52 protein-coding genes and 1 riboswitch (1 of these 53 running past the window's edge) are annotated in these 57671 nt (G+C 70.2%); of the genes, 23 read left to right on the forward strand and 29 right to left on the reverse strand.

The window, feature by feature from the left end:
• Positions 1-35: 35 nt before the first annotated feature.
• The 4 genes from ACFUN8_RS15810 to ACFUN8_RS15825 are packed head-to-tail and all read right to left on the reverse strand — an operon-like array spanning position 36 to position 3622.
• Positions 36-755 carry an ABC transporter permease gene (locus tag ACFUN8_RS15810; protein WP_383636785.1) on the reverse strand — a complete coding sequence of 240 codons (720 nt, stop codon included), beginning with the start codon at positions 753-755 and terminating at the stop codon, positions 36-38.
• A 26-nt stretch (positions 756-781) separates the two neighbouring features.
• Positions 782-1693, reverse strand: coding sequence for an ABC transporter ATP-binding protein (locus ACFUN8_RS15815; RefSeq protein ID WP_383636788.1), 912 nt, complete (start codon positions 1691-1693; stop codon positions 782-784).
• A complete protein-coding gene (locus ACFUN8_RS15820) occupies positions 1690-2571 on the reverse strand; it encodes an ABC transporter permease (RefSeq protein ID WP_383636791.1) in 882 nt (293 codons plus the stop codon). Before ACFUN8_RS15820 ends, ACFUN8_RS15815 begins: the two co-directional genes overlap by 4 nt.
• Positions 2561-3622, reverse strand: coding sequence for an ABC transporter ATP-binding protein (locus tag ACFUN8_RS15825; RefSeq protein ID WP_383636794.1), 1062 nt, complete (start codon positions 3620-3622; stop codon positions 2561-2563). The genes ACFUN8_RS15820 and ACFUN8_RS15825 overlap by 11 nt, the downstream gene beginning before the upstream one ends.
• A 205-nt stretch (positions 3623-3827) precedes the next feature.
• Between ACFUN8_RS15825 and ACFUN8_RS15830 the strand changes: the two genes are divergently transcribed.
• The 8 genes from ACFUN8_RS15830 (at position 3828) to ACFUN8_RS15865 (ending at position 13228) form a co-directional block, all read left to right on the forward strand.
• Positions 3828-4676 (forward strand): M24 family metallopeptidase, encoded by an 849-nt coding sequence (locus tag ACFUN8_RS15830; RefSeq protein WP_383636797.1) that lies wholly within the window; start codon positions 3828-3830, stop codon positions 4674-4676.
• Positions 4676-6592 (forward strand): SDR family oxidoreductase, encoded by a 1917-nt coding sequence (locus tag ACFUN8_RS15835; RefSeq protein ID WP_383636800.1) that lies wholly within the window; start codon positions 4676-4678, stop codon positions 6590-6592. Before ACFUN8_RS15830 ends, ACFUN8_RS15835 begins: the two co-directional genes overlap by 1 nt.
• A 62-nt stretch (positions 6593-6654) precedes the next feature.
• Positions 6655-7593 carry a metal-dependent hydrolase gene (locus ACFUN8_RS15840; protein WP_383636803.1) on the forward strand — a complete coding sequence of 313 codons (939 nt, stop codon included), beginning with the start codon at positions 6655-6657 and terminating at the stop codon, positions 7591-7593.
• Positions 7594-7616: 23 nt separating this feature from the next.
• The gene (locus ACFUN8_RS15845; RefSeq protein WP_383636806.1) at positions 7617-8585 is read left to right on the forward strand and encodes a MerR family transcriptional regulator; all 969 of its coding nucleotides are present in this window, start codon (positions 7617-7619) and stop codon (positions 8583-8585) included.
• Positions 8586-8771: 186 nt separating this feature from the next.
• Positions 8772-9350: an RNA 2'-phosphotransferase gene (locus ACFUN8_RS15850; RefSeq protein WP_383636809.1), complete on the forward strand. Its 579-nt coding sequence runs from the start codon at positions 8772-8774 to the stop codon at positions 9348-9350.
• A 370-nt stretch (positions 9351-9720) separates the two neighbouring features.
• Positions 9721-11127, forward strand: a complete 1407-nt coding sequence (gene istB / locus ACFUN8_RS15855; protein ID WP_383636927.1) for an IS21-like element helper ATPase IstB — start codon at positions 9721-9723, stop codon at positions 11125-11127.
• A gap of 174 nt (positions 11128-11301) precedes the next feature.
• Positions 11302-12204 carry an LLM class flavin-dependent oxidoreductase gene (locus ACFUN8_RS15860; protein ID WP_383636812.1) on the forward strand — a complete coding sequence of 301 codons (903 nt, stop codon included), beginning with the start codon at positions 11302-11304 and terminating at the stop codon, positions 12202-12204.
• Positions 12205-12352: 148 nt separating this feature from the next.
• Entirely contained in the window at positions 12353-13228 is an 876-nt protein-coding gene (locus tag ACFUN8_RS15865; protein ID WP_383636815.1) for a Cof-type HAD-IIB family hydrolase, read from the forward strand.
• Between the two features lie 60 nt (positions 13229-13288).
• On the opposite strand, the gene ACFUN8_RS15870 is transcribed toward ACFUN8_RS15865, so the two are convergent.
• From ACFUN8_RS15870 to hisC, 5 genes are all read right to left on the reverse strand, one after another.
• Positions 13289-15151 carry a GAF domain-containing sensor histidine kinase gene (locus ACFUN8_RS15870; protein WP_383636818.1) on the reverse strand — a complete coding sequence of 621 codons (1863 nt, stop codon included), beginning with the start codon at positions 15149-15151 and terminating at the stop codon, positions 13289-13291.
• A 49-nt stretch (positions 15152-15200) separates the two neighbouring features.
• Positions 15201-18815 carry a thiol reductant ABC exporter subunit CydD gene (cydD, locus tag ACFUN8_RS15875; protein WP_383636821.1) on the reverse strand — a complete coding sequence of 1205 codons (3615 nt, stop codon included), beginning with the start codon at positions 18813-18815 and terminating at the stop codon, positions 15201-15203.
• Between the two features lie 36 nt (positions 18816-18851).
• Positions 18852-19853: a cytochrome d ubiquinol oxidase subunit II gene (gene cydB, locus ACFUN8_RS15880; RefSeq protein WP_383636824.1), complete on the reverse strand. Its 1002-nt coding sequence runs from the start codon at positions 19851-19853 to the stop codon at positions 18852-18854.
• Positions 19854-19869: 16 nt separating this feature from the next.
• The gene (locus ACFUN8_RS15885; RefSeq protein ID WP_383636827.1) at positions 19870-21399 is read right to left on the reverse strand and encodes a cytochrome ubiquinol oxidase subunit I; all 1530 of its coding nucleotides are present in this window, start codon (positions 21397-21399) and stop codon (positions 19870-19872) included.
• A gap of 230 nt (positions 21400-21629) precedes the next feature.
• Positions 21630-22709 (reverse strand): histidinol-phosphate transaminase, encoded by a 1080-nt coding sequence (hisC, locus tag ACFUN8_RS15890; RefSeq protein WP_383636830.1) that lies wholly within the window; start codon positions 22707-22709, stop codon positions 21630-21632.
• Positions 22710-23158: 449 nt separating this feature from the next.
• On the opposite strand from hisC, the gene ACFUN8_RS15895 reads away from it, so the two are divergent.
• The 3 genes from ACFUN8_RS15895 (at position 23159) to ACFUN8_RS15905 (ending at position 26913) form a co-directional block, all read left to right on the forward strand.
• Positions 23159-24271 carry a LacI family DNA-binding transcriptional regulator gene (locus ACFUN8_RS15895; protein WP_164251772.1) on the forward strand — a complete coding sequence of 371 codons (1113 nt, stop codon included), beginning with the start codon at positions 23159-23161 and terminating at the stop codon, positions 24269-24271.
• Between the two features lie 248 nt (positions 24272-24519).
• Entirely contained in the window at positions 24520-25947 is a 1428-nt protein-coding gene (locus ACFUN8_RS15900; protein WP_383636832.1) for a metallophosphoesterase, read from the forward strand.
• Positions 25948-26094: 147 nt separating this feature from the next.
• The gene (locus ACFUN8_RS15905; protein WP_383636834.1) at positions 26095-26913 is read left to right on the forward strand and encodes a hypothetical protein; all 819 of its coding nucleotides are present in this window, start codon (positions 26095-26097) and stop codon (positions 26911-26913) included.
• A gap of 49 nt (positions 26914-26962) precedes the next feature.
• Here the strand turns inward: ACFUN8_RS15905 and ACFUN8_RS15910 are convergent, their stop codons facing one another.
• The 9 genes from ACFUN8_RS15910 to thiC form a co-directional block, all read right to left on the reverse strand.
• Positions 26963-27640: a response regulator gene (locus ACFUN8_RS15910; RefSeq protein WP_383636837.1), complete on the reverse strand. Its 678-nt coding sequence runs from the start codon at positions 27638-27640 to the stop codon at positions 26963-26965.
• Positions 27633-28643 carry a sensor histidine kinase gene (locus ACFUN8_RS15915; protein WP_383636840.1) on the reverse strand — a complete coding sequence of 337 codons (1011 nt, stop codon included), beginning with the start codon at positions 28641-28643 and terminating at the stop codon, positions 27633-27635. The genes ACFUN8_RS15910 and ACFUN8_RS15915 overlap by 8 nt, the downstream gene beginning before the upstream one ends.
• 242 nt (positions 28644-28885) lie before the next feature.
• The gene (locus tag ACFUN8_RS15920) at positions 28886-30607 is read right to left on the reverse strand and encodes a fatty acyl-AMP ligase (protein ID WP_383636843.1); all 1722 of its coding nucleotides are present in this window, start codon (positions 30605-30607) and stop codon (positions 28886-28888) included.
• Positions 30583-30960 carry an acyl carrier protein gene (locus ACFUN8_RS15925; RefSeq protein ID WP_383636846.1) on the reverse strand — a complete coding sequence of 126 codons (378 nt, stop codon included), beginning with the start codon at positions 30958-30960 and terminating at the stop codon, positions 30583-30585. Before ACFUN8_RS15925 ends, ACFUN8_RS15920 begins: the two co-directional genes overlap by 25 nt.
• A 6-nt stretch (positions 30961-30966) precedes the next feature.
• On the reverse strand, positions 30967-31488 hold the full coding sequence (locus tag ACFUN8_RS15930; protein WP_382562230.1) for a PaaI family thioesterase: 522 nt from the start codon (positions 31486-31488) through the stop codon (positions 30967-30969).
• 41 nt (positions 31489-31529) lie between these two features.
• Positions 31530-32789, reverse strand: coding sequence for a ferritin-like domain-containing protein (locus ACFUN8_RS15935; protein WP_383636849.1), 1260 nt, complete (start codon positions 32787-32789; stop codon positions 31530-31532).
• Positions 32790-32813: 24 nt separating this feature from the next.
• Positions 32814-34271 (reverse strand): MFS transporter, encoded by a 1458-nt coding sequence (locus tag ACFUN8_RS15940; protein WP_383636852.1) that lies wholly within the window; start codon positions 34269-34271, stop codon positions 32814-32816.
• A 285-nt stretch (positions 34272-34556) separates the two neighbouring features.
• On the reverse strand, positions 34557-35765 hold the full coding sequence (locus tag ACFUN8_RS15945; RefSeq protein WP_383636855.1) for a hypothetical protein: 1209 nt from the start codon (positions 35763-35765) through the stop codon (positions 34557-34559).
• Positions 35766-35966: 201 nt separating this feature from the next.
• Positions 35967-37721: a phosphomethylpyrimidine synthase ThiC gene (gene thiC, locus ACFUN8_RS15950; RefSeq protein WP_383636858.1), complete on the reverse strand. Its 1755-nt coding sequence runs from the start codon at positions 37719-37721 to the stop codon at positions 35967-35969.
• A riboswitch (TPP riboswitch) is annotated at positions 37715-37857 on the reverse strand. Its footprint overlaps the gene before it by 7 nt.
• Positions 37858-37928: 71 nt before the next feature.
• On the opposite strand from thiC, the gene ACFUN8_RS15955 reads away from it, so the two are divergent.
• Positions 37929-39347, forward strand: coding sequence for a YibE/F family protein (locus tag ACFUN8_RS15955; RefSeq protein ID WP_383636862.1), 1419 nt, complete (start codon positions 37929-37931; stop codon positions 39345-39347).
• 36 nt (positions 39348-39383) lie between these two features.
• Here the strand turns inward: ACFUN8_RS15955 and ACFUN8_RS15960 are convergent, their stop codons facing one another.
• From ACFUN8_RS15960 to ACFUN8_RS15975, 4 genes are all read right to left on the reverse strand, one after another.
• On the reverse strand, positions 39384-39818 hold the full coding sequence (locus ACFUN8_RS15960) for an SsgA family sporulation/cell division regulator (RefSeq protein ID WP_354606476.1): 435 nt from the start codon (positions 39816-39818) through the stop codon (positions 39384-39386).
• Between the two features lie 152 nt (positions 39819-39970).
• Complete coding sequence (locus tag ACFUN8_RS15965; protein ID WP_383636866.1) at positions 39971-40702, reverse strand: IclR family transcriptional regulator; 732 nt, start codon at positions 40700-40702, stop codon at positions 39971-39973.
• Positions 40703-41061: 359 nt separating this feature from the next.
• A complete protein-coding gene (locus ACFUN8_RS15970) occupies positions 41062-41280 on the reverse strand; it encodes a DUF5326 family protein (protein ID WP_383636869.1) in 219 nt (72 codons plus the stop codon).
• Between the two features lie 141 nt (positions 41281-41421).
• Positions 41422-41739, reverse strand: coding sequence for a cupin domain-containing protein (locus ACFUN8_RS15975; RefSeq protein WP_354606451.1), 318 nt, complete (start codon positions 41737-41739; stop codon positions 41422-41424).
• Positions 41740-41753: 14 nt separating this feature from the next.
• Between ACFUN8_RS15975 and ACFUN8_RS15980 the strand changes: the two genes are divergently transcribed.
• The 4 genes from ACFUN8_RS15980 to ACFUN8_RS15995 all read left to right on the forward strand — a co-directional run bounded on the left by ACFUN8_RS15980 (position 41754) and on the right by ACFUN8_RS15995 (position 44996).
• Complete coding sequence (locus tag ACFUN8_RS15980; RefSeq protein ID WP_383636872.1) at positions 41754-42134, forward strand: phage holin family protein; 381 nt, start codon at positions 41754-41756, stop codon at positions 42132-42134.
• Between the two features lie 66 nt (positions 42135-42200).
• Positions 42201-43316 carry a cystathionine gamma-lyase gene (locus ACFUN8_RS15985; protein WP_383636930.1) on the forward strand — a complete coding sequence of 372 codons (1116 nt, stop codon included), beginning with the start codon at positions 42201-42203 and terminating at the stop codon, positions 43314-43316.
• Between the two features lie 254 nt (positions 43317-43570).
• Positions 43571-44464: a LysR family transcriptional regulator gene (locus tag ACFUN8_RS15990; RefSeq protein ID WP_382562211.1), complete on the forward strand. Its 894-nt coding sequence runs from the start codon at positions 43571-43573 to the stop codon at positions 44462-44464.
• A 52-nt stretch (positions 44465-44516) separates the two neighbouring features.
• Positions 44517-44996 carry an NUDIX domain-containing protein gene (locus ACFUN8_RS15995; RefSeq protein WP_383636876.1) on the forward strand — a complete coding sequence of 160 codons (480 nt, stop codon included), beginning with the start codon at positions 44517-44519 and terminating at the stop codon, positions 44994-44996.
• A 51-nt stretch (positions 44997-45047) separates the two neighbouring features.
• On the opposite strand, the gene ACFUN8_RS16000 is transcribed toward ACFUN8_RS15995, so the two are convergent.
• Positions 45048-45788, reverse strand: a complete 741-nt coding sequence (locus ACFUN8_RS16000) for an HAD family hydrolase (protein ID WP_383636879.1) — start codon at positions 45786-45788, stop codon at positions 45048-45050.
• A gap of 76 nt (positions 45789-45864) precedes the next feature.
• Here ACFUN8_RS16000 and ACFUN8_RS16005 point away from each other — a divergent pair, with 76 nt between their 5' ends.
• Complete coding sequence (locus tag ACFUN8_RS16005) at positions 45865-46413, forward strand: DUF2269 domain-containing protein (RefSeq protein WP_383636882.1); 549 nt, start codon at positions 45865-45867, stop codon at positions 46411-46413.
• A gap of 73 nt (positions 46414-46486) precedes the next feature.
• The gene (locus ACFUN8_RS16010; protein WP_383636885.1) at positions 46487-46951 is read left to right on the forward strand and encodes a GNAT family N-acetyltransferase; all 465 of its coding nucleotides are present in this window, start codon (positions 46487-46489) and stop codon (positions 46949-46951) included.
• 60 nt (positions 46952-47011) lie between these two features.
• On the opposite strand, the gene ACFUN8_RS16015 is transcribed toward ACFUN8_RS16010, so the two are convergent.
• A complete protein-coding gene (locus tag ACFUN8_RS16015; protein ID WP_383636890.1) occupies positions 47012-48388 on the reverse strand; it encodes a serine hydrolase domain-containing protein in 1377 nt (458 codons plus the stop codon).
• 168 nt (positions 48389-48556) lie between these two features.
• On the opposite strand from ACFUN8_RS16015, the gene ACFUN8_RS16020 reads away from it, so the two are divergent.
• Positions 48557-49855, forward strand: coding sequence for a DUF418 domain-containing protein (locus ACFUN8_RS16020; RefSeq protein ID WP_383636893.1), 1299 nt, complete (start codon positions 48557-48559; stop codon positions 49853-49855).
• 131 nt (positions 49856-49986) lie between these two features.
• Positions 49987-50667 carry a TIGR04222 domain-containing membrane protein gene (locus ACFUN8_RS16025; protein WP_383636896.1) on the forward strand — a complete coding sequence of 227 codons (681 nt, stop codon included), beginning with the start codon at positions 49987-49989 and terminating at the stop codon, positions 50665-50667.
• Positions 50668-50692: 25 nt separating this feature from the next.
• Here ACFUN8_RS16025 and ACFUN8_RS16030 read toward each other — a convergent pair whose 3' ends face one another.
• Positions 50693-51151, reverse strand: coding sequence for an Lrp/AsnC family transcriptional regulator (locus tag ACFUN8_RS16030; RefSeq protein ID WP_383636899.1), 459 nt, complete (start codon positions 51149-51151; stop codon positions 50693-50695).
• Positions 51152-51214: 63 nt separating this feature from the next.
• Here ACFUN8_RS16030 and ACFUN8_RS16035 point away from each other — a divergent pair, with 63 nt between their 5' ends.
• On the forward strand, positions 51215-51937 hold the full coding sequence (locus ACFUN8_RS16035; RefSeq protein ID WP_383636902.1) for an AzlC family ABC transporter permease: 723 nt from the start codon (positions 51215-51217) through the stop codon (positions 51935-51937).
• Positions 51930-52259, forward strand: a complete 330-nt coding sequence (locus ACFUN8_RS16040; protein WP_383636905.1) for a branched-chain amino acid transporter permease — start codon at positions 51930-51932, stop codon at positions 52257-52259. Before ACFUN8_RS16035 ends, ACFUN8_RS16040 begins: the two co-directional genes overlap by 8 nt.
• Here the strand turns inward: ACFUN8_RS16040 and ACFUN8_RS16045 are convergent.
• Both ACFUN8_RS16045 and dnaB read right to left on the reverse strand, forming a co-directional pair.
• Positions 52252-52689 (reverse strand): hypothetical protein, encoded by a 438-nt coding sequence (locus ACFUN8_RS16045; protein WP_383636908.1) that lies wholly within the window; start codon positions 52687-52689, stop codon positions 52252-52254. The genes ACFUN8_RS16040 and ACFUN8_RS16045 overlap by 8 nt on opposite strands.
• 29 nt (positions 52690-52718) lie before the next feature.
• A complete protein-coding gene (gene dnaB / locus ACFUN8_RS16050) occupies positions 52719-55109 on the reverse strand; it encodes a replicative DNA helicase (RefSeq protein ID WP_383636911.1) in 2391 nt (796 codons plus the stop codon).
• 423 nt (positions 55110-55532) lie between these two features.
• On the opposite strand from dnaB, the gene ACFUN8_RS16055 reads away from it, so the two are divergent.
• Positions 55533-56906, forward strand: a complete 1374-nt coding sequence (locus tag ACFUN8_RS16055; protein ID WP_383636914.1) for an MATE family efflux transporter — start codon at positions 55533-55535, stop codon at positions 56904-56906.
• A 131-nt stretch (positions 56907-57037) separates the two neighbouring features.
• Here the strand turns inward: ACFUN8_RS16055 and rplI are convergent, their stop codons facing one another.
• Together rplI and rpsR are read right to left on the reverse strand one after the other, a co-directional pair.
• Entirely contained in the window at positions 57038-57484 is a 447-nt protein-coding gene (rplI, locus tag ACFUN8_RS16060) for a 50S ribosomal protein L9 (protein WP_023540280.1), read from the reverse strand.
• A gap of 18 nt (positions 57485-57502) precedes the next feature.
• Positions 57503-57671: the 3' portion of a 30S ribosomal protein S18 gene (rpsR, locus tag ACFUN8_RS16065; RefSeq protein ID WP_003967857.1), read on the reverse strand. It continues 68 nt past the right edge of the window; only the last 169 of its 237 coding nucleotides appear in the window; its start codon lies off the right edge, out of view; its stop codon occupies positions 57503-57505.

The following is a 57671-nucleotide window of genomic DNA, read 5'->3' on the forward strand; positions in this document are numbered from 1 at the left end:
CGTCCGGCCACCGCGCCAGGACCCGCGTACCGGACTCACTCGTCGCCGACGAGCGTCAGCGTGCGCAGCTTCTGTCCCGCGTACCAGGTCGCGACGACCGTCACGCCGACCAGCAGCACGACCGCGAGCGGCAGTCCGACGTCCGAGGTGATCATGTCCGTGTCGCTGGTCTTCTGCGCGACCGCCAGGGACCACTGCTGGACGCTGAGCGTCCGCGCCCCGGCGACCAGGCTGCCGAAGAGCGTCTCCCACACCAGCGCGTACACGAGGCCGATGACGACCGCGTGGCGGCTGACCGTGCCGAGCAGCAGGAACAGCGCGCTGTAGGCGATGGAGGCGACCAGTGCGGCGATCGTGTAGGACACCGCGATCTGCTGGCCGTTGCCGTTGAGGATGTATCCGGCGATAAAGGTGGGGACCGCGGAGAACACCATCGTCACGGCGATCGCGACGATCAGTTTGGTGAAGATGATCGTCGGCCGTTTCACCGGCTTCGCCAGCAGGTAGACGATCGAACCGTCGTCGATCTCGGGGCCGATGGCGCCCGTTCCCGCGATCACGCCGATCAGCGGGATCATGGTGGCGAGGGCGAAGCCGCCCAGGACGTCCGAGGCGGTCTGGTCGTCCACGCCGTTGAAGGCCCGTACGGCCACGGCGATGAGGATCAGCAGGACCGGCAGGATGAGGAGGACGGCGGCCCGGCGCCGGCCGAGCAGGGCCCGGTAGGTGAGCCGGGCGACTGTGGGTTCGTACATGGACGTCACAGCTCCTTTCAGGGCGCTCAGGCCGCTACGAGGTACGAGAAGACCGATTCGAGGGATTCGTCGGAGGGCGAGACCGAGAGCAGCCGGATGGAGTGCTCGCGGGCGACCCTCGGCAGCAGTTCGGTGAAGCGCCCGAAGTCGACGGCCTGGATGCGCAGCGCGCCCTCGGCGACGTCGACCTCGATGCCGGCCGTCGAGGGGTCGGCGATCAGCGCGGCGGCGAGGACGCGGTCGTCGCTGGACCGTACGAGATAGCGGTGCGGCCGGTCCGTCATCAGCCGGCGGATCTTGCGGAAGTCGCCGGACGCGGCGTGCCGGCCGGCGACGATCACCTCGATGTGGGCGGCGAGCTGCTCGACCTCCTCAAGGATGTGCGAGGAGAACAGGACGGTACGGCCGGAGTCGCCCATCCGCCGCAGCAGGTCCATGAGTTGCATGCGCTGGCGCGGGTCCATGCCGTTGAACGGCTCGTCGAGAAGGAGCACGGACGGTTCGTGGACGAGGGCGGACGCCATCTTCACGCGCTGCCGCATGCCCTTGCTGTACGTCGCGATCTTGCGGTCCTGCGCGTACTCCATCTCGACCGTGGCGAGCGCCTTGTGGGCCTCCTTCTTACCGAGGCCGTGCAGTTCGGCGTTGGCGACGACGAATTCGAGCCCGGTGAGGAAGTCGTACATCCCCTCGCGTTCGGGGACGATGCCGATCTTGCGGTAGACGGACTCGTTGCGCCAGATCTTGTCGCCGTCGAGGGTGACGCTTCCGTTGGAGGGGGCCAGGAAGCCGCCCATCATGTTGATGAGCGTGGACTTGCCCGCGCCGTTCGGTCCGAGCAGTCCGGTGACGCCGGGGCCGACGGTCATCGTCACGTCGTTGACGGCGACCACGTTGCCGAACCAGCGCGACGCGTGCTCGATGTTGATGGTGGTCACAGCCCGACCTTCCGGTAACGGCGCATGAGGACGGCGTACGAGCCGAGGATGAGCGCGAGGACGACCAGCAGATAGATGACGCCGACGCCGGCCGAGGGACCCGCCTCGCCGGGGAACGACGAGGAGGCGCCGAGAAACGCGGTCTGTACGCCGTCGATCAGCGTGATGGGTGAGAAGAGGCCGAGCCACTGGACGGCGCCGTCCGAGCCGGTCTCGGAGGCGATCGCCTGGACGGTGGAGACGGCGCCGTAGGTGATGGTCATCGTGGCGATCACGGCGGCGACGCCGAAGCCGCGGCGCGGGGTGAGGGCGGCCATCACCAGGCCGAGTCCGCCGAAGAGCAGCGAGAGCAGTGCCACGGAGACGAGTCCCTGGCCGAAGCCCTTGGTCTGGTCGACGAAGTCCATCTCGGCGAGCAGCGATCCGATGTAGAGGACCAGCAGCGGTGCGGCGGTCAGTACGAAGAGGGCGGAGGCCATCGCGCCGTACTTGGCGACGACGTAGTCGACGCGCTCGATGGGGCGCGAGAAGTACAGCGGCACCGTCTTGAAGCGCAGGTCGCGTGAGACGGACTGCGGCGCCTGGGCGGCCAGGAAGAGCGCGATGATGGCCTGGGTGAAGATCGCGTACCGCGTGTAGTCCACCGGCAGGCTCTTGAGGTTGGTGGCGACGGCGACGGCGACCATGATCGCCGCGGGCACGCACATCACGGCGAACAGGATCATCGGCAGGATCTTGGACTTGCCGGACCGGCCGAGGCCGTAGGAGCCGCGCAGGGACTGCGAGTAGAGGGAGCGGCGGGCGTAGGCGCGGCCGAGCCGCGGGCCGTCGTAGTTGCGGTAGCCGATGTTGTGGATCTGGGTGAGGTCAGTGCTCATCGCTGCCGCCTCCCTTCTGAAGTGCGAGTTCCGCGGTGCCGCTCTGCCCCGGTACGGCCTGCCCGTCGGCGGCGGCCGACCGGTCGTCCTTCGCGCGGAAGACCTCCGCGATGTGGTGGCGGCGCTGTTCCATCCGTACGAGGCCGAGCCCGAGTTCGGCGACGGTGTCGCGTACGACGTCGTACGTCTCCTCGCCCGTCGCCTCGATGAGCAGGATGTGGCCGGCGCCCGGCAGCCCGTCCTCCTCGCCCACGTGGAGCGAGAGTCCGGCCTTGGTGAGGGCCTCGCGCAGGACGCGGGTGCCGTCGGGGTGGGTGTCGGTGTCGGTGACCTCGACGGCGAGCGTCGCCGTGTTCTGCGTGAAGTCACTCGTGGAGCTGGAGCGCAGCAACTGGCCGCCGTCGATGACGACGACGTGGTCACAGGTGCGTTCGAGCTCGCCGAGGAGGTGTGAGGTCACGAGGACGGAGATGCCGAAGTCCGTGTACACGCGGCGGATCAGGTTGAGCATCTCGTCGCGGCCGACGGGGTCGAGGCCGTTCGTCGGCTCGTCGAGGAGGACGAGTTTGGGGTCGTGGACCAGCGCCTGCGCGAGCTTGACGCGCTGCTTCATGCCGGTCGAGTAGCCGCCGATGGGGCGGTACCGCTCCTCGTAGAGGCCGACGTGGCGCAGTGTGTCCGCCGTGCGTTCGCGGGCGGCGGTCGGGGGGAGTCCGGACATGCGCGCCATGTGGACGACGAGTTCGGTCGCCGAGACGTCGGGCGGCAGGCAGTCGTGCTCGGGCATGTATCCGACGCTCTCGCGGATGGCGGCGCCATGGGTGGCGACGTCGAACCCGAGCACGGTGGCCCGGCCTTCCGTGGCGGGGGACAGACCCAGCAGGATCTTGATCATGGTGGACTTGCCGGCTCCGTTGGCACCCACCAGACCGGTCACACCCGGTCCGATGTCCAAGGAGAGCCGGTCAAGCGCGGTTACCCGGGGGAACCGCTTACTCAGGCCTTCAGTAGCGATCACAGTCACGTTTAAGACGGTAGTGGTGTGCCCCACAGCGGACGTCAGCCCTGGCGGCTGTCTCGGGGTCCGTCTTGAGGCGTACGGACCCGTAAGGGCAGCATAAAAAGTTAGGCCGAAAGTTCCGGGGTCGGCGAGTTATCCACAGGCTGGGCGGGCCCCTTGACGCAGCCGCCGGACATTGTCACATTCATCAGTGTCACGTTACGGACGCGTACCGCACACGGCACGGAGGGGTGGCATGGCTTCAGCGGTGAAGGGCGAACAGACCGCGGAGCTGCGGGGATTCAGATCCGCGCAGCGCCTCGCGTACGAGTGCGCGGAAGCGGTGGCCGCGCGCCTGCGGCCGGGAGTCACGGAGCGCGAGGCCGCCCGGATGCAGCGCGACTGGTTGCGGGCGCGCGGGGTGCGCGACTGGTTCCATCTGCCCTTCGCCTGGTTCGGGGACCGTACGGCCTTCACGGGGTTCCGGATCCCGCTCCAGTTCTTCCCCACCAACCGCAGGCTGGCGGAGGGCATGCCGTTCATCCTCGATCTGGCGCCGGTCCACCGGGGTTTCCCCGCCGACGTCGGCTACTCGGGCTGTCTGGGCCCCGGCCCCGCCCCGCTGCACGACAAGCTGCTCACCGATCTCCGGGCGCACCGCGAGCTGCTGCTGCGCGAGGTGCGCGAGCGGCGCCCGCTGCGGGAGATCTACGAGAACGTGGACCGGCTGATGGTCCGCCAGGGGTACGAGAACAGACACCGGGCCTACCCCTTCGGTGTGATCGCCCACAAGGTCGACCGCGTGACGGACCGGCGCTGGTCGCCGCAGGTCCTCGGTTTCGGTACGCAGGCGCTCAAGGGCCTGGCGCGCGACGCGCTGCACGGGCACCGGGACGGCTGGTCGCCGCTGTGGAGCCCGTACGGATTCTCCGACCACCCGCCGAGACCGGGGCTGTGGGCGGTCGAGCCGCACCTCGGATTCCGGGGCACGGGGGCCAAGTTCGAGGAGATCCTGGTGGTCACCGACTCCAGGGACCCGGCCGAGAGCGCGTTCTGGCTGGATGACGATCTGCCGCATGTGCGGCGTTGGGCGGAGGGTGCGTGATGTCGCTTCAGTCAGTTCCGTCGCCGGCCGGGCCGGCCGGGGCGCGTGAACGCCGGGTGCGCACGGGCGGGATCGATCTGTGCGTGGCCGAGCTGGGTGATCCGACGCGGCCGACGGTCGTGCTCGTGCACGGCTATCCGGACAGCAAGGAGGTCTGGTCCCTGGTCGCGGAGCGGCTGGCCGAGCGGTTCCATGTGGTGCTGTACGACGTCCGGGGGCACGGCGGGTCGACGGCGCCGAAGCCGCTGCGCGGCGGCTTCACCCTGGAGAAGCTGACGGACGACTTCCTGGCGGTCGCCGACGCGGTGAGCCCGCACCGGCCGGTCCATCTGGTGGGGCACGACTGGGGTTCCGTCCAGGGCTGGGAGTTCGTGACCGTACGGCGCACAGCGGGCCGTATCGCCTCCTTCACCTCGATGTCGGGGCCGTCGCTGGACCACTTCGGGCACTGGATCAAGCGGCGGATGACCCGGCCCACACCGCGCGCGCTGGGCCAACTGCTCGGCCAGGGCGCCAAGTCCTGGTACGTGTACCTGCTGCAGACGCCGGTCCTGCCCGAACTGGCCTGGCGCGGGCCGCTCGGCAGGCGGTGGCCGAAGATCCTTGAGCGGTTCGAGAAGGTGCCGTCGGGGCGGCGGCCCGCGACAGCGGCCGACGGCACGGGGGCCGGGGACCCGGGGACCATGGCGCGGGCCGCGTATCCGACCGCCTCGCTGCCCGACGACGCCGCCCACGGCGCCTGGCTCTACCGGGACAACGTCAACGCCCGGCTGCGCAGACCGCGCGCCGACGCGCACGCGCACACGCCGGTCCAGCTGATCACCCCGACCGGGGACGTCTTCCTGTCCGAGCGGCTCTACGACGATCTGGACCGGTGGGTGCCGCAGCTGGTGCGGCGTACGCTCCCGGCGAAGCACTGGGTGCCGCGTACGCGACCGGACCAACTGGCCACCTGGATCACGGAGTTCGTCACGGCGCACGAGCCCGAACCGGAGCACGGGGACGACGCGGACGCCGTGGGGCCCGCCGGCAAGGCCCGCCGGGAGAGCCGGGCCCGCCGGGCGCGGGACCTGGTCGCGAGCGGGCCCTACGGGGAGCGGTTCGGCGGGCAGCTCGTCCTGGTGACCGGCGCGGCGAGCGGCATCGGACGGGCCACGGCGTTCGCGTTCGCCGAGTCGGGCGCCCGGGTCGTCGTGGTCGACCGCGACGCCGAAGGGGCCGCCAGGACCGCCGAGATGGCCCGGCTGATCGGGGCGCCACGGGCCTGGGCCGAGACCGTCGACGTCAGCGACGAGGAGGCGATGGAGAAGCTGGCGGAGAAGGTCGCCTCCGAGTACGGCACGGTGGACGTCCTGGTGAACAACGCGGGGATCGGGCTCTCGGGGCCGTTCCTGGACACCACGAGCGAGGACTGGAAGAAGGTCCTCGACGTCAATCTCTGGGGCGTCATCCACGGCTGCCGGATATTCGGCGGACAGATGGCGGCGCGCGGCCAGGGCGGCCACATCGTCAACACCGCGTCGGCGGCGGCCTATCAGCCGTCGCGCGCGCTGCCCGCCTACAGCACGTCCAAGGCGGCGGTGCTGATGCTCAGCGAGTGCCTGCGCGCCGAGCTGGCCGGGCAGGGCATCGGGGTCAGCGCCATCTGCCCCGGCTTCGTGAACACCGCCATCACGGCCACCGCGCGGTTCACCGGGGTCTCGGCGGAGGAGGAGAAACGACGACGCAGGCGAACCGCCCGGCTGTACGGGCTGCGCAACTACCCGCCGGAGAAGGTCGCCGACGCGATCCTGCGGGCCGTCGTCCGCAACGAGGCCGTCGTACCGGTCACGCCGGAGGCCCGCGGTGCCCGGCTGCTGTCCCGCTTCGCGCCCAGGACGCTGCGCGCGATCGCCCGTCTGGACCCGCCGCTGTGAACCGCGACGGAGAGGGCGGAAAGGGCGGAGAGGACAGCGTCGCAGAGGACGGTGTCAACGCCGTGCAGGACCCCAAAGGCCCTGACGGGAGCGCCGTCCCGGACGAGGGGTATGTGATCGCGCCCCGGCGGGTGTCGTTCGACTGGCGCGGGACCCCGCTGCACTGGATACCGGACGAACCCACCGCCACGCACGTCGTCAATGTGCTGCATCTGCTGCTGCCGGCGGGCGAGCGCTGGTTCGTCAAGGTCTTCAAGGAGGCCCTGCCGCTGGTACGGGACCCGGTGCTGCTCAAGGACGTCAAGGGCTTCATGGGCCAGGAGGCGACGCACAGCGTGCAGCACGCGTATGTGCTCAACCACCTGGCGGAGCAGCGGCTGGACACCGGGCCGTACACCCGGCACGTCGACTACCTCTTCGAGGTACTCCTCGGTGAGAAGCCGCCGTTCGGGGCGCCCTGGCCGGCGCGGGACTGGCTGCGCTTCCGGCTGGGGATCGTCGCCGCGATCGAGCAGTTCACGGCGGTCCTCGGCGACTGGGTGCTGCGCGCGGACGCGCTGGACCACGCGGGGGCGGACGAGGTCATGCTCGACCTGCTGCGCTGGCACGGCGCGGAGGAGGTCGAACACCGGTCGGTGGCCTTCGACATGTACCAGCACTGCGGCGGCCCCGATCCGGTGCGCTACGCCCGCCGGCTGGAGACGATGGTCATCGCCGCGCCGGTGATGCTCTGGTTCTGGTCGCGCGGGGCGGCGTATCTGATCCGGCACGATCCGCAGCTCGCGGGCCGGCTGCGCTACTCGCTGCGCGAGCACAACCGCGCGATATCCAAAGGTCTGTTGCCCACCTGGCGGGAGCTGGGATCGGCGGTGCCCCGGTACTTCCGGCGGTCGTACCATCCCTCGCGGGAGGGTTCGCTCCGCAGGGCCGTCGACTATCTGGCGACCTCGCCGGCGGCCCGCGCGGCGGCCGGAGCGGTCGGCCGCGCCGCGCTGAAGTAGCGCGTGCCGGGACCGTGGGAGGAGTGAGCGTGTCTGCGAGTTCCGGTACGTCTCGGACCCCGGCCGGCGGCCGGTACCGGATCGAGGACCTGGCCCACGCGAGCGGCGCCACGGTCCGGACCATCCGCGCCTACCAGGACCGCGGGCTGCTCCCCACCCCGGAGCGGCGGGGCCGGGCCAATGTGTACGGGGACGCGCATCTGACCCGGCTGCGGCAGATCGCGGACCTCCTCGAACGCGGCTACACGCTGGCCTCCATCAAGGAGTTGCTGGAGGCGTGGGACGCCGGGCGCGGTCTCGGCGGGGTGCTCGGCCTGGTCGCCGAGGTGCACGGCCCGTGGACCGACGAGCGGGCCGCCCGGATCAGCCGGGCGGAGCTGGACGAGCGGTTCGGCGGCTCGCCCGACGAGGCGGCGCTCGCCGAGGCGGTGGAGCTGGGGGTGCTGGAGCGGGTCCCGGGACGGGACGACGAGTTCCTCGTACCGAGCCCTCAAGAGCTGGCGGTAGCCGCCGAGTTGTACGCCGCCGGGGTGCCGCTGTCCGCGATCTCCGCCCACCTGCGGGAACTTCGCGGGCAGGTCGAGCATATCGCCGAGCGTTTCATGGAGTTCACGATCGAGCACGTCTTCGCGCGGTATCTGGGCCATCGCCCGCCTACGGACGCCGATGCCGCCGAGGCGGTGTCGCTCGTACGCCGTCTGCGCCCGCTCGCCCGGCAGACGGTCGACGCCGAACTGGCGCGCGCCATGCGGCTGTTCGCGACCCGGCATCTCCAGCAGCATCTGATGGCGGAGGAGCCGGAACCGTCGGGGCCGGAGACCCGTTCGGTGGCCCTGCCCGCCGGGACAATCGACGCGGTCCAGAAGCTGGTTGGCCAGGCCGCAGCCCCGGAGTTCATCGCGGTGGCGGCCGAACGGGAGGTGCGGGCAAGGGCGTTGGACGCGCTCGCCGCAACGCACAGTCAGAACACCCAACTTGACCAAATGGATTAATCCGGGCATCAGTTGTCCACAGATTCATCAAATGGCCTGTGGATAACCTGAGTTGACTGTGGATCAAACATTTCACCACCGATCGTTTTCGGATCGGATCGAGGCGCTGCCGATGCGCCTTCGAAGCGCTTGAGACCGGACCGAAATGAGTGGCGCCCGCGCGACGCCACCGGGCACGCTGTGCGGATGACCGGAACACGCACACCACCGGGCGCGGGAACGCCCGACGAGCGACGCACCGTGAAGGTGTCGAAGTACCTCTCCAAGCATCTGCGGCACCAGCCCGAGCGGATCGGCCTCACGCTCGATCCGAACGGCTGGGTGGAGGTCGAGGCGCTGCTCCGCGCCACCGCCGACCACCGCTTCCCCATCACCCGCGCCGAGCTGGACCACGTCGTGGCCGTCAACGACAAGCGGCGCTTCACGATCGAGGGCGACCGGATCCGCGCCAACCAGGGCCACACGGTCGAGGTGGACCTGGACCTGCCGCCGGCCGAGCCGCCCGCGTACCTCTACCACGGCACGGTCGCCCGCAGCCTCGACGCGATCCGCGCCGAGGGCCTGCGCCCCATGAACCGGCACCACGTCCATCTCTCCCCCGACCGCGAGACGGCGACCCGCGTCGGCGCCCGCCGCGGCCGGCCCGTCGTCCTGCCCGTGGACGCGGGCGCGATGCACCGCGACGGCCATGTCTTCCGGGTGAGCGCGAACGGCGTCTGGCTCGCCGACGCCGTACCGCCGCGCTACCTCCGCTTCGGCGACTGAGCCGCGCGAGCCCTCCCCCTCACGCATTTCCACGAGCGGCTCTCCGGAGAGAGCATCGGTGTCCTCGATGACACCGAGAACCGCCACCGCTGTGCTTCACCGAGGGCGCAATGCGGCTCACATTCCTATAACCCAAGGGCTCCGTTCATCCGGCTGAAACAGCACGTGATATGCGCGTGACGCGCAAATAGACGAACCGGCTCTTGTCCTAATGAAATTCTATTCATCCCAACGAGTGCACCGAATTCAAATTCGTCGGCGGGGCCCACCAGAATGATCAAGCCACCCGTCATCGCAGTCGTTGGAGATGCCGTTGCCCAGTCATGACACATCCTCCCACGAGCACAGCCGTTCATCTCCGGCTCCGGTCCTGGGCTCGTTCCGCGCCCCGAAGGAGGTCGCGAGTTTCGCGCCCGCCGCGTTCGGATACGCCCTCTTCGCCACCCGCTGGCTCCAGGCCCCGCTCTATTTCGGCCTGGTCGCCGCACAGGGCGTCTATGTCTACAAGTTCTTCAACGAGCTGGGGAAATTAATCGTTCATGTCATCAACGGCCATGCCGACGAGACGCACGTCATGCTCGCCGTCCTCAAACTGGTCGACGTCGTGATGATCGCCAATCTGCTGATCATGACGATCGTCGGCGGCTACGAGACCTTCGTCTCGCGCATCAACCTCCAAGGCCATCGCGATCAGCCGGAATGGCTCTCGCACGTCAACTCGAACGTGCTCAAGGTCAAGCTCGCCACCGCCATTGTGGGAATTTCGTCCGTCCATCTGCTGCAGATGTTCGTCGACGTGCACCACACTTCCCATCACGCGCTGCTGTGGGGGACCGCGATCCATATGGCCTTCATCCTGTCCGCCGGGATTCTGGCCTATATGTCGGGCCCCATGCTGGAGCCACGGAGGAGCGGTCACGGGTGCGGTGGCCATACGGGCCGTAGCCATGACGGCCGTAGCCATGACAACGGCGGCCACGCGGTCGGCGGCCATGCGGACAGTCACGGAGAAGGGAACCTGCGCCTGATCCCGAAGCCGTCCACCGGGTCGCACGACGATGCCACGCCCGAAGAGCCGGCGGCGCCTTCCACCCCCGCGACGAATGCGGCCGCCTCGCCGGCCACGCAGCCCACTTCGGCGACACAGTCGGCTTCGGCTTCGCCCTCCGGAAGTACGGGCGCCGAAGCCCGTATCCGCGCCGCGGGCTTCCCCGCCCCCAAGGCGCTGGAGGACTTCGACCACGGCTACCCCCGGTCGCTCGACCGGGAGGCCGTGGCGATGCTCGGCAAGCTGGACTTCATCGCCGCCAAGGAGAACGTCGTCCTCCTCGGCCCACCCGGCACCGGCAAGACCCACCTCGCCGTCGCCCTGGGCACGCGCGCCTGCCAGGCCGGCCACCAGGTGCTGTTCGCCACCGTCGTCGAGTGGGCCGCCCGACTCGCCGACGCCAAGGCCGCGGGCCGCCTCACCGAGGAACTGGCCCTGCTGGACCGCTACCCCCTGCTGATCGTCGACGCGCTGGGCTACTTCCCCCTGCAGGCCCAGGAGGCCCAGCTCTTCTTCTGCCTCGTCGCGCACCGCTACGAGCGCGGCTCGCTGATCGTCACCAGCGACAAGCCCCTGAGCGGCTGGGACCTCGTCCTCAACGACACCGCGGTGGCCTCGGCCGTGATCGACCGCCTCGTCCACCATTCCGAGATCATCAGCATCGAGGGGGACAACTACCGGATGCGCAACCACGGCGGCTTCCGATTCGCGTCCCCGGCCGTCTGTTAGGACTCACGTCCAGGGCTCACGGTCAAGGACGCACGTCCAGGGCGCTCGCGTCGGCGCCGACGTGAACCGGGCCGGGGTGTCGAGCGCACCGCGCCGAAACCGGCACCGGGCCGTCGCCCCCGGAGGGCATGTGGTTTGCCCGGTCGGCAGGGAGGTGACACGTAGGCTCGGGCCATGAGCCTGCGCCTGAGCACCGTGATTCTCCCCGTCGACCGCTGGCACGAGGGAGGCCGCGCCAAGTGGCAGCGCGCCGAGGAACTCGGCTTCCACACCGCGTACACCTACGACCATCTCTCCTGGCGCACCTTCCGCGACGGCCCGTGGTTCGGCGCCCTGCCCACCCTCACCGCCGCCGCCACGGCTACCGAGCGCCTGCGGTTGGGCACCCTCGTCACGTCTCCGAACTTCCGCCATCCCGTGACGCTCGCCAAGGAGCTGATCTCGCTCGACGACGTCTCGGGCGGGCGGATCACGCTGGGGATCGGGGCGGGCGGCAACGGCTTCGACGCGACCGCGCTCGGGCAGGAGGCGTGGACGCCGAGGGAACGGGCGGACCGGTTCGGCGAGTTCGTGCCGTTGCTCGACCGGCTGCTGACCGACGGCGCGGTGACTCGGGACGGCGACTTCTACGCGGCGGTCGAGGCGCGGAACATCCCGGGCTGTGTGCAACGCCCCCGGTTGCCGTTCGCGGTGGCGGCCACCGGACCGCGCGGGCTCACGCTCGCGGCGCGGTACGGGCAGGCGTGGGTCACGACGGGCGACCCGAAGCTCTACGAGGAAGGCACGCCCGAGCAGTCCGACGCGGCGCTGCGCGGCCAGGTCGAGAAGCTCGGCGAAGCGTGCCGGGCGGTTGGCCGGGACGTGGCCGAGGTGGACAAGATCCTGCTCACCGCGTTCACTCCCGACCGCTCCCGGCCGCTCGACTCCGTCGACGCCTTCGTGGACTTCGCGGGCCGACAGCGCGAGATCGGCTTCACCGAGATCGTGGTCCACTGGCCGATCCCCGACTCCGACTTCGCCGTCGACCAGGCGGTCTTCGAGAGGATCGCCACCGAGGCCCCGGCCAAGCTCCGCTGAGCCGCCCGCGGTTCGGTCGCCGCGACCTGTTCCGGATGAACGGGTCGGCTGCGGCGCAGCCGTGCCGGTGTCCCGTGGGCGTATGAGCGGGATCTCATATGTGCGCCCCTCCGCACTCACGTGCACTCCTGTGCGCGAGGATGGACGGGTGACCTCAGCTACCGATTCCTCGCTTCCCGCCCGCCCCCGGCTGATCGCCACCGATCTTGACGGAACGTTGCTGCACGACGACAAGACCGTCTCCGAACGCACCGTCGCCGCGCTCGCCGCCGCCGAGGAGGCCGGGATCGAGGTCTTCTTCGTCACCGGGCGGCCGGTCAAGTGGATGGGGGTCGTCAGCGACCATGTGCACCGGCACGGCCTCGCCATCTGCGCCAACGGCGCGGTCGTCGTCGATCTGCGCGGCGGCGCGGAGGGGGCAGGAGAGCTGTTGAAGGTCCGCGGCCTGGACCGGGCCGCCGCGCTCGGCGTCGTACAGGCACTGCGGGACGCGGCGCCCGGCACGGTCTTCGGCGTCGAGAAGACGACGAACTTCTGCTACGAGCCCGAGTACCCGCCCTTCCAGGACGACCCGGGCGCGCACGTCGCCCCGGCGGAGAAGCTTCTTCAGGAGGCGGGGGAGGGCGACGACGATCCGGTGATCAAGCTGCTGGCCCACCACCCGAGCCTGACCCCCGACGGTTTCCTGACCCTGGCCCGTACGGCCGCCGGGCACCTGGCCTCCTTCACCCGCTCCAGCCCGACCGCGCTGCTGGAGATCAGCGGTCTCGGGGTGAGCAAGGCGAGCACGCTCGCGCTCTGCTGCGCCGAGCGCGGCATCTCCTCCGACGAGGTCGTCGCCTTCGGGGACATGCCGAACGACATCGAGATGCTGGGGTGGGCCGGTACGTCGTACGCGATGGGCAACGCGCATCCGGATGTGATCGCGGCGGCGTCCGGGCGCACGGTGGCGAACAACGAGGACGGGGTCGCCGTGATCATCGAGCGGTTGGTGGCACGCGCACGGGCGGAGGGCACCCCCTAGGCCCTGTCTTCAAAGTCCCGCCTGGCCTGCGGGCGGACGGCGCTACTTTGAAGACAGGTCCTAGAGCGGGGCCTGCCAGATCACCGTCGTACCCCCGCCCGCCTCGGCCAGGCCCGGGGCGACCTCGCTCGACCCGCCCAGCGACTCGGCGCGGCGCCGCAGGTTCCGCAGGCCACTGCGCCGGCCGCCCTCCGGGATGCCGACGCCGTCGTCGGCGACCGACAGCCGTACGGCCGGTGTGCCGTCGGGCAGTTCGGCGTTCGCGTCCACCGTGACCTCGATACGTGACGCCCGCGCGTGCCGGAAGGTGTTGGAGAGGGCTTCGCGGAGCGCCGCGATGAGGTTCTTGCCGGTGAGTTCGCCGACGGCCGAGTCGACCGGGCCGACGAAGCGGTGGGTGGGCTTGAAGCCGAGCGGCACGGCCGCCATGTTGATCTCGCGCAGTACGCGGGTCCGCAGCCCGGACGGCGCCTCGGCCGGGCCCTGTTGCAGCGCGAAGATGGCCGTACGGATCTCCTGGATGGTGACGTCCAGTTCGTCGACGGCCTTGCCGACGCCCGCACGGACCTCGGGCACGTCCGACTGCCGCTGCGCGGTCTCCAGCATCATCCCGGCGGCGTACAGGCGTTGGATGACCAGGTCGTGGAGGTCGCGGGCGATCCGGTCGCGGTCCTCGAAGACCGCGAGCCGTTCCCGGTCGCGCTGTGCCTCGGCCATCATCAGCGCGAGGGCCGCCTGCGAGGCGAACTGGATGGCGAGCGAGCGCTCCGACTCGGTGAAGGGGCGCGCGCCGATGGCACGCGGTGTCGCGAGTACGCCGAGCACCCGGCCGTCGCTGTGCAGCGGCAGCAGCATGCTCGGGCCGTAGCGGTGGGACACCGGGGAGATCAGGCGCGGGTCGGTGGTGGCGTCCGCCACGTAGACGGGCTCGCCGGCCAGCAGCGTGGCGACGACCGGGCTGCCGGCCGGGAGCCGGGTGCCGATGGACGCGGTCGGGGTGCCGGACGATACGGCGACGACCTCCAGTCCCCCGTCGGGCGTGGGCAGCAGGACGACGCCGACGGCCGAGTCGGCGAGTTTGCGGGCCTGTTCGGCGACGACGGCGAGGGCGTGATGGGCGGGGTCGGCGGGCTGGACGGGGTCGTGGTCCCTGACATCCCCGGCGTCCCTGGTGTCCCTGGTGTCCTCCGCCTCCTCCGCGTCCTCGCCCGAGAGCAGGGCGGTCGTGACGGCGACCGAGCCGTCGATCCACCGCTCGCGCTGCCGGGCCGCCTCGTACAGCCGCGCGTTGCCGATGGCGAGGCCCGCCTCGGTCGCGAGCACCCGCACCAAGTGCTGGTCGTGGTCGGTGAATTCGGCGGCGTCGTGCTTCTCGGCGAGATAGAGATTCCCGAGGATCTCGCCCTGGACGCGGATCGGTACGCCGAGGAACGTCCGCATCGGCGGGTGGTGGGGCGGAAATCCGACGGCGCGCGGATCGGTGGTGAGGTCCGCGAGCCGGAGCGGTTCGGGATGGCGGATCAGCTCGCCGAGCAGTCCGCTGTGGCCGTCCGGGCGGTGGCCGATCCGCCGTGCGGCGTCGGCGTCCACGCCGTAGGTGACGAAGTCGGAGAGACCGCCGCCGGCCTCGTCCACGACGCCGAGCGCCGCGTAGCGGGCGCCGGCGAGACGGGCCGCCGTCTCGCAGATCCGGTCGAGGGTGGAGTGCAGTTCGAGACCGGTGCCGACGGAGCGCATGGCTTCGAGCAGTTGCGGGACGCGGGCGGTCAGCTCGGTGGACAGGCCCTGGAGGCGACGGGCCGCGTCGGCGTCGCGCGTGGCGGCCCCGTCGGTGGTCCCGGCATCGACTCCGGCATCGACTCCGGCGTCGGTCCCGGCCTCGGGGTCGCCCTCGTGGAAATCCTGGGGTTCGGGCGCTGTCATAGCCCTGACCCTAGTTAGTCCCATTTGTTATGGAAAGTCGGTTCCTGGATCACACGGGTCGGCCGACCAGGCCGACCGGTCCCCGCTCCCGCTCCCACATCCTCCGCAGTGGCCCCGCCACCGCGACCAGCTCGCCGTACGGCCCCCGCTGCACCACCCGGCCGCCGTCGAGCACGATCACCTCGTCGACCGCGTCGAGCCCTTGGAGTCGATGGGTGATGAGCAGCGTCGTACGCCCTTCGGTCACCGCCAGCAGATCTGCGGTCAGCGCGTCGGCCGTCGGCAGGTCGAGGTGTTCGGCGGGCTCGTCCAGCACGAGGACAGGGAAGTCCGCGAGGAGCGCGCGGGCCAGGGCCAGGCGCTGGCGCTGGCCTCCGGAGAGCCGTGCGCCGTGCTCGCCGACGAGCGTGTCCAGGCCGGCGGGCAGCGCGTCGACCCAGTCCAGCAGGCGGGCGCGGCGCAGGGCGTCGCGGAGGTCGTCGTCGGTCGCGTCCTTGCGGGCGAGGGCGAGGTTCTCCCGTACGGAACTGTCGAAGAGATGCGCGTCCTGCGCGCACAGCCCGACGAAGCGCCGCACCGTGTCGCCGTCCAGCGCCGCCGCGTCCGTGCCACCGAGGCTCACGCCGCCCTCGCGCGCGTCCAGGAAGCGCAGCAGCACCTGCGCGAGCGTCGTCTTGCCCGCGCCGGACGGGCCCACGACAGCCACCCGCTTCCCGGCGGTCAGTGTCAGGTCGACGCCGCTGAGTGCGTCGCGCTCCTGCCCCGCGTACCGGGCCGAGAGGCCCCGTACCTCCAGCGGGAACGGCGTCGCGGGAGCGGCGGCCGGGCGCGCGGGCTCATGTACGGGGACGGGCGCGTCCAGCACCTCGTACACCCGCTCGGCGCCGCGCGCGGCCCGCTGCCGGTACTGCACCGCGAGCGGCAGCCCGGCGACCGCCTCGAACGCGGCGAGCGGGGTCAGTACGACGACGGCCAGCGCGACACCTGGGAGCCGCCCGTCGTGTACGGCGCCGACTCCGGCGTACGCGGCCGCCGCCACGGTCAGTCCGCAGATCAGCGCGGACAGGCCGCCGCCGAGTGCGGTGGCGGTCGCGCCGCGCGAGGCGATGGCCGTCAGCGTCGCGTCGGCGTCGCGGGCCGCGCGGAGACGGCTCCGGAGGGCGCCGGCGACGGTCAGTTCGGCGCAGCCGTCGAGGAGTTCGGCGACACGGGTCGCCAACAGGCCGCGCGCGGGGGCGAGTCGGCGCTCGGCGCGGCGCGCGCGGGCACCGCTCACCAGCGGCACACCGACGCCGGCGGCGAGCAGCCCGACGGCCAGCACGGCGCCCGCCTCGGGGAGCAGCCAGCCGGTGAATCCGACGGCGCCCGCGCCGACGAGCACGGCGGAGCCGACGGGCAGCAGCCAGCGGAGCCAGTAGTCCTGGAGGGCGTCGACGTCGGAGACGAGCCGGGAGAGCAGATCACCGCGCCGGGCCTCGCGCAGCCCGGCGGGGGCGAGCCGTTCGAGCCGCCGGTAGACGGAGACGCGGAGGTCGGCGAGCATCCGCAGGACGGCGTCGTGGGAGACGAGCCGCTCGGCGTACCGGAAGACGGCGCGCCCGATCCCGAAGGCACGGGTAGCGGTCACGGCGACCATCAGATACAGCACGGGCGGCTGTTCGGACGCCCGCGAGATGAGCCACCCGGACACGGCCATGAGCCCGACGGCGGACCCGAGGGCCAGACTCCCGAGCACCGACGCCAGCACGAACCGTCCCCGCAGGGTGCCGACGGCGGCGCGCATACGGGCGAGGGGGTGGGGGTGGGGCGCGGCGCTGCCGCCGTCAGGCGCTGTTTCGGAGCCGTCCCCGCCGGCTGGCTTGCCGCTGTCGCCGGCCGCCGGGCCGGGCGCCCTGTCCGTCCCACCCGCACCGAACGGCACGGTCAGCACCCCGTCGCCACCGACGGCGGCGGCCCCCACCCGCCCCGCACCGGACGCCACCCGCCCCGGCAGCTCGATCACCCGGTCCGCCACCGACAGCAGCGCCGGGCGGTGGATCACCAGGAGGACCGTGCGGCCCACCGCCAGGCGGCGGACCGCGTCGACCACCGCCGCCTCCGTCTCGCCGTCCAGCGCCGCCGTCGGCTCGTCCAGCAGGAGCAGCGGGCGGTCGGCGAGGAACGCGCGGGCCAGGGCCAGGCGTTGGCGCTGCCCGGCCGACAGGCCCGTGCCGTCCTCGCCCAGCGGCGTCTCCACGCCCTGCGGGAGCGCGGACACGAAGTCGTACGCCCCCGCGTCGCGCAGCGCGTTCCGTACGGCGGTGGCGTCCGCGTCCGGGCGGGCCAGGGTCACGTTCTCGGCGATCGTCCCCGCGAAGAGGTACGGGAGCTGCGGCACCCAGGCGATCTGTTCGCGCCAGCGGTCCAGGTCCAGGTCCGACAGGTCGGTCCCGCCCACCCGTACCCGGCCCTCCGTCGGCGCCGTGAAGCCGAGCAGCACGTTGAGCAGCGTCGTCTTCCCGGCCCCGCTCGGGCCGACCAGGGCGACGGTCTCCCCCGGCTCGACCACCAGCGTGGCCGCGTCCAACGACGGTTCCGTACGGCCTTCGTGGCGGACCGTCACGCCGTCCAGCTCCAGCCGCAGCGAGCCGGGTACGTCAGCGCCACCGGCCGAACCCGAAGCCCCCGCCGAAACCGACGACCCAGCCGGAATCGAAGACCCCGCAGACCCCGCCGTCTCCAGCACCGCGAACAGCTCCTCCGCCGCCGCCAGCCCCTCCGCCGCCGCGTGGTACTGCGCCCCCACCTGCCGCAGCGGCAGATACGCCTCCGGCGCCAGGATCAGCACCACCAGGCCCGTGTAGAGGTCCAGGTCCCCGTGGACCAGCCGCATCCCGATCCCCACGGCCACCAGCGCCACCGACAGCGTCGCCAGCAGCTCCAGCGCGAAGGACGACAGGAAGGCGATGCGCAGCGTACGGAGCGTGGCCCGCCGGTACTCGGACGTGATCTCCCGCACCGATTCCGCCTGCGCCTTCGCCCGCCCGAAGACCTTCAGCGTCGGCAGCCCCGCGACCACGTCCAGGAAGTGCCCCGACAGCCGCGACAGCAGCTGCCACTGGCGGTCCATCCGGGACTGGGTGGCCCATCCGATGAGCACCATGAAGAGCGGGATCAGCGGCAGGGTCAGCACGATGACGCCCGCCGACACCCAGTCGTCGGTGACGATCCGCGCCAGTACCGCCACCGGCACCACCACCGCGAGACCGAGCTGCGGCAGATAGCGCGCGAAGTAGTCGTCGAGCGCGTCCACGCCACGGGTCGCCAGCGCGACGAGCGAGCCGGTGCGCTGACCGCTCAGCCACCCCGGCCCCAGTTCGGCCGCCCGCTCCAGCAGCCGGCCCCGCAGCTCGGACTTGACCGCCGCGCTCGCCCGGTGCGCGGCCAGTTCCGTCAGCCACGCGACCAGTCCGCGCCCGACGGCGACGGCGCCCAGCAGAAGCAGCGGCGTACGGAGCCCGGCGGCGTCGAGTCCGTCCTCGAACGCCCCCACCACCACCTCGGCGATGATCATCGCCTGGGCCACCACCAGCCCGGCACCGGCCAGTCCCAGGACCACCACCGCCACCAGGAAGCGCCGGGTGGCTCGTGCGTACCGCAGCAGACGCGGATCGATCGGTTTCACGTGAAACACCCGCCCAACACAGTGCCCGACAAAGAACTAGTGCGCGTCCGCGATGTGCTGCGTACCGATGCGCTTGCGGAAGACCCAGTACGTCCAGCCCTGGTAGAGCAGCACCAGCGGCGTCGCGATGCCCGCGCACCAGGTCATGATCTTCAGGGTGTACGGCGTCGAGGACGCGTTGGTCACCGTCAGGCTCCACTCCGCGTTGAGCGAGGACGGCATGACGTTCGGGAACAGCGTGAGGAAGAGCATCGCGACGACGGCCACGATCGTCAGTCCGGACAGCGCGAACGACCAGCCCTCGCGCCCGGCCCTGATCGCCACGACCGCGCCGGCCAGCGCCACCACCGCGACGACCATCGCGCCCAGGCTCGCGCCGTCACCGCTGTCGGCCTGGGTCCAGCCCAGGAATCCGAGCGCCAGCCCGGCCGTGACCAGCCCCAGGGCGAACGCCAGCTTCCGCGCCCGCATCCGGATGTCCCCCACCGTCTTGAGCGCCGCGAACACCGCGCCGTGGAAGGTGAAGAGGGTCAGCGTCACGAGTCCGCCGAGGAGCGCGTACGGGTTGAGCAGGTCGGCCAGGTTGCCCACGTACTCCATGTCCGCGTCGATCTTCACGCCGCGCACGATGTTCCCGAAGGCCACGCCCCACAGCACCGCCGGCAGCAGCGAGGTCCAGAAGATCGCGTGCTCCCAGTTGCGCTGCCAGCGCTCCTCGGGCCGCTTGGCGCGGTATTCGAAGGCGACACCGCGCACGATCAGGCAGACCAGGATGACCAGCAGCGGGAGGTAGAAGCCGGAGAAGAGGGTGGCGTACCACTCGGGGAACGCCGCGAAGGTCGCGCCGCCCGCCGACAGCAGCCACACCTCGTTGCCGTCCCAGACGGGCCCGATGGTGTTGATGAGGACCCGGCGCTCCTTGCGGTTCCGGGCCAGCGCCTTTGTCAGGACGCCGATCCCGAAGTCGAAGCCCTCAAGGAAGAAGTAGCCGGTCCACAGGACGGCGATCAGTACGAACCAGACGTCGTGGAGTTCCATGATGCGGATCAACTCCTCAGTACGAGAAGGCCATCGGGCGGTCGGCGTCCTCGGAGTCGTGGCCGCCGATCTTCGTGGGTGGGTTGAGGTCGTCGTCGGTGAGGTCCGGCGGTCCCGCCTTGACGTACTTCACGAGCAGCTTGACCTCGACGACGGCGAGCACCGCGTAGAGCAGGGTGAAGACGATCATCGAGGTGAGCACCTCGCCCTGGGACGTGCCGGGGGAGACGGCGTCGGAGGTGCGCAGCACCCCGTAGACCACCCAGGGCTGCCGGCCGGTCTCGGTGAAGATCCAGCCCCAGGAGTTGGCGATCAGCGGGAAGAGCATCGTCCACAGGGCGACGAGCCAGTACAGGTGCGCGAAGCGTGGGCCGAGCGCCTTGTTGCGGAAGAGCACGAGATTCGGCACCTCGTCCTCGCCGGTCCGCAGCGCCTTCGGCAGCAGGAACTTCCGGCGGGTCAGCCAGAGTCCGAGGAGGCCGATGCCCAGCGACGCCATGCCGAAGCCGATCATCCAGCGGAAGCCCCAGTACGCGACGGGGATGTTGGGCCGGTAGTCGCCGGGCCCGTACTTCTCCTGTTCGGCCTTCTGCACGTCGTTGATGCCGGGCACGAAGGACTCGAAGTCGCTGTGGGCGAGGAAGGACAGCAGGCCGGGTATCTCGACGGCGACCTTGTTGTGCCCCTCGTCCACGTCCCCGTAGGCGAAGAGCGAGAACGGCGCGGGCGCCTCGCCGTCCCAGAGGGCCTCGGCCGCGGCCATCTTCATCGGCTGCTGCTCGTACATGATCTTGCCGAGCGTGTCGCCGCTGACGGCGGTGAGCAGGCCGGCCGTCACCAGGGTGACGAGGCCCAGCCGCAGCGAGGTCCGCATCACGGGGATGTTCTCGCGGTGGCCCTTGCGTCCCCGGCGCGCGAGATGGAAGGCGGAGATGCCGACCATGAACGCACCGCCGACCATGAAGGCCGCCGTCATGGTGTGGAAGAACTGGGCGAGCGCGGTGTTCTGCGTCAGTACGGCCCAGAAGTCGGTCAGCTCGGCCCGGCCGCGCTCCTCGTTGATCCGGTAGCCGACCGGGTGCTGCATCCAGGAGTTGGCCGCCAGGATGAAGTACGCGGAGAGGATCGTGCCGATCGAGACCATCCACATGCAGGCGAGGTGGATCTTCTTGGGCAGCTTGTCCCAGCCGAAGATCCACAGGCCGATGAAGGTGGACTCGAAGAAGAAGGCGATCAGTGCCTCGAAGGCGAGCGGGGCGCCGAAGACGTCGCCCACGAAGCGGGAGTAGTCCGACCAGTTCATGCCGAACTGGAACTCCTGCACGATGCCGGTGACGACACCCATCGCGATGTTGATCAGGAAGAGCTTGCCCCAGAACTTCGTCGCCTTGAGGTACTTCGGGTTCGACGTCCGCACCCACGCGGTCTCCAGGCCGGCGGTCAGCGCGGCGAGGGAGATCGTGAGGGGGACGAAGAGGAAGTGGTAGACGGTGGTGATGCCGAACTGCCATCGCGCGAGAGTCTCGGGGGCCAGTGCGATGTCCACGTCGTCTCTCTCCTTCTCCTACGGCCCTTTCCAGGACGAACCATGATGTATCGCATGCGCTTGTGAACGCGTTCACATTCACAAGCAAAAGTATGGCGCACGGTCCGGCCCGATCTTCAAGGGGGGGTCCCCTTTGAACGCCGGACCGTGACCGCGCGCCGGAGAACGGTGCGCGAGGGCTCTCGCGAGCCCCCTCGGGCTGCCTCTCGGACTGCGCCTCGGACTGCGCCTCAGATCTCCTTGCGGAACGACTCCGCCGTGTGCAGGAACAGGTCGTTCGCCTCGTACTCGCCGATCGTGACCCGCACCCCCTCGCCCGCGAACGGCCTGATCGTCACGCCCGCCCGCTCGCACACCGCCGCGAAGTCGGTCGTACGGTCCCCCAGCCGCAGCCACACGAAGTTGGCGTGCGTCTCGGGCACGGTCCAGCCCTGGCCGCGCAGCGCGTCGTACACCCGCGTGCGCTCACCGACCAGCGACCCCACCCGCCCCAGCAGTTCGTCCTCGGCGCGCAGCGAGGCGACCGCCGCGTCCTGTGCGATCTGGCTCACACCGAAGGGCACCGCGGTCTTGCGCAGCGCGGCGGCCACCGGCTCGTGGGCGATGGCGAAGCCGACCCGCAGACCCGCGAGGCCGTACGCCTTGGAGAAGGTCCGGAGCACGGCGACGTTGGGCCGCTCCCGGTAGATCTCGACGCCGTCGGGGACGTCGGCGGCACGGATGAACTCGCGGTACGCCTCGTCCAGCACCACCAGGACGTCGCTGGGCACCCGGTCGAGGAACCGCTCCAGCGCGGCCCGGCGCACGACGGTGCCGGTGGGGTTGTTGGGGTTGCAGACGAAGATCAGCCGAGTCCGCTCGGTGATCGCGTCGGCCATCGCGTCCAGGTCGTGGGTCTCGTGGGCGTCCAGCGGCACCTTCACCGACGTGGCGCCGGAGACCTGCGTGATGATCGGGTACGCCTCGAAGGACCGCCAGGCGTAGATCACCTCGTCGCCGGGCCCGGAGGTGGCCTGGAGCAGCTGCTGGGCGACTCCCACGGAGCCCGTGCCCGTGGCGAGATGCGAGACGGGCACCCCGAAGCGGTCGGCCAGCTCGCTCATCAGCCCGGTGCAAGCCATGTCGGGGTAGCGGTTGAACGCACCGGCCGAGGCCAGCACGGTCTCCATCACGCCGGGGAGCGGCGGGTAGGGGTTCTCGTTGGACGACAGCTTGTACGCGACGGGCCCGCCGGCCGCCGCCGGCCTGCCCGGCTTGTAGGTCGGAATGCCGTCCAGCTCGGCACGCAGCTTCGGGCTCGTCTCGCTCACCGCGGGTCCTCCTCGGGCGTTTCTGGGGCGTTCTCGGGACGTTCTCGGGGCCGTACACATGATCGGCCCACCTCATACGGATGCACCAATACTGCTCACCTTAAGAGGATTGCCGGGCCCTGCGAATACCGGTCGCGGAACCGGGCTCCGAAGGTGCCGCCGAGGGCGTGGGAGCCGGGCCCTGACAGGGGGAGCGCTCGCAGACCTGGCGCGCGCCGGTGGCTCACTCCGTGGCGCGCGTCCCCCATGGGGGTGAGTTGAGACCTCTTCGAAACATCGGACACTCGCCAGGCCCATCCAGCTCCACGCTTGAGAGACACCAACCGAAACGCTCAACGACCTTTATTTGCATGCCGATTGGCCGTTGTTGATCATGCAGAAACGTGACTCTTGGAGGGTGAATATGCGACCGGCCTTACCACCTTGATGAGCCCTACTATCGGCTCGCCATGACACCAGCAGGGAAACACCAGGTGAGCCGGACGGACACATCCCGCCGGGGCAGCCGGCAAGGTCGGGCGGGCATCCGGGACGTGGCCGCCGCAGCCGGTGTCTCCATCACGACCGTCTCCGACGCGCTCAACGGCAAGGGGCGGTTACCCGACGCCACACGCCGACATGTCCGAGAAGTCGCCGAGCGGCTGGGCTACCGCCCGTCCGCCGCGGCCCGAACCCTCCGTACCGGCAAGTCAGGACTGATCGGCCTGACCGTCACCACGTACGGGGATGAACCTTTCACCTTCACCGAATTCGCCTACTTCGCCGAGATGGCACGGGCAGCGACCTCCGCGGCGCTCGCCCGCGGCTACGCCCTCGTCATCCTCCCCGCCACCTCCCGCCACGACGTCTGGTCGAACGTCGCACTCGACGGCACCGTCGTCATCGACCCCTCCGACCACGACCCGGTCGTCACCGAACTCGTCCGCCAGGGCCTGCCCGTCGTCTCCGACGGCCGCCCGGCCGGCACCCTCCCCGTCACCGCCTGGGTCGACAACGACCACGAGGCCGCCGTACTCGATCTGCTCGACCATCTCGCCGCGGCCGGCGCCCGCCGGATCGGGCTGCTCACCGGGACCACCACCGACACGTACACCCGGCTCTCCACCACCGCGTATCTGCGCTGGTGCGAGCGCGTCGGACAGGACCCGGTCTACGAGTCCTACCCCGCGCACGACCCCTGTGCCGGGGCCGTCGCCGCCGACCGGCTGCTCGCCAGACCCGACCGCCCGGACGCGGTCTACGGCCTCTTCGACCCCAACGGCACCGATCTGCTCGCCGCCGCGCGGCGGTACGGCCTGCGGGTCCCCGAGGACCTGCTGCTCGTCTGCTGCAGCGAGTCCACCGTGTACGCGACCACCGAACCGCCCATCACGACGCTCTCGCTCAAGCCGCGCCGTATCGGCACCGCCGTCGTGCAGCTCCTCATCGACGCCATCGAGGGGATCGACACGGGGCGTCCGGTCGAGCAGGTGATACCGACGGAGCTGATCGTCCGGACCTCGTCCCAACGACGGCCGCCCCGCACCACGGTCAGTGCTCCGAGGTCTCCCGCGAGAGACTGACGAAACACCGGCACGAGACCGGCGCGAACGGGAGCCGGATGGATCATTTCGGGCGATCCGCGTGAAAACGGCCGATGAAACGTGGGTGGAATCGGATTGACCACCCCTGGTGCGTCACACAGGGGTGGCTGCATTCCTATGATGGGCGCACGACACCGCGGACCTTCCCCTACCTCCGGTGGGGATGTCCCGCCCGATCAGGCGGGCCCGAGAGGTGTACGCCAGGCGCGACGGTGGTGGAGGGGTCGATGACGCAGGGGGCCGGGACCGGTCAGGGACCCGTGGTGCGGACGGCGACGTTGCGCGATTTCCGGGTGCCGCCGTACACACAGGTTCCCGTGCGGCCGGGACAGCCCGCGCCGTCCGAACAGACGGTGCCGAGCGACAAGTCCGCGCCGCGCGCGGGCGCGGTCGCCACCGTGGCACCGCAGGCGCCCGAGGCGGCTGTGGCACCCGTGGCGTCCGACGGTCTGCCGGTCGCCGGGCGGACCGGCGTTCCGGGCGGGCTCGGTGTCGCGCCGCGTACGGATCGGCGCGGTATCTCGTTCCCCGCGCCCGAGGGCCGACCCGTGGCCACGATGATGTCCGACGCCTCGTCACGCACCGATCCGCGCAGCCTCGTCGGTGCGCCCGCGAGCTTCGTCCCGGCGGCGGCGCCCGCGCCCGGCGTCGCACCCGTGGCACCCGTCGCCGACGCCACCCCCTCCGACCACCCCGGGAACGCCGTCCCGCGCGACGAGATCCCCGAGGGCTACACCCCCACCGAACGCGACCTCCCGGTGATCAACGCCGGTGACACCGTGCGGGTCCGCGTCGACACGGCCGAGAGCCCCGTAAGCCCGGACGGCCTCGGCCCGCTCTTCGTCGTCGGCGACGTCCACGGTTATCTCGACGAACTCGTCGCCGCCCTCGCCGAACAGGGCCTCATCGACGGCGAGGGCAACTGGGCCGCGGGCAACGCCCGCCTCTGGTTCCTCGGCGACTTCACCGACCGGGGTCCCGACGGCGTCGGCGTCATCGACCTCGTCATGCGGCTCTCCGCCGAGGCCGCCGCGGCCGGCGGCTACTGCAAGGCCCTGATGGGCAATCACGAACTGCTGCTGCTCGGCGCCAGGCGCTTCGCCGACACCCCCGTCAACTCCGGGGCCGGGACCGCCACCTTCCAGGCGGCCTGGTTGCTCAACGGCGGCCAGAAGACCGACATGGAGCGCCTCCAGGACGTCCATCTCCAGTGGATGTCCCGGCTCGACGCCCTCGTCGAGGAGGACGGGCATCTGCTGATGCACTCCGACACGACCGCGTATCTCGACTACGGCACCACCATCGAGGACGTCAACGACAACGTCCGCGCCATCCTCACCCGCAACGACGCGGACGAGTGCTGGGACATCTTCCGCAAGCTCACCAAGCGCTTCGCGTTCCGCGACAACGGCGGCCCCGAGGCGGCCAGGGAGCTGATGGCCGCGTACGGCGGGCGGCGTATCGTCCACGGCCACAGCCCGATTCCGTATCTGCTCGGCGACGTCGGCACCGAGGACGCCTCGGACGGCGAGGAGAGCTCCGGGCCCGTGGTCGACGGACCGCACGTGTACGCGGACGGGCTCGCCATCGCCATGGACGGCGGAGTGACCATGGCCGGAAAGCTTCTGGTCGTACAGCTCCCCCTGCATAACTGAGCAGAGTGGGGGCAGGTCATTTCGGTGAACCCCCTGTCACCCCGTGCCTCAACCGCTCTACCATCGGCTCATCCGTAGCAGGCTCTCCTCCGTTTTCGCCAATCGTCCGCTCCGAGCGGGCAATCCGGCCCTACGGAGCATCGGGGGATGCACATGAACAGCGCTCCGCATCTGCTGAACGAGGATCGCGCCGATTTCGAGCGGATTCTCGACGAGACGCTTCGCCATGCGCACGACCGTCCGGATCTGGCCGATGTCGGACAGCGGCTCAATACCGAACAACTGCGCACGATGGCTCTCAACGCGACGTCTCTGATAACCGCCACCGCTTCGACCGAGTACGAGCACTACGCGAAGGTCCGGGAGGAATTCCGCACCCCGGCCGCCCGGTCGGCGGCCGACTCGGTGCTGACACCGGCGACGCGGGGGCCCGATGAGACCGGCGCGGGTCTCGCCGCCGTCGTCGCCGTCCTGGTGCCGGCCCTCGCGGGCGCGGCGGCCGTGGTCTTCCTGCTCGTCGGCTCGGTGCTGAGAGTGCTCAGCCCGGTGCCCGCCTTCTCCGGCACACTGCTGACCGTCGGCTGGTTCTTCGGCGCGGTCACCGCCGTCGGCCTGGCCGTCGCCGGGGCCGGGCTGCTGATCACGGCCCTGCGCAACGCCTCGACGCAGGTCCCGGCCGGTGAGACGGACGGCTCCTGGCCCGACGAGGTGTCACGGGCCCGCGAGGCGTGGCGTATCGCCGTACTGGAACGGGGGATCCTGCCGTTCCTGCGGGAGGCCCTGGCCGCGCCCGACGTGGAGCCGGCGCCGAAGTCCCCGCCCGCGCAGCATCTGCCGAAGATGGGCTACAGCCGCCCGAACTTCTCCAGCCCCGGTGAGGGCGCGACGACGGGCCGGCGCCCGACGTTCTCCAGCCCGGACTTCTCCAGCCCCGACTACGGCGGGCCCGAGCACAAGCCGGAGTAAGCCCCGCGAGCACCGGCCGGAGTGGGCCGTGCCAGGGCTCTCCTGTCGGCTACGGCTGCCGGTACGGGGCGATGATCCCGGCGTCCATCGCCCGGCGGATCGCGTCCACGCGCGACACCGCGCCGAGCTTCCGGTACGCGTTCGTCAGATGCCGCTTGACGGTGGTCTCGGCCAGGAACAGCGCGGCGGCGATCTCCGCGTTGCTGCGCGCCTGCGCGACGTACCCCAGCACCTCGACCTCCCGCGCCGACAGGAGCCGGTCCGCGGCAGGCTCGCCGAAGCCCTTGATCATGCTCCGGGTGACCGAGAAGTGGATCCGCCCCGGTTCGCGGATCACCGAGTGGATCAGGGTGACCAGCTCCCGGCTGGAGACCGACTTCAGCAGGTAGGCGGCGGCGCCGTCGTCCAGTACGTCCCTGAGCAGCACGGGGTCGTCGCGCATCGTCAGCACGATGCAGCGGGTCTCCGGGCAGTGCCGGCCGATCTCCCGTACGGTCTCCCGGATCCCGGGGCCCGGCATCTGTACGTCCAGTACGGCGATGCCCGGCCGGTGTTGGCGTACCAACGCCACGGCTTCGGTCCCGCTCGCGCCCTGGGCGACGACTTCCAGCCAGTCCTCCAGGGAGAGGAGATCGGCCAGCAACTCCCGGAAGAGGGTGTGGTCGTCGGCCACGACAACCTCGGTGACGCCCCCCTTGGCCAACTGGCCCCCGTTGGCGTCAGCCATGCCGACGCCAGTTGATCAACGGGATGGACACGTTGACCGTCGTTCCCCCGCCGACCGAGCTGTGGATGCTGGGGTTTCCACCGAGCAGTTCGGTCCGCTCGCGGATCGAGATCAGGCCACCTCGCCGGGTCTTGGCGATGGTGGCCACGTCGAAGCCCGCGCCGTCGTCGATGACGGACGCCTGGACCAGCGTCTCCGTCACCCTGATCGTGATCCACAGTTCGTCGGGGTCGGAGTGCCGCAGCGCGTTCCTGGCCGCCTCGCGAACGATGAAGTACAGCTCCTCCGCCGCTGCCGCCGGTATGTCGTCGACATTTCCCGTGACGGTCAACTCCGCCCTGACACCGTCCGGGACGGTGGAATCGATGAACTTGGTGAGAGCGCGTTCCATGTTGGTGTCGGAGACCGACTCGCGCAGTTCACCGGAGAGATCACCGATTTCCCGCAGTGCCACTCTGAGCGCTTCCTCGGCCGATTTCAGCCTCGACCGTACGGCGGCGCTCTCACTCTGGATAAGCGGTTGGGACAGCTCCAGTTCGAGCATGGCCACCAGGACTTCGTGGGCGACCCTGTCGTGCAGGTCCCTGGCCAGCCGGTGACGTTCGTCGAGATGGGAGCTGTGCAGTTTCTCGCGGAGGAATTTGATGTAGCCGACACAGCCGAGCGCGATCTGTGTCATCACCGCGTCGTTCAAGGTCAGCGCGGTGTCGAGGAATTCGTCGGGCGAGGGCGCGGCGGGCAGGAACTCGCGTACGATGACGGGCAGCGCCGTCTCGTAGAACAATTCGGCGGCGCGCACGGTCTCGGTCGGATGGATACCGCGCGAGGCCCGGGTCCTGCTGAATTCGGCCGCGGCCCGCAGGGATTCCTTGCTCGGTGTGGTCCTGGCGCGGAAACGGGTCCGCGCGCCCCGCGCGATGTCGTCGAGCAGTAACTCGACCTGATTGACGAGTAACGCGCTGATTTCTGGTTCTTCGAGCAGCGGGCTGTCCAGTGCCCGCAATCGCTGGAAGAATGGCTCGACAATGTTCGCGCGAACTTGTTCGGGCAGTCCGGTTATCCCGGCACGCCCTTCCGGATCGATCGCCACGGCAGCCCCCCGCCATTATCCCGCAGCCTCCCACGTGATATTCAGGGAGTATACGTGGCCAAGAGGGACCTTCAAGAAACGATATTCCTCACTAATTCTGCCAAACACCCACATTCCGAAGTAAATTACTGTTAAGAGTTCGGTCAAGTGCCGCGTCAGGATCCGTGCGGCAGAGCGACGGTGCGTGCGGGAGCGGGGTCCGCGCCGGCGGCCGCCAACACCTCCTCCACGCCGTGCCGTTGAAGCTTTCCGCTGGAGGTGCGCGGGAGCCGCCCCCGGCGTACGAGAACAATGTCCCGCGGCGTGAGGCCGAGCGAGTCCGACACGGCGTACCGCAGCCGGGCGGTCAACTCCTCGCGGGCCGCCGCCCCGGACTCCTTGGTCTCCGCGACGAGCACCAGTCCCTCGCCGTCGGCGAACGCCACTCCCGCCGCGAGGACAGCGCCGTTCGCGACCCCGGTGACCCGGCCCGCGACGGACTCGATGTCGCTCGCGTAGTAGTTCTGGCCGAAGACGATGATCACCTCCTTCTTCCGCCCGGCGATGAACAGTTCGCCGTCCTGCCGGAAGCCCAGATCGCCGGTGGAGACCCAGCCGCCGGCGTGGACCGTGGCCCGGGTCGCCTCTTCGTCGCCCTCGTAGCCGCGCGTCACCGAGTCGCCGCGGATCTGGATCTCGCCGACCAGCGAGGCGTCGCTCAGCGCCGTACCGTCCTCGTCGACCAGCCTGACCTCGGTGTTCGCCACCGGGAGGCCGACCGAGACGATCTCCCGGCCGCCGTCGGCGCTGTCGGTGCCTTCCGGCACGGGCTCCACCACGCCGCGCGAGAGCGCGTCGCGCCGTACCCACGTGGCGCGCACCGGACGGCCCGTCGGCGCGAACGTCACCGCGAGGCTGCCCTCAGCCAGTCCGTACACCGGCAGGAAGGCGTCGGCGCGGAAGCCCGCCGGCGCGAAGTGCGCCGAGAACCGGCGCAGTGTGTCGGGGTCGATCAGCTCCGCCCCGTTGAGCGCGAACCGCCACCGGGACAGGTCGAGTTCGGGCACGCGCTCGGCCGGGACCCGCCGCAGGGCGTACAGATAGCCGGAGTTGGGCGCCGTCGTCGCGGTCACCCCGTGCCGGCTGATGATCCGCAGCCACCGGCCGGGATCCCGGAGAAAGTCCTCGGGCGGCAGCAGATACGTCTCGGCGTCGGTGAGCGCCGGCGCGAGGAACGCGCCGATCAGGCCCATGTCGTGGAAGAGCGGCAGCCAGTTGCAGCTGACGTCCGTGTCGTCGATTCCCAGCCCCCCGGCGATCGAATCGACGTTCGCGAGCAGATTGGCGTGGCTCAGTACGACGCCCTTCGGGCTCTCGCTGGTGCCCGAGGTGTACTGGACGAGCGCCGGGTCACCCGCCGCCACGTCCACGTACACCGGCGACGTCGCGCGTGTCAGCGCCACGTCGAGGATCTGGAACTCACCGTCGACGCCGCCGAGCGCCGGCTCCAGCAGCCCGCCCAGCATCTTGTCGGAGAGCACGACGCGCACCTTGGACTGGCGCATCACGAGCACGATGCGCTTCAGATGGATGTCGAGCGAGGCGAAGCGCACCGGCGGCGGTACGGGCACGGGCACCGCGCCGGCGGCGAGCACGCCGAAGAACGCGCGGGCGAAGTCGATCGAGGTGGGGAGCGCGACGGCGACCCGCTCCCCCCGTACGACGCCGCGCTCCAGCAGTCCGCAGGCCAGTTGCCCGGCCTCGGCGTGGAGCTGGTCGAAGGTGACGCGCTCGGTCTCCTCGTCCCCGCGGAACAGGCGCATACCGTGGCCTGTTCCGCGGGCGGCGACGGCGGCGAGCGCGTCGACCAGGCTCACGCCGAGGTCTTCTGCCGGCACAGGTCCTCCACCACGCCCTGGAACTCGCCGATCGTCTGGACCCGGAAGGTGACCTCGTCCTCTATCTCGATGTCGAACGCCTTCTCGGTGGTGAGGACGATCTGGAGCACGCGCATCGAGTCGACGTTGGGGAGGGAGCGGAAGTGCTGGTCGGGCGTCAGGCCGGCGGCGGGTATGTCGAGCTCTTCGGCGACGATCCGGCAGATCTTCTCGCGGACGGCCTCGTCGGTGACCGCGCCGACCTCGGTGTCGGTGCTGTCGGTGGTGGTGTCGGTGGCGACCGCGCTGTCGGCGGTGGCGACCGCGCTGTCAGCGGTGTTGTCGGTGGTGACTGCGGTGTCGGTGCTGTCCATGTGTGGTCAATCCCCCTGTGTGGTGGTTCTGTTGGAGGCCCGGAGCGCGTCGACGAGTCCGGTCGGCAGCCGTGTGCCGTACGTGCCGAGCACTTCGTCCGTGAGCAGGTGGAACGTGCCGTCGGCGGCGGCCACGAGATCGCCGCCCGGCAGCCGGATCTCCCCGGAGGCACGTACCGACAGGGCGTCGCGCTTGGTGATCTCGGCGTGCGCCGTGTACTCGGCGCCGGTCTCCATGGGCCTGCCGTAGCGGATACGCAGGCCGGTGGTGAAGGCGGAGATCCGGTCGGACCGGTACACGGCCTGGGCCAGCGTCTCGTCCAGGATCGCGGCGACGATCCCCCCATGGATGACACCGGGGAACGACTCGTAGTCGGCGCCGAGCTTGATCCGGGTGCCGAATCCGTTGCCTTCCTCCTCGAAGACCAGCCGCAGACCGATGGGATTGTGCGGAGCGCAGCCGAAGCAGTTGGCCGTCTCGGCCGCCGCCTCGCCGGCACTGTCGGTGGTGAACGCTGACTCGGGCAAACCCCGCTCCTCAGGTCGTGACTGTCACGGTCGGCGCCGGGTCAGATGAGCGAGCGCAGCTTGCGCTTGACGTCCTTCGACGACTCGATCGAGTCGTCCTCGACCAGCCGTCGCACCATCGACAGCACCTTGCCGTCGGCCGCGTCGGTGGCGCCCGCCTGGATCGTCTCGATGCGCCGGACGCCCTTCGCGGACGTCGAGTGCGGGTAGAAGTGCCCGGCCGGGTGCTTGAGTCCGTCGCTGCGGTCGGCCAGCCAGACGTACGCCATCTTGAGCGCGGCGATCTGGCTCTCCCGGTTGCCGTCGCACAGCTCCTGCGTGAAGACGTAGAACGCGCGGGCGTGCCGGGACTCGTCACGGCCGAGCAGCTTCCAGATGCCCCTGACCACGGGCTCCTTGGTCTCGGCGGCGAGCGCGCGGTAGAGCTCGGCGGCGCGTGCCTCGGAGATGATGTTCATCATCAGGGTGCCGACGCGGGTGTCGCCCATCGGGTACGGCTCGCGCTTGTACAGCGCGTGCTTGGAGCGGACCTTGACGCCCAGCTTCTCCAGGCAGCGGGCCTGTACGAGCGAGTGCCGCGCCTCCTCGGCGCCCCAGCTGAGCGCCCAGGACGAGAAGCTGGTCTCGCCCTCCCACTCGCGCAGGAAGTTGTGCGCGCCCGGCAGGGTGCCGAACTCGATAATCGCCGCCTCGGTGAGGAAGTCGACCTCCTCGGCGCTCATCAGCTCGGGGTTGAGCTTGTCGAGTTCCAGCTCGCGCCAGTCCCAGCGGGTGGTCTCGAACCAGTCGAAGATCTTGTTCCACGTCATGTCGAGGTAGAAGTCGGTGTAGAGCGGGTCGAGGATCAGCGAGCCGTGGGCCCGCATGCCTATCTCCACGGTGTCGGCGAATCCGAACCCGTCGAAGGCGGCCGGGGCGATGATGTCCTCGACGTCGTGCACCTCGGCCCAGCCGGGTACTTGGCCGCCGGCGCCTTCGCCGACCACGTACACCCGGGTCTTGGCGAAGCCGCGCATGCCGCGCAGGCTCCGGACCGCCGCCGGTGCCGAGGAGCCGCTGCCGCCGATGAAGGCGACGGCCACGTCGGTGCCCGGTTCGAGGTCGTTCAGATAGCGCTCGAAGGTGTCGGGGGTGGCCCGGTCGAGGCCGATCTCGCCGAAGCGGGCGAGGGAGAGCTGCGGGCCGAGGGCGAGCGCGGGCAGACAGTCGACGAAGACGACGCGCGTCTTACTGGTACTCACGAGGCTGTCGGTGCCCAGGAGGCCGTTGGTGCCCGTGCCGAGATTGATGCTGGTACTCATGACGTTTCCTCTCGAAGGAGATGGTTACGTGCTCGCCGGCGCCCGGGAGCCACGGGCGGCAGGACGCGAGGTCATGCCGAACGCGGTCGCGGCGCCGAGCATCATGAAGACTCCGATCGCGATCCAGGCGTGGACGAACGCCTCGTGGGTCGCGTCGTAGGTGAGCGGAGTGCCGAGGATCGCGACGAGCAGGCTGATCCCCAGCACGCTGCCGATCTGCCGGCTCATGTTGACCACCGCGCTGCCCGTGGAGAACCGGGCGGCCGGCAGGTCGGTCGTCGCGGTCGCGAGGATCGTGGGCAGCGCGAGGCCCACCCCGACGCCGCCCACCAGCCAGCCGGGCAGCAACTCGCTCGCGTAGTGCGGACTCTGGTCGATGCTCACCGCCATCAGCACCACGCCGGCCGTGCACAGCAGACAGCCGATGGCGACCATCCGGCCCGCCGGGACGCGTGCCGCCAGCTTGGCGGCGACGATCGCGGCGAGCGGGACCATCAGCGGGCCCGGGGCGATCCCGAGTCCCGTACGCAGCGCGGAGTACTGCCACACCTGCTGCATCCACAGGATCGCGGTGAGCAGATTCGCGGCGAACGCCGCGCTGAAGGCGATCGCCGTCACGTTGGACCAGACGAACGCCCGCACCCGGAGCAGCGCCGGTTCGATCACCGGGGAGGCGTGGCGCAGCGACCGGAACCAGAACACCGCGGTCCCGAGGACGGCGCCGGCCAGCACGGTGGACGTCCGGAGCGCGGACCAGTCGTTGATCTTCACCAGGCCGAGTGCCAGCAGCCCGATCGAACCCGTCAGCAGGGCGGCTCCCGGCAGATCCGGCAGCCGGGTCACCGTCGCCTCCTTGGAGTCGGGGACGATACGTACGGCCACGACCAGGGCGAGGACGCCGATGGGGATGTTCACCAGGAAGATCCACCGCCACGACGCGCTGACGAGCAGCCCGCCGAAGACCGGCCCGGCCGCCGCCGCGAGCGCGGCGCTCGCCGACCAGATCCGTACGGCGCCGGCCCGCCGCTCCGGCGGGAAGGCCGAGAGCAGCAGACCGAGACTGGCGGGGGTCAGCGCCGCGGCGCCGACCGCCTGGAGCACCCGGAAGGCGACCAGTTGCCACAGCGACGTCGACACGGCGCAGGCGGCGGACGCGAGGGTGAACAGGGCTACGCCGAGCAGGAATCCGGCCTTGCGGCCGTAGCGGTCGGACAGCCGACCCAGGGGCACCAGGAGTGCGGCGAAGACGATCGCGTAGGCGTTGAGGACCCAGGAGAGGTCCGCGAGCGAGGCGCCGTCGAACTCACGGCCGATGGCGTCGAAGCCGACGTTCACGATGAAGAGGTCGAGCCCGGCCATGAAGGCGGCCAGTGACAGGATCCCGAGCAGCAGTCCGGAGTGCGGCGGCGCCGGTGACGGCGGTGCCGATGACGAGGGGATGGGGGCGGGCGTCGGTTGTCCGGTGCCGGCTTCTGTGGCCAATGCGGTCAATCCCTCGGGACGATGGGAATGTCGGTGGAGCGCTCTGCCGCCTGCCGTCTACGGGACTCATCCGACATGTGTCCCACTTCGCGGTACAAGGGATTCCGGCCCGTCCCCACCTTTCACGGCCCCAACCACCACTTTGGTGGGAGTCCCGACTACGACCTACGGAGCACGGGCACGGGCTGAAGCACGGGACCGGCACAGCCGAAGCAGCACGGCACGGGCACGGCGAAGGCCCCCGACCGGGACCGGTCGGGGGCCTTCAACTGTCCGTGCTCAGCGCTACGCGGATCCCTCCACGAACACGCTGTGCGACGTGGCCGCCTGGAAGTTGTTGTCCCGCGCGAAGACGGCCCGGTAGGAGCCGCTCGTGCTCCGGTCGATCTCCGCGGCGAACTCGTAGCCGTCGCCTCCCCAGAACGCCTCGTCCGTGGCGACCGTCGTCCACCCGGTGCCGTCGGGCGAGTACTGGATGTCGACGAGGATCTCGGCCGGGCTCCATCCGTCGGGGAAGTCGATGAGCCCCTCCGTGTGGACCTGACCGTTGTCCGAACGACCGGCGGTGAAGGCCGTGAACTTCGAGGCCCTGTGCACATGGACGGTGCTGGTGGTCCCCGTCGCGGCCTGGAGGAACGGGTCGTCCTCGGTGTCCAGTCCCAGTTGGAAGTAGCCACCCTGCCAGGGCGTGTACTCCATGGTGAATGTGCCGTCGGCGGCGGTGGTGAAGCGGCCGACGGTGTCGGTCATGGAGTCGTTGGGACCGAAGAGGACACCGCCGGACCGCTCTGCCAGCGGCACCCAGCCCTCGGCGGTCTTCTGCTCGACCGTGACGTTCAGCGTCACGGACCCGCCGAAGTCGACATCGGTCTCACTGACCGTCGCCTCGAAGCGCGTGGGAATCTGGTCGACGCCGATCTGGACCGGCTCCGACTCCCCGTACAGCACGGTGGGGGTACCGCCGTCCGACCGGAAGACGGCCTGGACCGGGGAGGCGTGGTCCAGCCGCACGGAGGCGCTGAAGCGGCCGCTCCCATCGGTGGAGACGGTGGCCTCGGTCCAGTAGTCGACATCGATGTCGACCTTGCGCGTCGCCAGGGGCTTCACCTCGCGTGTGGGCCACCGTCCGAACAGCGTCCCCTCGACCCGCACGGCACGATGCTCGCGGTCGATCGAGCCGCGGTCGACGTCCAGCTCACCGAAGTGCGCGACGACGTAGTAGGCGAGGTCCCCGGCGGACTGCTTCCGCACGTGATCGCCGTCGGCGTCCGTCACGTCCACGTCGACGCGGTAGCTGCCCAACTCGGGCAGATCCAGCGGCTTCTCCGTGTGCCAGACCCCGTCCTGGCGCGTACCGGAGACAAGCCGGAAGTCGTCGAACCCGACCTCGGCGACCTCGGTCTGTGTCGCGTACGAGATCAGGCGCGCCGTGATGTTCTCGACGTCGGCCCCGGACCGGGCGCCGACCTGCAGGATACCGAGGTCGCTCGACACGCTTCCCGTGTAGAGAACCTCAAGCTGATCAGAGGCATGTGAGACGGTCGCCCCACCGAGGCCGAGCGCGGCCGCCACAGCCGTCACCGTGACCCATCTGCCTATTCTCCTCAGCAACACTTTTGATCCCCACCCCTGTCGAATTGGACGCGGAGCCGCCCTCGTGAGGCGGCTCCGCCAGGGATCTTTATACCGGCTCGCTCAGTCGGCCATCGGCAGATAGACGCGGTTGCCGCTCGCCGCGAACTCCTTCGACTTGGCGGCCATGCCGGCCTCGATCTCGTCCTGCGAACCGCCGTGGTCCCGCCGGATGTCGTGCGAGATCTTCATCGAACAGAATTTCGGCCCGCACATCGAGCAGAAGTGCGCGGTCTTCGCCGGCTCGGCGGGCAGCGTCTCGTCGTGGAACTCCCGCGCCGTGTCCGGGTCGAGCGCCAGATTGAACTGGTCCTCCCAGCGGAATTCGAACCGCGCGTCCGACAGCGCGTCGTCCCACTCCTGCGCCCCCGGATGCCCCTTGGCCAGATCCGCCGCGTGCGCCGCGATCTTGTACGTGATGACGCCGGTCTTCACGTCGTCGCGGTTCGGCAGGCCCAGGTGCTCCTTGGGCGTCACGTAGCAGAGCATCGCCGTGCCCCACCAGGCGATCATCGCGGCGCCGATGCCGGAGGTGATGTGGTCGTACGCCGGGGCGACGTCCGTCGTCAGCGGGCCGAGCGTGTAGAACGGCGCCTCCTCGCAGATCTCCTGCTGGAGGTCGATGTTCTCCTTGATCTTGTGCATCGGGACATGGCCGGGGCCCTCGATCATGGTCTGCACGTGGTGCCGCTTGGCGATGGTGTTCAGCTCGCCCAGCGTCCGCAGCTCGGCGAACTGCGCCTCGTCGTTGGCGTCGGCGATCGAGCCGGGGCGCAGGCCGTCACCGAGGGAGTACGTCACGTCGTACGCCGCGAGGATGTCGCACAGCTCCTCGAAGTTCTCGTACAGGAACGACTCCCGGTGGTGCGCCAGGCACCACGCCGCCATGATCGAGCCGCCGCGCGAGACGATGCCGGTCTTGCGGCGGGCCGTCAGCGGCACGTACCGCAGCAGGACGCCCGCGTGGACGGTCATGTAGTCGACGCCCTGCTCGGCCTGTTCGACGACTGTGTCCTTGTAGATCTCCCAGGTCAGCTCCTCGGCCTTGCCGTCGACCTTCTCCAGGGCCTGGTAGAGCGGCACCGTGCCGATGGGGACGGGGGAGTTGCGCAGCACCCACTCACGGGTGGTGTGGATGTTGCGGCCGGTGGAGAGGTCCATGACCGTGTCGGCGCCCCACTTGGTGGCCCAGGTCATCTTGTCCACCTCCTCCTCGATGGAGGAAGTGACCGCGGAGTTGCCGATGTTGGCGTTGACCTTCACCAGGAACCGCTTGCCGATGATCATCGGTTCGATCTCGGGGTGGTTGACGTTGGCCGGCAGCACGGCGCGGCCGGCCGCGATCTCCTCGCGTACGACCTCGGGCGCGACGTTCTCCCGGATGGCGACGTACTCCATCTCCGGGGTGATGTCGCCCCGTCGGGCGTAGGCGAGTTGGGTCACCGCCTGCCCGTCGCGGCCCCGGCGCGGCTGGCGCGGGCGGCCGGGGAAGACGGCGTCGAGATTGCGAAGGCCGCCGCGGGGCGAGGTGTGCTTGAGGCCGTCGTCCTCGGGGCGGACGGGGCGGCCCGCGTACTCCTCGGTGTCGCCGCGGCCGATGATCCAGTTCTCCCGGAGCGGTGCGAGCCCGCGCCGTACGTCGGTTTCGACGGTGGGGTCGGTGTACGGCCCCGACGTGTCGTACAGCGTCACGTCGTCGCCGTTGGTGAGATGCACCTGACGGACCGGCACCCGGAGGTCGGGGCGTGAACCTTCCACGTACCCCTTGTGCCAGCCGATGGATCGCGCGGCAGACGTGTGTGTGTCCTGAACGGTCATGGAGACCTACTCCCTACGCCGGCATTACCCGGTAACAGGTTCGGCGGTCGACGCAGCTCAGGGATCCGGGGAAACCCCGGAACTCCACAGTCAGCGTCCTCTCAGCCCGGTGCTCCGAGCTCCCGCGTGTGTAAAGGCACCACCACGCTAACGCGATGTCGGGCGTGCTGAACAGAGGGCCTCCGTCGTTCTTGCGATGATCGGTCGGTGACCTCACCCCAGCAGACACCCGATACGCATGGCCACTCGCACAGCCACGGACCGGCCGCGCCGGTCTCCAAGCATCTGCGCAAGGTCATCGCCGCGGTGCTGATTCCCTTCGCGACGGCCGTCGTTGTCGGACTCGTCGTGCTCTGGCCCGGTGGCGCCCCGGCGCACGAACGCACCGGTGTCGGCTTCGACCGGCAGACCGAGCAGGGCCGGGTGGTGAAGATCGAGCAGATCGACTGCAAGGACGTGAACGCCGCTCAGGTCCCGCCGACGGGCGACACGTCGACGCCGGAGGGGCGTGAGGCGCAGCGCGCGCAGACCGGGGACTGTGTGAAGGCGACGGTCGAGGTGACGAGCGGCAAGGACAAGGGGCGTACGTTCGTCGAGGTCGTCCAGCCGGACGCGCCCCGGCAGTTTCACGTGAAACAGGATGTCGTGGTCGCCTACGCGCCCGACGCGCCGCGTGATCTCCAGTACTCGGTCACGGACGTGGACCGCACGATGCCGATGGCGGTGCTGGCCGGGATCTTCGCGCTGGCGGTGATCGTGGTGGGGCGGCTGCGCGGGCTGATGGCGCTGGTCGCGCTCGTCATCTCGTTCGCCGTACTGACGCTGTTCATCCTGCCGGCGATTCTCCAGGGCTCGAATCCGCTGATCGTCGCGGTCGTCGGCGCGAGCGCCATCATGCTGATCGCGCTGTATCTGTGCCACGGTCTGACGGCCCGTACGTCGGTCGCCGTCCTCGGCACGCTGATCTCGCTGCTGCTGATCGGGCTGCTGGGCTCGGTGTTCATCGGCTGGGCGAGTCTGACGGGCAACACGGACGACAACACCGGGCTGATCCACGGTCTCTATCCGGAGATCGACATGAGCGGTCTGCTGTTGGCGGGCGTCATCATCGGATCCCTCGGTGTGCTCGACGATGTGACGGTCACCCAGACCTCGGCGGTGTGGGAGCTGCGCCAGGCGGATCCGACGATGGGGCCCCGCGCGCTCTACCGGGCGGGGATCCGGATCGGCCGGGACCACATCGCGTCGGTGGTGAACACGCTCGTACTGGCCTACGCGGGCGCGGCGTTGCCGCTGCTGCTGCTCTTCACGATCGCGGAGTCGAGCGTGGGGACGGTGGCCAACAGCGAGCTGGTGGCCGAGGAGATCGTACGGACCCTGGTGGGCTCGATCGGTCTGGTCGCGTCGGTGCCGGTGACCACGGCGCTGGCGGCGCTGGTGGTGTCGGCCGACCGGCCGGGGACATCGGGGGGATCGGCTACGGAGACCGCGTCAGGGGGGCCGTCGGGGGCGTCCTCGGGTCCGGCGGCGGGAGCGTCCTCGGGACCGCTGTCGAAGGCGTCCGTCCGGGCGCCGTTCCGGGGTCTGCGGGCGCGCGGCGGCGGCGGGCGGCGCCGTAAGGCGTAGCCCTCCGGCCCTTCGGGGGCGGCCGCCGGGGGGCGCTCAGCCCGCGTTCTCCTCCGCGAGGATGCGGCCGAGCGTCTCCTCCAGGTTGGTCTCGAAGTCCCCGAGCGCCATCTCCTGGCCGAGCGGGACCAGCCGGTCCGTGCGGTCGAGGAAGGCGACCAGCGGCGGTGCGCTGACCCGGAACAGGGCGTGCTCGGTGCCGACCTGCAGTCTGATGTGGACGTCGGACAGTTCTTCGGGCTCGGTCGGCGAGATGTAGACGTCGCCGTCGCCGCTGGGTTCGTTGATGCCGTCGACCAGCAGCTCGCGGCCGAAGGCCCAGGTGACCGGGGCGTCGCCGGGCAGATGGAACGTCATTCGCACCGCGTAGGGGTCCGCCGTCTCGTAACGGAGTTCCACGGGAATTCGGAATGAGAGCTCTTCGGAGACAAGGAAACTCATCAGGACTTCGGCCTGAACCAACTCGCGCATCATGTACCCCGCAGTGGATGACGGAAAGTTACGGAGAGTAAGAAATTCAGAGGGATTTCGGGGGTTTGAGGGGTGAAACGTCCGGTATTGATGCCCCTTGATCCTCTTCTTAATCGTCCAGCACGCAGTAACAGATCACAAGGAGTGATATTTCAGATACTGATAGAGAATTCCAGCGAGCCGATCATGTTTCCGATCTCTTTGCATAGCCGTTCGACAGCGGGAAGCAGTCTTTCCTCCTGATGCAGCGGCACGGACGTGGCGAGCGCCGCGATCGTCGCCCCCGCCCTGATCGGTACGGCGGCGCAGACCTGGCCGAGCACGTACTCCTGGCGCTCGAACACCGGTCCCGTACGGCCCATGGCGGCGAGGCGTGACAGCAGGGTGCGCCGGTCGGCGACGGAGAAGGGGGTGAGCGGGCCCACGGGGTGCCGGTCCAGATGGTCCCGGCGCGCGTCCTCGTCGAGCTGGCTCAGCAGACACTGGCCGATCGCGTGCGCGTGCGCGGTCTCGCGGAAGTCCGCCCATTCGGCGACGGCGGGGGTGGCGGGGCTGTCGGCCACCGCGACGATCTCGATCTCGCCCGCGCGGTAGATCGCGAAATACACCGGCGCCCCGATCACATCGCGGCAGTGCTCCATCGATTCGGCCATGGTGCGCCGGGCCCGGCCCAGCTGCGGTCCCGCACCGCTCACCAGGCGGTCCACCGCCTCCCCGAGGAAGAACACACCTTTCTCCCGGCGGAGATAGCCCTCGTGGGTCAGGGTCCGCAACAGGTGATAGGCGGTGGGGAGGGGGAGACCGGCCTCGCGCGCGAGCTGTTTCGCCGGGGCGCCGTTCGGATGTGCGCCGGCCGACTCCAGCAGGCGCAGCGCACGTCGCACCGAACCGATCAGGGTTGGGGCAGCTGACGTGGTCGCTGTGGCCAAAGGTCACCCCCAGGCGTACTGACGGGCGTGCGCCCGCTCGCGGGGGCCGCCCCCGCGCCTGCCACACCCTCGGGGGACCTCGAACAGAGTCCGAGGTCCGGCGCCGAGAACTCGCACAATGCGTTGGTCAAATCGACCATCGACGCTGTTTTCGCAGGATGTGGCAGAGGCTTGCCACTCTAATGGCAGCTTCTGAGGAGGGAGTGGTTTCGTCTCCGCCTTTCCCCCGCGCGGGCTAACGGCGAGGGGCGCGGCGCCGCCCGCCGCCCCCGTCGGGGGCGGCGCCAGGCGGCGGTGGTGGGCGGGCCGGGGGCCTACCAGTCGCCGCGCGAGGACGAGGAGGAGGTGAACTTCCGTACCGCGAAGACGAGCCCGCCGACCAGGGCCACCAGGATCAGGGCCTTGAAGACCAGCGCGATCACAAATCCGACCACGCTCGCGATCAGCCCGCCGAACACGACGAGAACGACCAGGGGCAACGCGATCCACTTCACCCACCAGGGCATTCCCGCGACAATCTCCCGTACCGCCATCGTCCTTACCTCGTTCCGTGAGTCCTGGGTCCCGACGTTCGTTCCGCTGCCTTCGATGCTAGAGCGGCGCGGGCCGGAGCGGAGGTTCCGGAGCCCTGGAACTCCCCTGATCCGACCCTGACGGAATCGTGAGGGTGGGCCTCAGCCCTCCGGAGGGGAGAAGACGACCATCACCCGCAGGTCCTCGGTGATGTGGTGGAACTTGTGCGGCGTACCGGCCGGGACGTACACGACGCTGCCCCGCCCGACCTGCGTCGTCTCCATGCCCACGGTGATCGCCGCACGCCCGCTCACGACGAAGTAGACCTCGTCCTGGCGGTGCGGCTGCTGCGGGTCGGTGGTGCCGGCGTCCAGCGCGTACAGGCCGACGGACATATTCCGTTCCCGTACAAACTGCAGATATGCCCCATCGTTGGCGGCACGTTCCGCCTCCAGCTCGTCAAGTCGGAATGCCTTCATGCCACGATCACACCATGAAGAATTTCCTAGTCAAGACGATCGCCAACGCGGGAGCGCTGGCCGTGGCGATCTGGCTGATCGATGACATCACCCTGACCGGCGACAGCACCGGCAAGAAGGCTCTCGCGCTGGTGGTCGTTGCGCTGATCTTCGGGCTGGTGAATTTCCTCGTCAAGCCCGTCGTCCAGTTGCTGACGCTGCCGCTGTTCATCGTCACCCTGGGGCTGTTCACCCTGGTCGTGAACGCGCTGATGCTGCTGCTGACCTCCTGGCTCGCCGACAAGCTCGACCTGAGTTTCCATGTCGAGGGCTTCTGGACGGCCGTGCTGGGCGGGCTCATCATCTCTATCGTGTCGTGGGCGCTGAACGTCGTGCTCCCCGACGACAAGGACTGATCGCCCGTGCAGCCGCAGGAGCCCGCGGAGAACGGGACGGGCACCGCGCCGGGTCCGGGCCACGAGATCGGGGACGGCACACGCGCCGTACGGGCCGGGCTGCCCGACCCGGTGAAGTACGAACCGACCATGCCGGGACCGGTGTTCGCCGCGCACTTCCATCTGCCGGGCGAGCCGACGGGCCCGTACACCTACGGCCGGGACACCAACCCCACCTGGACCCATCTGGAACGGGCCATCGGCGAGCTGGAGGCCCCCGGCCGGACCGTCGAGACGGTCGCCTTCGCCTCCGGGATGGCCGCGATCTCCGCGGTGCTCTTCTCCCAGCTGCGCACCGGCGACGCGGTCGTGCTGCCGGACGACGGCTACCAGGCGCTGCCGCTGCTGCGGGAGCAGCTCACGGCGTACGGCATCGAGGTACGGACCGCGCCCACCGGCGGCGACGCGCAGCTCGACGTGCTGCCCGGTGCCCGGCTGCTGTGGATCGAGACCCCGTCCAACCCCGGGCTCGACGTGTGCGACATCCGCCGCCTGGTCCGGGCGGCGCACGAGCGGGGCGCACTCGTCGCCGTCGACAACACGCTCGCCACCCCGCTCGGCCAGCGGCCCCTGGAACTCGGCGCGGACTTCTCCGTGGCCAGCGACACCAAGGGCATGACGGGCCACGGCGACATCCTCCTGGGGCATGTGACCTGCGAGGACCCTGAACTGGCTGCGGGCGTGCGGCGCTGGCGCAAGATCGCCGGGGCCATCCCCGGGCCGATGGAAGCCTGGCTCGCTCACCGGTCACTGGCCACCCTCCAACTGCGCGTCGACCGGCAGTGCGCGACCGCGCTGCTCCTCGCGCGGGCGCTGAGCGGGCGCGCCGACGTGAGCGGGCTGCGCTACCCCGGGCTGCCCGACGACCCCTCGCACACCGTCGCGGCCACACAGATGCGGCGCTACGGGTGCGTGGTGTCGTTCGTCCTGCCCGACCGGGATCACGCCGAGCGCTTCCTGGACGGGCTGCGGCTGGTGGACGACGCGACGAGCTTCGGCGGGCTGCGGTCGACCGCGGAACGGCGGGGGCGGTGGGGCGGCGACGCCGTACCGGAGGGCTTCATCCGGTTCTCCGTGGGCGCCGAGGACCCCGACGACCTCATCGCGGACGTGCTGCGCGCGCTGACGGAAGCCGGTCCCTGAACGGACCCCGCCGACCCCCGACGACCCCGTCGAAGGGCCCTCGCCGGGGAACGGACGGTCCGAGCCTCCCCCCTCGTGGCTCGGACCACCCATGGGTTCCACGCGCGAAGAACCACATGAGCAAGGCTAGTTGACTCTGCGTCAGTGTCCAATCACAGTAGCGACAGCCGCCTATCGACTTATTTATAGTTGGACGCTCCGGCGACGGGCCCTGGGACGGGTTCGCGTGGGGCCGGAAGTTGAGGAGGGCTGCCATGGACCTGGCCCTGCTGCGCACCTTCGTCACCGTCCACCGAGCCGGCTCCTTCACCCGCGCCGCCGCCCTGCTCGGGCTCTCGCAGCCCGCGGTCACCGGCCAGATACGCACGCTGGAACGCCAGTTGGGGCGCCCGCTGTTCCTGCGGCAGGCCCGTGGTGTCACCCCCACCACCATCGGCGACGAACTCGCCCACCGCGCCGCGCCCCACCTCGACGCCCTGGTCGAGATCACCGAGACCGGGCTCGACGACGAGTCCGGGGTCCGGACGCTGCATCTCGCGGGGCCGCCGGAGTTCACCTCCGTACGCGCCCTGCCCGCGCTCACCCCGCTGGTCAGCCAGGGCCTCACGCTCCGCGCCTCCTTCTTCGCCAACGCCGAGGAGACCCTGGACGGCCTCGCCGCCGGCCACCACGACCTCGCCATCGCCACCGCCCGGCCACGCGGCGGACTCCTCACCGCGACCCCGCTGTGCGACGAGGAGCACGTCCTGGTCGCTTCGCCCCGCTGGGCGGCGCGGCTGGGCCACGACGTGCTGCGCAAGGGCCACGTCGTACTGGAACAGCTGCCGGTGGTGGAGGTCCACGAGTCCCTGCCGCTCGTCTCCCGCTACTGGGCGTCGGTCTTCGACTCCCGGCCGGCCGCCGCGGGCGCCGTCATCGCACCCGATCTGCGCGCCGTCCTGGAGAGCACGGCGGCGGGCGCCGGACTGGCCGTACTGCCCCGCTATCTGTGCGAAGCCGCACTGGAACGCGGCGAGATCGTCGCCCTCTACGACCCGCCGGTGCCCCCGCTGCGCACGTACTTCCTCGTCGTACGCACCGGCACGCTGGCCCTGCCGCACATCGCGCGGGCGCACGAATGGCTGCTGCGCGCTTCGGTCGACTGGTGACCACCGGGCCCGAGGGAGTTTCGACCCGGCCGTATCGGGCCACGCTCTTCCCATGACCGAACGGCCCGTCGTCAAGCGCACCGCACGCGCCATCCTGCTCGACGGCGACCATCTCGTCCTGATCAAGCGCACGAAGCCCGGTGTGGATCCGTACTGGCTGACTCCCGGCGGCGGGGTCGAGCCGTACGACGCGACCGTCGTCGACGCGCTGCACCGCGAGGTGGACGAGGAGCTGGGCGCCAAGATCACCGATGTCGTGCCCTGCTTCGTCGACACCGTCGAGCACATCGCGGACCGCGGCGTCACCGGCGTGAAGGTGCAGCACTTCTTCGTCTGCCGGCTCACCTCGATGGACCCGTCGCTGCGGCACGGGCCGGAGATCGACGAACCGTCCGGGGAGTACGAGATCGTACGGGTGCCGTTCAGCCGGGTCGGGATCGCGGCCGTCCATCTCGTACCACTGTCGCTGCGGCACTATCTGGACGGCAACATCGAGGGCGTACGGGCGATGCACGCGCCTGACCTAGCCTGATCTGCCCTGGCCCGAGCTGTCCCGGCCCGATCTGCCCTGGCCTGACGGGCTTTATGTACGTGGGTACGGGCCCAGCAGCGCGAACGCCTCGCGCAGATCGCCGCCCGTGTACGTGTGGGTGGCGAGCCCGGCCAGATGGTGGTCCGCGTTCACCGACACCGCACGGGGTACGGAGGCGAAGATCGCCGCGTCGGACATGGAGTCCCCGAAGGCGACGCAGTCGTCGAGCCGCACCCCGAACCGCGCGCACAGCTCGTTCGCGATCCGGACCTTGGCCGCCGTGTCGAGAATCCCCGCCCGGTCCACCGGCTGTGTGAACGGCAGGACCGGCCAGCGTGAGCCGTGCGTGGCGTGCGCGCCCCACGGCAGCAGACGTTCCACGAAGAAGTCCGGCGAGAGCGTGATGACGGCGCAGTAGTCACCCCGCGCGCGGATGTCCGCCCAGACCTCCCGGATCCCGGCCAGCCACGGAGCCCCCTCGAAGGCCGCCTCCACCTGGGCGTCGGTGAGTTCCGCCCACAGCTCCCTGGCTCGTACGGCGAACTCGTCCGGAGCCAGTCCGGCGGTCAGGAACTCGCGCTCCAGCTCCGCGATCTCGGCACTCACCCCGAGCTGCCGGGAGATCTCGACAGCGGCGGCCGATCCCCGGATCAGCGTGCCGTCGAGGTCGAAGAGGTGCAGGGTGCGCGGGCGGGGGTGACTTTGGGGGTGCGGGTGCGGGCGGCTGTCGGCGCGGGGGTGGCTGTCACCGAGGTCGCCGAGGTCACCGATGTTCTTCCCGGGGCTGTCCATGTACGCCGAGGTTAGTACGGACGGTTACTCCCCCCGTCAGACGCCCTCCGGCTCGAATCACGACACCGTGTTTCACGTGAAACCACTCAAGCGGCCCGCCCGCCGGGCACTCCTCGTCGTCCATGTCGCCGTCTCCGTGAGCTGGCTGGGCCTCACCCTTGGCCTGCTGACGCTTGGTATCACCGCGTACACCACCGGCGACGCCACCCTCACCGAGTCCTCCTACCGCGCGATGAAGGTCTTCGCCGACTGGCTGCTCGCGCCCGTTGTCGTGATCACTCTCGTCAGCGGTCTGGTGCTCTCCCTCGGTACGCCCTGGGGGCTCGCCCGCCACCACTGGGTCTGGATCAAGTTCTGGATCACGCTGGTCACCGGTGCCGCGACGATCTTCGCGCTGCGGCCGGGGATCACGCAGGCCGCGGAGAGCGGCGGTGTGCCCGACATCAGTCTGGTCGCCGCGCCGTCGGTGGCGACCGGCGCGTATCTCTTCATGACCGTCATCTCGGTGCTGAAGCCCTGGGGGCTGACGCGCCGCGGGCGGCGATTCCGGGCGGCCACGGCCGACCGCCGCTCGGGCCGTGCCGGCCGTAGGACGTCGGAGGAACGCCTCAGCCCGGCCGCCTGAGCGGCGGCGGACCGACAGGGCCCGGAGGAGGTGCCCGTGTCCGCGCGGCCGGCCCCGGCGTAATCTGCGAACCATGAACGATCTGCACATACGGCCGGCCGACGCCGGTGACCTCCAGGAGATCGTGGCGATGCTCGCCGACGACCCGCTGGGCGCGGCGCGCGAGTCGCCGGACGACCTCACCCCGTACCTCAAAGCCTTCGAGCGGCTCGCCGACGACCCGAACCAGTACCAGGTCGTCGCCGAGCGCGACGGACGGGTCGTCGGGACGCTGCAGCTGACGATCATCGCGGGCATCTCCCGCCGGGGCGCGACGCGCTCGATCATCGAGGGCGTGCGCGTGCACGCCGACGAGCGCGGCTCCGGCCTCGGCACCCAGCTGATCCAGTGGGCCATCGACGAATCCGGGCGCCAGGGCTGTCAGTTGGTCCAGCTGACGTCCGACGCGTCGCGTACGGATGCCCTGCGCTTCTACGAGCGGCTCGGGTTCACCGCGTCCCATGTGGGCTTCAAGCTGATCCTGGAGACCGGGGCCTAGGGCCTGTCCGGCCGGGGGTGGGCCGGGATCGGTGCGGCTCGTCCGGTTTCACGTGAAACATCACAGACCGCGCCAGCCCTGCTCGTCCACCCCGCCCGGGACGGCGTCCCCCGGCTCGTACGGTTCGCGGGTGTAGACGAAGGAACCCAGGTCGAGATGGCTCACCTGGCCGTCCGGGCGGCGGACGACCTTCAGCGTCTCCCCCGTGTAGTAACCGTCCAGCCCTTTCCAGGTACCGTCCGGCTGAGCCACGAAGCGGGACCGGCGGCCCGCCGCGCGCAGCGGATTGAAGTCCAGGCCCCGGTCCGCCGTCAGCCGCAGGACGAACGGAGTCGCGCCCCAGTACCAGGGGCCGGTCAGCGCAAGCAGCTCCTGGTCGACCTCGGGCAGTGGCCGCCACGGCTCGGGGATACGGGGCTCCGCCTCCGCCACGATGTTGATGAGTTCGGCGGCGACGGTGCCGACGAACGGTCCTGAGGTGGCGTTGGCGAGCGTGACGGCGACCAGTCCGTCCTCGACGCTCACCCAGAGCGCGGCGACGAAGCCCGGCAGCGAGCCCGTGTGTCCGGCGTACGTACGGCCGCCCCCGTGGACGAGCTGCACACCGAGCCCGTAACCGCCGGCCCAGTTACCGTCCTCGGGGGGTGTGGCGGGCGTCCGTGCCTCCCGTACGGACGCGGCGCTCAGGACCCGGTCGTCGCCCTCGGCGAGGAACGCCCCGAAGCGGCACAGATCGTCGGCCGTCGACCAGAGCTGGCCCGCCGGGGCCATCAGGCCCAGATCCTCCGCCGGTTCGGGCAGGATCGCGTCGGCCCAGGGATGCACGGCGAAACCGCCGGCCGCCGGGGCGACGGGCTGGGTGCTCGTACGGTGCATCGACAGCGGCTCCAGAACCTCCCGCCGCAGCACCTCCTCCCAGGACGCGCCACGCACCGCCTCGATGAGCGAACCGAGCAGCGTGTAGCCGGGGTTGGAGTAGTGGTGCAGCCGGCCGGCGGGGTGCAGCACGGGCAGCTCGCCCAGTACGTCGGCCAGCTCGGGGCGCGTCGTGCCCGGTGTGCGCTCCCACCAGGGGGCGGGCGCCTCGGCCGCCAGACCGGCTCCATGGCTGAGGAGTTGGGCGATGGTGACCTCGCCGACCCCGGTGCCGGGCAGATGCCTCTCCAGCGGGTCCGCCAGATCGAGCAGGCCCTCGTCACGCAGCCGCAGCACCAGAACGGCGGTGAAGCACTTGGTGATCGAGCCGATCCGGTACTGGGTGTCCGTGTCCGGCTCGTGCCCGTCCACACAGCTGCGTCCGCCGGACCAGACGGTGCGTCCGTCGCGCGCGACGGCGCCGACGAGCGAGGGGGCGCGGCCCTCGGACTGCGCGGTGGCGACGCGGTGTCGCAGGGCCCGTCGCGTACCGGGGAGAAGCTCTTCGAAAGGTGAGGTCATGGTCCACATCTATCGGTAGAGGCCCCCCGCGTCGACCACATTTCCGCCTGTCCGGGGCCGGGGTCGTACTTTGGTCGGCGGCGCGTCGGCCAAGAGCCATACCTTGGACCGGCACGGCTGAACAGAAGACGGATTACCCGCCCGGGGCCCCGCTCCTAGCGTCGAGGCATGACAGCCGAGACGACGGACGCGAACAGCGCCGAGACGACGAACGCGCCGCCCCGCGGAGGCGCCCGGCCTTCGGAGCGCGCGCTCGCGCCCGATCTCGCGCGCGGGCTCATGCTGCTGTTCATCGTGCTGTCGAACACCGCGTTCCATCTGTGGGCGGCCCGGTACGGGCCCTCGGGCTGGCAGCCCGTGGACGGCGGATGGCTCGACCGGGCCGTCCAGTTCACCATGATCACCGTCCTGGACCTGCGGATCTATCCGCTTTTCGCCTTCCTCTTCGGCTACGGGATGACGCAGCTGTTCCTCCGTCAGAAGGCCGCGGGGACCGACGAGCGCGCCGCCGTCGGACTCCTGCGCAGGCGCAGCCTGCTGCTGATCGTCATCGGCCTGCTGCACTCCACCCTGCTGATGGCGGGCGACATCGTCGCCTACTACGGCCTGTTGAGCCTCGCCCTCGGCCGGCTCTTCCTCCGGCGCGGCGACCGTGCGCTCAAGTGGTGGATGTGGATCGGGGCGACGCTGATGGCGATCAGCGCCGCGCAGCCGATCGTGACGGTGCTGCTCCAGGGCGATCCGGGGGCCGTGGGAGACGCCGGCGCGGAGCCGGGCGCCGACGCGTACGCGGCCGGCGAGGAGAGCTGGCTCGCCGCGGCCGGCACCCGCATGGTCGCCGGAGCGTTCGTCACCTTCGTCGCCGCCCCCGCGTCCCTGATCGGCGGCGCCTACGTCATCTTCCTGCTCGGCTTCTGGGCGGCGCGGCGGCGGATCCTGGAGGAGCCGGGACAGCACCTGCGGCTGCTGCGCCGTACCGCCGTCATCGGCATCTCGGTCGGCTGGCTCGGCGGCCTGCCCGCCGCGCTGGCGCATGTCGGCGCGATCAGCGTCCCGGACGACGCGCAGAGTGAGTCGGGGGTCCTCACCGCGCTCAGGGACATCACCGGCAACGCGGCCGGACTCGGGTACGTCGCCGCCGTCGCGCTGTTCGCGCACTGGTGGACCCGGAGGCAGGACCGGCGGTGCGCGCGAGCCTCCGAGGCGGTGCCCATGGTGATGGCGGTGATGGCGGTGTCGGCGGTCGGCAGACGCTCGCTGTCCTGCTACCTCACGCACTCGCTCATCTTCGCCCCGCTCCTGGCGGCGTGGGGGCTGGGACTCGGCGAACATCTGACGAGCGCCACGATGGCGCTCGTGGCGGTCGGAGTCTGGCTGGTCACGGTGGCGGGGGCGTACGCCCTGGAACGCGCGGGCCGCCGCGGGCCGGTCGAGGCCCTGCTACGACGACTGATGTACCGGTCCTGAGCGGGCCGTACCCCAGGCTCTCCCCATACCTCAAGTTCTCCTCTGAACTGCCGTCTCCCCAGGGCCCGTTCCGGGCATCGCCGCCATACTGACGAAAGACGACATCAGGGACGGGGGCTCCTGTGCGGACCATGATCCGGCGGCGCGTTTCGGCGGCCGAACGACGACTCGAAACGTACGAAGTGGCCTATCTGGCCGGTGGACCTCAACGCGTCCTGGAAGCCGCGCTCTTCGCGCTGCGGGACCGGGGGGCCGTCACGATCGTCGGCCCCCAGGTGCGCGCGGTCGAGGACGGCGGCGGACTCGCGGAGCCGACGGGGCACGCGGTCGAGCACCTGGCGCAGCACGCGGTCGAACGGGCGGTCCTCGCGAGTTGCCCACGGGGGAGAAACGTGGCGGTCGTCGCGGCGGCGGTACGCGGCGGACCGGAGGTCGCGGAGATCAGACGCGAACTGGTCGCCCTCGGTCTGCTCACCCGCGCGCGTCACCGGCCCACCCGGGCGGGTGCGCACCGGCTGGACGCGGCGAGGCAGGAGGGCGCGTTCCCCGCGTACGTCTTCGACGGCCCGCCCGCCCACCAGGACCGACGGCTGCGCCGCGTCGTCGCGGGTACGTCGATCCCCGCCGGTCTGGGACGGTCGCTGATACGCATGGGCAAGGCCACCGACCCGGACCACGACTACGACACGGACTACGGGTCGGGATCAGACTCAGGGTCGGACTCGGGTACGGGTTCGGGCTCCGACACGTACTCCTCGTCCTCGGATTCCGGCGGCTTCAGTTGCGGAAGCGGCGGGGGCGGCAGCTACTAGGGGCGCCCCGGCGACCGGCGGCCGGTCAGTCCGTGACCTTGATCTTCTTCATGGTGGGCTGGGAGATGACGCGCGCGACGCCGGGGATCCCGATGACCTTGCCGGTCTGGAAGGCCTCGTACGCGGCGTAGTCGGCGACCAGGACACGCAGGTAGTAGTCCGGGGTGCCGAACACGCGCCGGAACTCCACCACTTCCTCGTACGCGGCGATGGTCGTCTCCAGCCCCTCCAGGGTCTTCAGGTCACTCACGGACACCTCGATGGAGACGATCACCTCCAGCCCCCGGCCCGCCGCCTCGGGGTTGATACGGGCGCGGTAGCCGGTGATGACCCCGGTCTCCTCCAGCCGTTTCACCCGGCGCAGACACGGCGGGGGTGTCAGGCCGACCCGGTTGGCCAGCTCGACGTTGGTCAACCGCCCGTCCTGCTGGAGGTGGAACAAAATGTCACGGTCGACCTGATCAAGTTTTCGTTCGTTGCCCATGAGGTGATTCTAGGGACATATTTCGAAACCATATAAGCCGCATTTCTTCCTAGAATGTCTCTCATGGCGACTCCACCGGCCACCTCCCTCACCCCGTCCGTGTGGTCCGACCTGGCCCCGGCGCTCAAGGACTCGGGATCGGTCGGGCTCGGTGCCTTCCCGATGGGCGTCGCCTTCGGCATCCTGGTCGCGCACTCCGGTCTCACCTGGTGGTGGGCGAGCGTCTTCTCCGGCCTCATCTACGCCGGTTCGCTGGAGTTCCTCTTCCTCGGCCTGGTCCTGACCGCCGCACCGCTGACACAGATCGCGCTGACCGCGTTCCTGGTGAACTTCCGGCACGTCTTCTACGCCCTGTCCTTCCCCCTGCACCGTGTACGGGGCCGGGCCGCGAAGGCGTACAGCACCTTCGCCCTCTCCGACGAGGCGTACGCGGTCACCGCCGGTGAGACCGCCCAGACCTTCGCGAGCCGCCGCATCCTCTGGCTCCAGGCGCTCATCCACCTCTACTGGGCCGGCGGCGCGACAACCGGCGCCCTGCTCGGCTCGGTGGTCCCCGCGCACCTCACCGGCCTCGACTTCGCGGTCACGGCCCTCTTCACGGTCCTGGCCATCGACGCGTTCCGCGCGCGCCGCGACCTGCCCACCCCGCTGCTGGCGCTCGTCTGCGCGCTCGTGGCCCGCTTCGTCTTCCCCGGCCAACTGCTGCTGACCGCCTTCGTGTTCTTCACCGTCGGCCTGCTGGCCCGCTACGCCCTCCTACGGAGGAAGGCCCCCCGCCATGCCTGACACCGGCTATCTGATCGCCGCGGTCGCCACCGCCGTCGCCGTCACCTGGGCCCTGCGCGCCCTGCCCTTCGCCGCCCTCGCGCCCCTGCGGTCCAGCCCGCTGATCGCCTTTCTCAATGCGGCGATGCCGGTCGGCGTGATGGTCATCCTCACCGCGTACACACTGCGCGGCTTCGACCCGCACCTGCCGCGGCAGGCGTGGCCGACCGGCCTGGCACTCGCCCTCACCGTGGCTCTGCACCTGTGGCGGCGCAACGTGCTGCTCTCCATCACAGCCGGCACCACCGCCCATGTCGTCCTCGCCGGCGCCGTCTTCACCTGAGGCTCACGGTGGTCTCCCGCCCCACGCGCGACAACTTCTCGGGATTGCGTACGTTGTAGATGCCGGAGATGCGACCGTTCTCGACCCACACCGCCAGCACGCCGTCGATCTCCCCGTCGACTCGGAAGAGCCACCCCGGGCCGCCATTGACCTGCACCGTCTCGACCGACCCTTCGACGCCTCGCTCGTGCCGGCCGGCGGCCAGCAGACGAGCGACCTTCTCGCCCCCCACGACGGGCCTCAGCAGGGCGTGTCTGACTCCGCCGCCGTCGCTCAGGGCGACGACGTCCGGCGCGAGGATGTCGAGCAGGCGCTGCAGGTCGCCGGTTTCGACCGCGCGCCGGAAGGCCAGGAGTGCGGCTCGGCTCTCACGCGAAGCTCGCCGGCCCCACCTTCCAGGAGTGGCTCGACGGAAACTGAGACCCGACACCGCGACGGCTCACGGCAGCTCACGACGGCTCAGGTCTGCGCCATGTCCACGAAGCGCGAGTAGTGGCCCTGGAACGCCACCGTGATCGTCGCCGTCGGGCCGTTACGGTGCTTCGCCACGATCAGGTCCGCCTCGCCCGCGCGAGGTGACTCCTTCTCGTACGCGTCCTCCCGGTGCAGCAGCACCACCATGTCCGCGTCCTGCTCGATGGAGCCCGACTCACGCAGGTCGGAGACCATCGGTTTCTTGTCCGTGCGCTGCTCGGGGCCACGGTTCAGCTGGGAGAGCGCGATCACCGGCAGCTCCAGCTCCTTCGCCAGCAGCTTGAGGTTTCGCGACATGTCCGAGACCTCCTGCTGGCGGCTCTCCGCGCGCTTCGAGCCGCCGGACTGCATCAGCTGGAGGTAGTCGATGACCACCAGCTTCAGTCCGTTGCGCTGCTTGAGCCGGCGGCACTTGGCGCGGATCTCCATCATCGACAGGTTGGGGGAGTCGTCGATGTACAGCGGTGCCTGCGAGACGTCCGGCATCCGGCGGGCCAGCCGCGTCCAGTCCTCGTCCGTCATCGTGCCGGAACGCATGTGGTGCAGCGCCACCCGCGCCTCCGCCGAGAGCAGGCGCATCGCGATCTCGTTGCGCCCCATCTCCAGGGAGAAGATGACGCTGGGCAGGTTGTTCTTGATGGAGGCCGCACGCGCGAAGTCCAGCGCGAGGGTGCTGTTGTGGGTGGGGATCATCGAACGGGTCGCGAGATACAGATGCGCGGCGTTGTCCACCTGGACGCAGCGGACCGGGACGCTCTCGACCTCCTGGACGTCCGTGATGAAGCGCCGCTCCGGCTGCGAGGTCTCCGGGCGACTCCGGGCGCGCCGGGTCTGCTCCTTCGCGTCGTCCGGCCGGAACACCTCGTCGGTGGTCGTGAAACTGACCGTGCGGTACGTGGAGTACGTGGCGGGCTCCTCCGGCCCTCCTTCGACCCGCTCGGTCGACATCCCGCACCGGTACCCGAGGCTCAGCACCAGCTCATGGAAACCCTCGGCGAGGGCGCGATCCGTGACGGCGAACCGCACCGATCCGGTGCCGCTCACGGTGCCTTCGGTGTCGAGAAGACCGGCGAGGAGCGCCCGGCGCTGCGAGACGGAGGCCCGTAGATACTCCTGGGGGATGTGCCTGTTCGCCAGGACTCCCATGTCGCCGAGCAGTTCGGGGTCCGCCGTGGTGGGTCCCGCCCCGTCGCCGGCTCCGTCGCCGGCCAGCCACGCGCCGAGCGCGTAGGGAGGCACCGGCAGATCGCGCTCGGGCAGGTCGAGCGGCGCGGCTGTCCGTACGGAATGGTTCAGGCGCCGGTCGGACGTGAGGCACCGGACCGTCCCGGCGATCTCCTTGGTGGTCTTGACCGACGATCCGCGCGCGGTGCGGGTGTCCGTGAGCCACTGGTGGTCGGCGTCGGCGACAACGCTCGCGCCGTCGTCGAAAGTGATCCTGAAGCAGGGGCGGTCACGCATGACATCGGTCGCGGCCACCACACGTGTCGGCCGGCCCGCCGCGTCGAGGAGGAGGTCGCCCGGCCGTACCTCTCCCATGGTGGTCCAGCCGGTGGGGGTGGGCAGCGGGGTGTCCAGGGCGAGGGCCTTGCCCATGGCGGGACGGGCCGCGATGACGATCATCTGGCCCGGGTGCAGCCCGTTCGTCAGCGAGTCGAAGTCCGTGAACCCCGTCGGCACACCCGTCATCTCACCGCTGCGTGAACCGATCGCCTCGATCTCGTCGAGCGCGCCCTCCATGATGTCGCCGAGGGGCAGATAGTCCTCGCTGGTGCGCTGCTCGGTGACCGCGTAGATCTCGGCCTGGGCGGAGTTGACGATCTCGTCGACGTCGCCGTCCGCCGCGTATCCCATCTGCGTGATCTTGGTGCCGGCCTCGACGAGACGGCGCAGCACCGCGCGCTCGTGCACGATCTCCGCGTAGTACGACGCGTTCGCGGCCGTCGGCACCGACTGGACCAGCGTGTGCAGATACGACGCTCCGCCGACGCGGGTGATCTCACCGCGCTTGGTCAGCTCGGCGGCCACCGTGATGGGGTCGGCCGGCTCGCCCTTCGCGTACAGGTCGAGGATCGCCTGGAAGACCGTCTCGTGCGCGGGGCGGTAGAAGTCGTGGCCCTTGATGATCTCCACGACGTCGGCGATGGCGTCCTTGGAGAGCAGCATGCCGCCGAGCACGGACTGTTCGGCGTCCAGATCCTGCGGGGGCACCCGCTCGAAACCGGGTGATCCGCCGTCCCACGCGGCGTTGTCCCTGCCGCGCTCGTGCTGCTCCTCGCGGCCCCTTCCCTCACCCCGGCGCTGGCGGGAGACCGGCAGACGATCGCTCGGACCGGCCTCGGTCCAGGGGTCGTCCAATGGCTCGGGGATGCTCATCCGGCCACCTCCTCCCGTCCGCCAAGCGGACCTCGCCGTGCCACTCTTTCTACGGCACGACACTGACAAATCGAGTGGCCTGACTCCGGTTCCGGCGCGTCGGACGTCGGTCCACGGTAGGCCCGCGGGGACCGTCCGCCAATCTGGTTATCCACAGGCCATGTGGACGAAGGCCCATATGCTGTGGAGAACTCCGGCGAACCTGTGCACGGACCGGGGGACAGCACTGTGGACAACCCCGCGACCCTCCCGCCACACCGCCATTGACCTGGCCTTTCTCCATCCACCGGCTGTGGGGGAGAAAAACTTTTCAAGCTGGTCCAAGATCCGAGCAAACGGCGCACAGCAGCGCCCGAATCTCATCAGCCGGTAAGGATCGCTACTGCATTGCATCTCTTACCTGTGGAAGATTAGATTGAGCGCATGACACAGGTCCCCACGACCGCCGGGTCCGGACCCGGCGACGGAGTCGACAGCCGGTCCAAGGCCGGCCGCCGACGGCACGATCGCGAGATCGTCGCGCTCGCCGTACCCGCCTTCGGCGCCCTTGTCGCCGAGCCTCTTTTCCTGATGGTCGACAGCGCGATCGTCGGCCATCTCGGTACTCCGCAGCTCGCCGGTCTCGCGATAGCGGCGGCTCTCCTGACCACGGCCGTGAGCATCTTCGTCTTCCTCGCCTACGCCACCACGGCGGCGGTCGCGCGCCGCGTCGGCGCGGGGGATCTTCAGGCGGCCATCCGGCAGGGCATGGACGGGATCTGGCTCGCCCTGCTGCTGGGCGCCGCCGTCATCGCCGTCACCCTCCCCCTGGCGCCCTGGCTCGTCGGCATCTTCGGTGCCTCGGACACCGCCGCCCCGTACGCGATCACCTATCTGCGAATATCCAGCCTCGGTATCCCGGCCATGCTGGTCGTCCTGGCGGCGACCGGCGTCCTGCGCGGCCTCCAGGACACCCGGACCCCGCTGTACGTCGCCATCGGCGGCTTCGGCGCCAACGCGGTCCTCAACGTGGTGCTCGTGTACGGCGCCGGGCTCGGCATCGCCGGTTCCGCCTGGGGCACCGTCATCGCCCAGTTCGGGATGGCCGCCGCCTATCTGGTGGTGGTCGTACGAGGGGCCCGCCGCCACGGCGCCTCGCTGCGGCCCGACGCCGCCGGTATACGGGCGAGCGCCCACGCGGGCGTCCCCCTGCTCGTCCGTACGCTCTCCCTGCGCGCGGTCCTGATGATCGCCACCGCCGTCGCCGCCCGCCTCGGCGACGCCGACGTCGCCGCACACCAGATCATCCTGTCGCTGTGGAGTCTGATGGCCTTCGCGCTCGACGCCATCGCCATCGCGGGACAGGCGATCATCGGGCGGTATCTGGGGGCGAACGATCCCCGGGGCGCCCAGGACGTCTGCCGTCGCATGGTGCAGTGGGGCGTGGTCTCCGGTATCGGGCTCGGGGTGCTCATCGTGCTGGCGCGCCCCTTGTTCATTCCGCTCTTCACCGGCGATCAGGTGGTCCAGGACACCTTGCTCCCGGCGCTTCTGGTGGTGGCGGTGACGCAGCCGATCGCGGGCATCGTCTTCGTCCTGGACGGTGTGCTGATGGGCGCGGGCGACGGCCCCTATCTGGCACGGGCGATGGTCGTCACGCTGGCAGTCTTCGCCCCGGTCGCCCTGCTGGTGCCGGTGTTCGGGGGCGGACTCACCGCTCTGTGGTGGGCCATGACGCTGATGATGGCGGTCCGCCTGGTGACGCTGTGGCTGCGCACCCGGTCCGGCCACTGGCTGGTCACGGGCGCCACCCGCTGACCGGAGCCGGACGGGCCCGACTCCCGCTCCCGTTTCACGTGAAACAGAGGGCCGCACCCCCGGCTGGGGTGCGGCCCTCTCGCTGTCTGCCGGCCACCGGGCGGACCCGGTGGACCAGTGCGGTCGGAACCCTAGGCGGGCACGACCTCGACGCCGAACTTCGCGGCGACCTCGGGGTGCAGACGCACGGACACCTGGTGCGAGCCCAGGGTCTTGATCGGCGAACCGAGCTCGATGCGGCGCTTGTCGACCTCCGGACCACCGGCGGACTTGATCGCCGAAGCGAGGTCGGCCGGGGTGACGGAGCCGAAGAGACGGCCGGCGTCGCCGGAGCGAACGGCCAGTCGCACCTTCACACCTTCGAGGCGGGCCTTGATCTCGTTGGCCTGCTCGATGGTGGCGATCTCGTGGATCTTGCGAGCACGACGAATCTGCTCGACGTCCTTCTCGCCACCCTTGGTCCAGCGGATCGCGAAACCACGCGGGACCAGGTAGTTGCGGGCGTATCCGTCCTTGACGTCGACGACGTCGCCGGCGGTGCCGAGGCCGGTCACCTCGTGAGTGAGGATGATCTTCATGATTAAGTCACCCTCCCCTTATCGCGCGGTGGACGTGTAGGGCAGCAGCGCCATCTCACGGCTGTTCTTGACTGCCGTGGCGACATCACGCTGGTGCTGCGTGCAGTTGCCGGTGACGCGGCGGGCACGGATCTTGCCGCGGTCGGAAATGAACTTCCGCAGCATGTTCGTGTCCTTGTAGTCCACG

Source organism: Streptomyces sp. NPDC057307 (genome assembly GCF_042667665.1).
Lineage (GTDB): Bacteria > Actinomycetota > Actinomycetes > Streptomycetales > Streptomycetaceae > Streptomyces.

Excerpts from the sequence above, each read along its gene's own strand:
- ACFUN8_RS15810 (WP_383636785.1), bottom strand. The coding sequence starts at position 755 with ATGTACGAACCCACAGTCGCCCGGCTCACCTACCGGGCCCTGCTCGGC.
- ACFUN8_RS15820 (WP_383636791.1), bottom strand. The coding sequence starts at position 2,571 with ATGAGCACTGACCTCACCCAGATCCACAACATCGGCTACCGCAACTAC.
- ACFUN8_RS15830 (WP_383636797.1), top strand. The coding sequence starts at position 3,828 with ATGGCTTCAGCGGTGAAGGGCGAACAGACCGCGGAGCTGCGGGGATTC.
- ACFUN8_RS15835 (WP_383636800.1), top strand. The coding sequence starts at position 4,676 with ATGTCGCTTCAGTCAGTTCCGTCGCCGGCCGGGCCGGCCGGGGCGCGT.
- ACFUN8_RS15850 (WP_383636809.1), top strand. The coding sequence starts at position 8,772 with ATGACCGGAACACGCACACCACCGGGCGCGGGAACGCCCGACGAGCGA.
- ACFUN8_RS15860 (WP_383636812.1), top strand. The coding sequence starts at position 11,302 with ATGAGCCTGCGCCTGAGCACCGTGATTCTCCCCGTCGACCGCTGGCAC.
- ACFUN8_RS15870 (WP_383636818.1), bottom strand. The coding sequence starts at position 15,151 with ATGACAGCGCCCGAACCCCAGGATTTCCACGAGGGCGACCCCGAGGCC.
- cydB (WP_383636824.1), bottom strand. The coding sequence starts at position 19,853 with ATGGAACTCCACGACGTCTGGTTCGTACTGATCGCCGTCCTGTGGACC.
- ACFUN8_RS15895 (WP_164251772.1), top strand. The coding sequence starts at position 23,159 with ATGACACCAGCAGGGAAACACCAGGTGAGCCGGACGGACACATCCCGC.
- ACFUN8_RS15900 (WP_383636832.1), top strand. The coding sequence starts at position 24,520 with ATGACGCAGGGGGCCGGGACCGGTCAGGGACCCGTGGTGCGGACGGCG.
- ACFUN8_RS15905 (WP_383636834.1), top strand. The coding sequence starts at position 26,095 with ATGCACATGAACAGCGCTCCGCATCTGCTGAACGAGGATCGCGCCGAT.
- ACFUN8_RS15910 (WP_383636837.1), bottom strand. The coding sequence starts at position 27,640 with ATGGCTGACGCCAACGGGGGCCAGTTGGCCAAGGGGGGCGTCACCGAG.
- ACFUN8_RS15925 (WP_383636846.1), bottom strand. The coding sequence starts at position 30,960 with ATGGACAGCACCGACACCGCAGTCACCACCGACAACACCGCTGACAGC.
- ACFUN8_RS15935 (WP_383636849.1), bottom strand. The coding sequence starts at position 32,789 with ATGAGTACCAGCATCAATCTCGGCACGGGCACCAACGGCCTCCTGGGC.
- thiC (WP_383636858.1), bottom strand. The coding sequence starts at position 37,721 with ATGACCGTTCAGGACACACACACGTCTGCCGCGCGATCCATCGGCTGG.
- ACFUN8_RS15960 (WP_354606476.1), bottom strand. The coding sequence starts at position 39,818 with ATGCGCGAGTTGGTTCAGGCCGAAGTCCTGATGAGTTTCCTTGTCTCC.
- ACFUN8_RS15970 (WP_383636869.1), bottom strand. The coding sequence starts at position 41,280 with ATGGCGGTACGGGAGATTGTCGCGGGAATGCCCTGGTGGGTGAAGTGG.
- ACFUN8_RS15975 (WP_354606451.1), bottom strand. The coding sequence starts at position 41,739 with ATGAAGGCATTCCGACTTGACGAGCTGGAGGCGGAACGTGCCGCCAAC.
- ACFUN8_RS15980 (WP_383636872.1), top strand. The coding sequence starts at position 41,754 with ATGAAGAATTTCCTAGTCAAGACGATCGCCAACGCGGGAGCGCTGGCC.
- ACFUN8_RS15990 (WP_382562211.1), top strand. The coding sequence starts at position 43,571 with ATGGACCTGGCCCTGCTGCGCACCTTCGTCACCGTCCACCGAGCCGGC.
- ACFUN8_RS15995 (WP_383636876.1), top strand. The coding sequence starts at position 44,517 with ATGACCGAACGGCCCGTCGTCAAGCGCACCGCACGCGCCATCCTGCTC.
- ACFUN8_RS16000 (WP_383636879.1), bottom strand. The coding sequence starts at position 45,788 with ATGGACAGCCCCGGGAAGAACATCGGTGACCTCGGCGACCTCGGTGAC.
- ACFUN8_RS16010 (WP_383636885.1), top strand. The coding sequence starts at position 46,487 with ATGAACGATCTGCACATACGGCCGGCCGACGCCGGTGACCTCCAGGAG.
- ACFUN8_RS16015 (WP_383636890.1), bottom strand. The coding sequence starts at position 48,388 with ATGACCTCACCTTTCGAAGAGCTTCTCCCCGGTACGCGACGGGCCCTG.
- ACFUN8_RS16020 (WP_383636893.1), top strand. The coding sequence starts at position 48,557 with ATGACAGCCGAGACGACGGACGCGAACAGCGCCGAGACGACGAACGCG.
- ACFUN8_RS16025 (WP_383636896.1), top strand. The coding sequence starts at position 49,987 with ATGATCCGGCGGCGCGTTTCGGCGGCCGAACGACGACTCGAAACGTAC.
- ACFUN8_RS16030 (WP_383636899.1), bottom strand. The coding sequence starts at position 51,151 with ATGGGCAACGAACGAAAACTTGATCAGGTCGACCGTGACATTTTGTTC.
- ACFUN8_RS16035 (WP_383636902.1), top strand. The coding sequence starts at position 51,215 with ATGGCGACTCCACCGGCCACCTCCCTCACCCCGTCCGTGTGGTCCGAC.
- ACFUN8_RS16040 (WP_383636905.1), top strand. The coding sequence starts at position 51,930 with ATGCCTGACACCGGCTATCTGATCGCCGCGGTCGCCACCGCCGTCGCC.
- dnaB (WP_383636911.1), bottom strand. The coding sequence starts at position 55,109 with ATGAGCATCCCCGAGCCATTGGACGACCCCTGGACCGAGGCCGGTCCG.
- ACFUN8_RS16055 (WP_383636914.1), top strand. The coding sequence starts at position 55,533 with ATGACACAGGTCCCCACGACCGCCGGGTCCGGACCCGGCGACGGAGTC.
- rplI (WP_023540280.1), bottom strand. The coding sequence starts at position 57,484 with ATGAAGATCATCCTCACTCACGAGGTGACCGGCCTCGGCACCGCCGGC.